The 57,671-nt window shown below is 53.9% G+C and carries 48 protein-coding genes (1 of these 48 running past the window's edge); 27 read left to right on the top strand and 21 right to left on the bottom strand.

Translation table 11 applies throughout. The features are described 5' to 3' along the window. The 5 genes from ACO2Q8_RS26080 to ACO2Q8_RS26060 form a co-directional block, all read left to right on the top strand. Window positions 1-909: the 3' portion of a lanthionine synthetase C family protein gene (locus ACO2Q8_RS26080; protein ID WP_423347830.1), read on the top strand. The gene continues 297 nt to the left of window position 1, outside the view; 909 of the gene's 1,206 nt are visible here — the last part of the coding sequence; its start codon lies off the left edge, out of view; the stop codon is at window positions 907-909. A gap of 190 nt (window positions 910-1,099) precedes the next feature. Next, a complete protein-coding gene (locus ACO2Q8_RS26075; protein ID WP_423347829.1) occupies window positions 1,100-1,237 on the top strand; it encodes a class I lanthipeptide in 138 nt (45 codons plus the stop codon). A gap of 232 nt (window positions 1,238-1,469) precedes the next feature. After that, window positions 1,470-4,892, top strand: coding sequence for a DUF7133 domain-containing protein (locus tag ACO2Q8_RS26070; RefSeq protein WP_423347828.1), 3,423 nt, complete (start codon window positions 1,470-1,472; stop codon window positions 4,890-4,892). A gap of 428 nt (window positions 4,893-5,320) precedes the next feature. Next, the gene (locus ACO2Q8_RS26065; RefSeq protein WP_423347827.1) at window positions 5,321-8,401 is read left to right on the top strand and encodes a CotH kinase family protein; all 3,081 of its coding nucleotides are present in this window, start codon (window positions 5,321-5,323) and stop codon (window positions 8,399-8,401) included. A 395-nt stretch (window positions 8,402-8,796) separates the two neighbouring features. Continuing rightward, a complete protein-coding gene (locus ACO2Q8_RS26060; protein WP_423347826.1) occupies window positions 8,797-10,137 on the top strand; it encodes an agmatine deiminase family protein in 1,341 nt (446 codons plus the stop codon). Between the two features lie 73 nt (window positions 10,138-10,210). Here the strand turns inward: ACO2Q8_RS26060 and ACO2Q8_RS26055 are convergent, their stop codons facing one another. Next, a complete protein-coding gene (locus ACO2Q8_RS26055; RefSeq protein ID WP_423347825.1) occupies window positions 10,211-10,927 on the bottom strand; it encodes a LytR/AlgR family response regulator transcription factor in 717 nt (238 codons plus the stop codon). After that, window positions 10,896-12,035: a sensor histidine kinase gene (locus ACO2Q8_RS26050; protein WP_423347824.1), complete on the bottom strand. Its 1,140-nt coding sequence runs from the start codon at window positions 12,033-12,035 to the stop codon at window positions 10,896-10,898. Before ACO2Q8_RS26050 ends, ACO2Q8_RS26055 begins: the two co-directional genes overlap by 32 nt. A gap of 182 nt (window positions 12,036-12,217) precedes the next feature. Between ACO2Q8_RS26050 and ACO2Q8_RS26045 the strand changes: the two genes are divergently transcribed. Both ACO2Q8_RS26045 and ACO2Q8_RS26040 read left to right on the top strand, forming a co-directional pair. Further along, window positions 12,218-12,682 (top strand): (2Fe-2S)-binding protein, encoded by a 465-nt coding sequence (locus tag ACO2Q8_RS26045; RefSeq protein WP_423347823.1) that lies wholly within the window; start codon window positions 12,218-12,220, stop codon window positions 12,680-12,682. 12 nt (window positions 12,683-12,694) lie between these two features. Then, a complete protein-coding gene (locus tag ACO2Q8_RS26040) occupies window positions 12,695-14,839 on the top strand; it encodes a molybdopterin cofactor-binding domain-containing protein (RefSeq protein ID WP_423347822.1) in 2,145 nt (714 codons plus the stop codon). A 133-nt stretch (window positions 14,840-14,972) separates the two neighbouring features. On the opposite strand, the gene ACO2Q8_RS26035 is transcribed toward ACO2Q8_RS26040, so the two are convergent. Both ACO2Q8_RS26035 and ACO2Q8_RS26030 read right to left on the bottom strand, forming a co-directional pair. Next, window positions 14,973-15,179 carry a helix-turn-helix transcriptional regulator gene (locus ACO2Q8_RS26035; RefSeq protein ID WP_423347821.1) on the bottom strand — a complete coding sequence of 69 codons (207 nt, stop codon included), beginning with the start codon at window positions 15,177-15,179 and terminating at the stop codon, window positions 14,973-14,975. A 10-nt stretch (window positions 15,180-15,189) separates the two neighbouring features. Beyond that, on the bottom strand, window positions 15,190-15,531 hold the full coding sequence (locus tag ACO2Q8_RS26030; RefSeq protein ID WP_423347820.1) for a hypothetical protein: 342 nt from the start codon (window positions 15,529-15,531) through the stop codon (window positions 15,190-15,192). A 276-nt stretch (window positions 15,532-15,807) separates the two neighbouring features. Here ACO2Q8_RS26030 and ACO2Q8_RS26025 point away from each other — a divergent pair, with 276 nt between their 5' ends. Then, complete coding sequence (locus ACO2Q8_RS26025) at window positions 15,808-16,833, top strand: sensor histidine kinase (protein WP_423347819.1); 1,026 nt, start codon at window positions 15,808-15,810, stop codon at window positions 16,831-16,833. 20 nt (window positions 16,834-16,853) lie between these two features. Here ACO2Q8_RS26025 and ACO2Q8_RS26020 read toward each other — a convergent pair whose 3' ends face one another. Then, a complete protein-coding gene (locus tag ACO2Q8_RS26020) occupies window positions 16,854-17,834 on the bottom strand; it encodes a c-type cytochrome (protein WP_423347818.1) in 981 nt (326 codons plus the stop codon). 294 nt (window positions 17,835-18,128) lie between these two features. Between ACO2Q8_RS26020 and ACO2Q8_RS26015 the strand changes: the two genes are divergently transcribed. From ACO2Q8_RS26015 to ACO2Q8_RS26000, 4 genes are all read left to right on the top strand, one after another. Then, window positions 18,129-18,710, top strand: coding sequence for a DUF7010 family protein (locus tag ACO2Q8_RS26015; RefSeq protein WP_423347817.1), 582 nt, complete (start codon window positions 18,129-18,131; stop codon window positions 18,708-18,710). Between the two features lie 46 nt (window positions 18,711-18,756). After that, window positions 18,757-19,761 carry a sensor histidine kinase gene (locus ACO2Q8_RS26010; protein ID WP_423347816.1) on the top strand — a complete coding sequence of 335 codons (1,005 nt, stop codon included), beginning with the start codon at window positions 18,757-18,759 and terminating at the stop codon, window positions 19,759-19,761. A gap of 124 nt (window positions 19,762-19,885) precedes the next feature. Further along, entirely contained in the window at window positions 19,886-20,419 is a 534-nt protein-coding gene (gene idi / locus ACO2Q8_RS26005) for an isopentenyl-diphosphate Delta-isomerase (protein WP_423347815.1), read from the top strand. 229 nt (window positions 20,420-20,648) lie between these two features. Then, complete coding sequence (locus ACO2Q8_RS26000) at window positions 20,649-23,435, top strand: DUF1553 domain-containing protein (RefSeq protein WP_423347814.1); 2,787 nt, start codon at window positions 20,649-20,651, stop codon at window positions 23,433-23,435. A gap of 91 nt (window positions 23,436-23,526) precedes the next feature. On the opposite strand, the gene ACO2Q8_RS25995 is transcribed toward ACO2Q8_RS26000, so the two are convergent. The 4 genes from ACO2Q8_RS25995 to ACO2Q8_RS25980 all read right to left on the bottom strand — a co-directional run bounded on the left by ACO2Q8_RS25995 (window position 23,527) and on the right by ACO2Q8_RS25980 (window position 26,485). Then, on the bottom strand, window positions 23,527-24,246 hold the full coding sequence (locus ACO2Q8_RS25995) for a LytR/AlgR family response regulator transcription factor (protein WP_423347813.1): 720 nt from the start codon (window positions 24,244-24,246) through the stop codon (window positions 23,527-23,529). Window positions 24,247-24,399: 153 nt separating this feature from the next. Then, window positions 24,400-24,852, bottom strand: coding sequence for a hypothetical protein (locus ACO2Q8_RS25990; protein ID WP_423347812.1), 453 nt, complete (start codon window positions 24,850-24,852; stop codon window positions 24,400-24,402). A 57-nt stretch (window positions 24,853-24,909) separates the two neighbouring features. Further along, on the bottom strand, window positions 24,910-25,383 hold the full coding sequence (locus tag ACO2Q8_RS25985) for a copper resistance protein NlpE N-terminal domain-containing protein (protein ID WP_423347811.1): 474 nt from the start codon (window positions 25,381-25,383) through the stop codon (window positions 24,910-24,912). Continuing rightward, window positions 25,370-26,485 carry a sensor histidine kinase gene (locus tag ACO2Q8_RS25980; RefSeq protein ID WP_423347810.1) on the bottom strand — a complete coding sequence of 372 codons (1,116 nt, stop codon included), beginning with the start codon at window positions 26,483-26,485 and terminating at the stop codon, window positions 25,370-25,372. The genes ACO2Q8_RS25985 and ACO2Q8_RS25980 overlap by 14 nt, the downstream gene beginning before the upstream one ends. Window positions 26,486-26,709: 224 nt before the next feature. Here ACO2Q8_RS25980 and ACO2Q8_RS25975 point away from each other — a divergent pair, with 224 nt between their 5' ends. Together ACO2Q8_RS25975 and ACO2Q8_RS25970 are read left to right on the top strand one after the other, a co-directional pair. Continuing rightward, window positions 26,710-27,345, top strand: coding sequence for an intradiol ring-cleavage dioxygenase (locus ACO2Q8_RS25975; RefSeq protein ID WP_423347809.1), 636 nt, complete (start codon window positions 26,710-26,712; stop codon window positions 27,343-27,345). A 106-nt stretch (window positions 27,346-27,451) separates the two neighbouring features. Further along, on the top strand, window positions 27,452-29,830 hold the full coding sequence (locus ACO2Q8_RS25970; RefSeq protein WP_423347808.1) for a TonB-dependent receptor domain-containing protein: 2,379 nt from the start codon (window positions 27,452-27,454) through the stop codon (window positions 29,828-29,830). 8 nt (window positions 29,831-29,838) lie between these two features. On the opposite strand, the gene ACO2Q8_RS25965 is transcribed toward ACO2Q8_RS25970, so the two are convergent. Together ACO2Q8_RS25965 and ACO2Q8_RS25960 are read right to left on the bottom strand one after the other, a co-directional pair. After that, on the bottom strand, window positions 29,839-31,656 hold the full coding sequence (locus ACO2Q8_RS25965; protein WP_423347807.1) for an SGNH/GDSL hydrolase family protein: 1,818 nt from the start codon (window positions 31,654-31,656) through the stop codon (window positions 29,839-29,841). A gap of 93 nt (window positions 31,657-31,749) precedes the next feature. Beyond that, the gene (locus ACO2Q8_RS25960) at window positions 31,750-32,004 is read right to left on the bottom strand and encodes a hypothetical protein (protein WP_423347806.1); all 255 of its coding nucleotides are present in this window, start codon (window positions 32,002-32,004) and stop codon (window positions 31,750-31,752) included. A gap of 926 nt (window positions 32,005-32,930) precedes the next feature. Between ACO2Q8_RS25960 and bla the strand changes: the two genes are divergently transcribed. From bla to ACO2Q8_RS25945, 3 genes are read left to right on the top strand one after another with little or no spacing between them, the layout of a single operon-like run. Beyond that, a complete protein-coding gene (bla, locus tag ACO2Q8_RS25955; protein ID WP_423347805.1) occupies window positions 32,931-33,659 on the top strand; it encodes a subclass B1 metallo-beta-lactamase in 729 nt (242 codons plus the stop codon). 1 nt (window position 33,660) lies between these two features. Next, window positions 33,661-34,455, top strand: coding sequence for a DUF5958 family protein (locus ACO2Q8_RS25950; RefSeq protein ID WP_423347804.1), 795 nt, complete (start codon window positions 33,661-33,663; stop codon window positions 34,453-34,455). Between the two features lie 35 nt (window positions 34,456-34,490). Continuing rightward, a complete protein-coding gene (locus ACO2Q8_RS25945) occupies window positions 34,491-35,075 on the top strand; it encodes a hypothetical protein (protein WP_423347803.1) in 585 nt (194 codons plus the stop codon). An 83-nt stretch (window positions 35,076-35,158) separates the two neighbouring features. Here the strand turns inward: ACO2Q8_RS25945 and ACO2Q8_RS25940 are convergent, their stop codons facing one another. Then, entirely contained in the window at window positions 35,159-35,509 is a 351-nt protein-coding gene (locus ACO2Q8_RS25940) for a hypothetical protein (protein WP_423347802.1), read from the bottom strand. 184 nt (window positions 35,510-35,693) lie between these two features. Between ACO2Q8_RS25940 and ACO2Q8_RS25935 the strand changes: the two genes are divergently transcribed. Then, window positions 35,694-36,110 (top strand): hypothetical protein, encoded by a 417-nt coding sequence (locus tag ACO2Q8_RS25935; protein WP_423347801.1) that lies wholly within the window; start codon window positions 35,694-35,696, stop codon window positions 36,108-36,110. A 19-nt stretch (window positions 36,111-36,129) separates the two neighbouring features. Here the strand turns inward: ACO2Q8_RS25935 and ACO2Q8_RS25930 are convergent, their stop codons facing one another. From ACO2Q8_RS25930 to aat, 4 genes are all read right to left on the bottom strand, one after another. After that, the gene (locus ACO2Q8_RS25930; RefSeq protein WP_423347800.1) at window positions 36,130-37,053 is read right to left on the bottom strand and encodes a sterol desaturase family protein; all 924 of its coding nucleotides are present in this window, start codon (window positions 37,051-37,053) and stop codon (window positions 36,130-36,132) included. Between the two features lie 123 nt (window positions 37,054-37,176). Then, on the bottom strand, window positions 37,177-38,427 hold the full coding sequence (locus ACO2Q8_RS25925) for a glutamate-5-semialdehyde dehydrogenase (protein ID WP_423347799.1): 1,251 nt from the start codon (window positions 38,425-38,427) through the stop codon (window positions 37,177-37,179). A 14-nt stretch (window positions 38,428-38,441) separates the two neighbouring features. Then, window positions 38,442-39,470, bottom strand: coding sequence for a glutamate 5-kinase (gene proB / locus ACO2Q8_RS25920; RefSeq protein WP_423347798.1), 1,029 nt, complete (start codon window positions 39,468-39,470; stop codon window positions 38,442-38,444). A gap of 143 nt (window positions 39,471-39,613) precedes the next feature. Further along, window positions 39,614-40,240 carry a leucyl/phenylalanyl-tRNA--protein transferase gene (aat, locus tag ACO2Q8_RS25915; protein WP_423347797.1) on the bottom strand — a complete coding sequence of 209 codons (627 nt, stop codon included), beginning with the start codon at window positions 40,238-40,240 and terminating at the stop codon, window positions 39,614-39,616. Window positions 40,241-40,601: 361 nt separating this feature from the next. Here aat and ACO2Q8_RS25910 point away from each other — a divergent pair, with 361 nt between their 5' ends. The 5 genes from ACO2Q8_RS25910 (at window position 40,602) to ACO2Q8_RS25890 (ending at window position 47,019) form a co-directional block, all read left to right on the top strand. Next, entirely contained in the window at window positions 40,602-41,306 is a 705-nt protein-coding gene (locus ACO2Q8_RS25910; protein WP_423347796.1) for a GNAT family N-acetyltransferase, read from the top strand. A gap of 110 nt (window positions 41,307-41,416) precedes the next feature. Continuing rightward, window positions 41,417-42,622, top strand: a complete 1,206-nt coding sequence (locus ACO2Q8_RS25905) for an argininosuccinate synthase (protein WP_423347795.1) — start codon at window positions 41,417-41,419, stop codon at window positions 42,620-42,622. A 101-nt stretch (window positions 42,623-42,723) separates the two neighbouring features. Then, complete coding sequence (locus ACO2Q8_RS25900) at window positions 42,724-43,974, top strand: glycosyltransferase family 4 protein (RefSeq protein WP_423347794.1); 1,251 nt, start codon at window positions 42,724-42,726, stop codon at window positions 43,972-43,974. Further along, window positions 43,971-44,954, top strand: a complete 984-nt coding sequence (argC, locus tag ACO2Q8_RS25895) for an N-acetyl-gamma-glutamyl-phosphate reductase (protein ID WP_423347793.1) — start codon at window positions 43,971-43,973, stop codon at window positions 44,952-44,954. The genes ACO2Q8_RS25900 and argC overlap by 4 nt, the downstream gene beginning before the upstream one ends. 358 nt (window positions 44,955-45,312) lie before the next feature. Further along, window positions 45,313-47,019, top strand: a complete 1,707-nt coding sequence (locus ACO2Q8_RS25890) for an AMP-binding protein (RefSeq protein WP_423347792.1) — start codon at window positions 45,313-45,315, stop codon at window positions 47,017-47,019. Between the two features lie 41 nt (window positions 47,020-47,060). Here the strand turns inward: ACO2Q8_RS25890 and ACO2Q8_RS25885 are convergent, their stop codons facing one another. Then, window positions 47,061-47,507, bottom strand: coding sequence for a LytR/AlgR family response regulator transcription factor (locus tag ACO2Q8_RS25885; protein ID WP_423347791.1), 447 nt, complete (start codon window positions 47,505-47,507; stop codon window positions 47,061-47,063). A gap of 229 nt (window positions 47,508-47,736) precedes the next feature. On the opposite strand from ACO2Q8_RS25885, the gene cysM reads away from it, so the two are divergent. The 4 genes from cysM to ACO2Q8_RS25865 all read left to right on the top strand — a co-directional run bounded on the left by cysM (window position 47,737) and on the right by ACO2Q8_RS25865 (window position 53,143). Beyond that, window positions 47,737-48,612: a cysteine synthase CysM gene (gene cysM, locus ACO2Q8_RS25880; RefSeq protein ID WP_423347790.1), complete on the top strand. Its 876-nt coding sequence runs from the start codon at window positions 47,737-47,739 to the stop codon at window positions 48,610-48,612. A gap of 153 nt (window positions 48,613-48,765) precedes the next feature. Further along, window positions 48,766-49,809: a quinone-dependent dihydroorotate dehydrogenase gene (locus ACO2Q8_RS25875; RefSeq protein WP_423347899.1), complete on the top strand. Its 1,044-nt coding sequence runs from the start codon at window positions 48,766-48,768 to the stop codon at window positions 49,807-49,809. A 16-nt stretch (window positions 49,810-49,825) separates the two neighbouring features. After that, a complete protein-coding gene (locus ACO2Q8_RS25870; RefSeq protein WP_423347789.1) occupies window positions 49,826-52,327 on the top strand; it encodes a DNA translocase FtsK 4TM domain-containing protein in 2,502 nt (833 codons plus the stop codon). A 186-nt stretch (window positions 52,328-52,513) separates the two neighbouring features. Further along, on the top strand, window positions 52,514-53,143 hold the full coding sequence (locus ACO2Q8_RS25865) for a LolA family protein (RefSeq protein WP_423347788.1): 630 nt from the start codon (window positions 52,514-52,516) through the stop codon (window positions 53,141-53,143). Window positions 53,144-53,392: 249 nt separating this feature from the next. Here the strand turns inward: ACO2Q8_RS25865 and ACO2Q8_RS25860 are convergent, their stop codons facing one another. The 4 genes from ACO2Q8_RS25860 to ACO2Q8_RS25845 form a co-directional block, all read right to left on the bottom strand. Beyond that, window positions 53,393-54,190, bottom strand: a complete 798-nt coding sequence (locus tag ACO2Q8_RS25860) for a glycosyltransferase domain-containing protein (RefSeq protein ID WP_423347787.1) — start codon at window positions 54,188-54,190, stop codon at window positions 53,393-53,395. A gap of 225 nt (window positions 54,191-54,415) precedes the next feature. Further along, on the bottom strand, window positions 54,416-56,605 hold the full coding sequence (locus tag ACO2Q8_RS25855; RefSeq protein ID WP_423347786.1) for a peptidase domain-containing ABC transporter: 2,190 nt from the start codon (window positions 56,603-56,605) through the stop codon (window positions 54,416-54,418). Continuing rightward, a complete protein-coding gene (locus tag ACO2Q8_RS25850) occupies window positions 56,602-57,117 on the bottom strand; it encodes a peroxiredoxin family protein (RefSeq protein WP_423347785.1) in 516 nt (171 codons plus the stop codon). The genes ACO2Q8_RS25855 and ACO2Q8_RS25850 overlap by 4 nt, the downstream gene beginning before the upstream one ends. A gap of 1 nt (window position 57,118) precedes the next feature. Beyond that, the gene (locus ACO2Q8_RS25845) at window positions 57,119-57,424 is read right to left on the bottom strand and encodes a hypothetical protein (protein ID WP_423347784.1); all 306 of its coding nucleotides are present in this window, start codon (window positions 57,422-57,424) and stop codon (window positions 57,119-57,121) included. Window positions 57,425-57,671: the final 247 nt, after the last annotated feature.

The following is a 57,671-nucleotide window of genomic DNA, read 5'->3' as shown; positions in this document are numbered from 1 at the left end:
GTACAAACCGATGACCTCGACGCCCAGGATGTGGTCGCCGACCTCGACGAAGCGCTTTTTGAATTATCGCTGGAACCGCTTCAAAACGGGGATTATGATTACCTGCACGGCGGACTAAGCGCCGGTTTGTATTTCCTGGAACGCCAGCCGAATCCAGCCATCGCCCGCTACGTCGAACACCTCGTCGAAACCCTGAACAAAACCGCCCTCCGGTTTCCCAACGGCGACATCACCTGGCCATTCACGGATTTTGGCCGTCGAAAACCGGGTGATCCCATCCGGTACAACCCTGGTCTGTCGCACGGTACGGCCAGCATTGCGTCGCTGCTGAGCCTGTTTTATGAGCGCGGCTACGCCCGGGCGCGTTGCGCCGAACTGATTCGGGGAACGCTGCAATGGATCTGGAACACCCGCAACCGGTCGGGCCTGAGCGTTTTTCCGACGCTCGTCTCCGACCCACGCACCGACCAGGACAGCCGCTTGAGCTGGTGTTACGGCGACATGGGCATTGCCAGCGCGTTCGCGTTGTGCGGCCTGAAATTCGGTCATCAGCCCTGGCAATCCATTGCGTACGAAACGATGCGAAAAGCGGCTCAACGGCGGGAACCGGCTGATACAAATGTCTACGATGCGGGATTTTGTCATGGATCGGCGGGGCTGGCGTACCTGTTCCGGCGGCTCGCACGACCGATGGCGAACCCGGTTTTGGCCGAGGCCGCCGATTACTGGATGCAGCAGACACTGGCATTTGCCCTACCGGATACAGACGAAAACGTCTTGTTGGCGTACGACTCAGGCAACCACTTTCCCAATCTGGGCTTGCTCGACGGTGAGAGCAGTGTGGGGCTAGTGCTCCTGGCTGAATTGGGCGGACCACCGTCCTGGGAACGCTTCCTGCTGCTTGCTTGAGGGGCGTTTGTCCGATTTGTTACGATTTTTCGCTAGTTATTAACCTATGTTTACCTGTTATTGGTTCCAGCTTCCAAACTCCACTCTAACCAACCACTTTTGTGACAGCCAACGCAGAAAAGGCCGCAAGGGGACGCCGAAAACCTGTTCAGAGTAGGCCCATATTCACACCATTTAACATCAAATGCTCATGAAAAAGCAAGTGTCAAAAATCACGTTGAAAACCGACAAAATCATTGCGCTGTCAAAAAGCCAGGCCCTGAATGTACTGGGTGGCCGTCCGCACAAAACAGCTACCGCTTGTACCAGCAAAATTTGTGAACCGTAATCCCAGTTTGCACACCTGTTGATTAGGGTCGAAACGAAGGGGCGTTTGCTCCTTCGTTTTTTTATGGGATACCATCCGTTCGATGCGTGATCCAATCCCCAAATTCCCTCCCCCGAAAAATGTGCGCAGACGGGTATAGTTCGTCGTTGAGATCCTTTATCTTAGTGGTTTTGGAAATGGCATACCTGGTTCTTTCCAAATCGCTTTTTACTACGTCAACTAACCTTTACCCATGCCTCTGCATACACGCGTTCGAACACCTCTGCTCCTATCCGGCGTCTTCGCCGTTGCGGTGGTGTCCTGCATGAAAATGAATCCGTCCCGTTCGTCCAAAACCGACAGCGCTCCGCTGGTGGTTCAGGAAGACCCCGCCCAGGCCAAAGCCCGCGCGAAGGAAATTCGGGACAACACCGTCGTCAAACTGGCCGACGGCCTGAAACTGGACCTCTGGGCGTCCGACTCGCTGGCTCCCGACCCCGTTGCCATGTCCATCGACGACCAGGGCCGGGTGTACCTCACGCGGACCAACCGCCAGAAAAACTCCGAATTTGACATTCGCGGCCACCGCGACTGGATGACGCCCTCCATCGCGCTGAAAACCGTGGAAGACCGGCGGGCCTTTCTGCGGAAAACCTTCGCGCCCGAGAAAAGCAAGGAAAACGAGTGGCTGAAAGACCTCAACGAAGACGGTAGCCACGACTGGAAGGATCTCGCCGTCGAAAAAGATGAGGTCTGGCGGCTCGAAGACACCAGTGGCGACGGCGTCGCCGACAAAGCCACCCGAATTCTCAACGACTTTTTTGAGGAAGTCTCCGACGTAGCGGGCGGGTTGCTGATTCGGGCGCAGGACGCTTTTGTCGCCATCGCCCCCGATCTGTGGCGGCTCAAAGACTCCAACGGCGACGGCATACTGGACCAGAAAACGTCCATCAGCCACGGATACGCGGTTCACATCGGTTTTGGCGGTCACGGCATGTCGAACCCCATCGAAGGGCCGGATGGCAAAATTTACTGGAACATCGGCGACATTGGAGCCAACATCACCACCAAAGAGGGCGTCAACCACAACCGTTCCAACGAAGGAATCATTGCCCGCTCGAACCCGGACGGCTCTGATTTTGAAGTCTTTGCGGGCGGTTTGCGCAACACCCACGAGTTTGTGTTCGACGAATACGGCAACCTGATCAGTTCGGACAACGACGGCGACCACCCCGGTGAAAGCGAGCGGCTGGTCCACATCGTGGAAGGCTCCGACGCGGGCTGGCGCTCCAACTGGCAATATGGGAAGTACACCGATCCGAAGAACAACAGCTACAAGGTCTGGATGGACGAAAAACTGTACAAACCCCGCTGGGACGGTCAGGCAGCTTACATCATTCCGCCGATTCAGAACTTCCACAACGGTCCGACCGGCATGGTGTACAACCCCGGCACGGCCCTGGGTTCAGCCTGGAAAAACAAGTTCTTTCTGGTTGAATTCGTCGGAAACCCGGCCCGTTCGCCCATCTGGTCCTTCGGTCTGAAGCCCAAAGGCGCGTCGTTTGTGCTCGATGGGGAGCAAAACATTCTGAATGGCATTTTGCCCACCGGCATCCGGTTTGGTCCCGACGGCGCGCTGTACATCGCCGACTGGATCAACGGCTGGGACACCAAAAACTACGGCCGGGTCTGGAAACTGGACGTGACCGACGACAAAAACGACCTGAAAGCCCTGCGCGCCGAGACGAAGCGGCTGATGACGCTGGATTACGGCACGCAAACCGAAGACATGCTCTTCTCGCTGCTGTCGAACCCCGACATGCGGATTCGGCAGAAAGCCCAGTTTGAACTCGTCAACCGGGGGGCTAAAGGAGCGCCGTTCCTGCAAAAAGCCATCGCCCAAACCGGCAACCAACTGGCTCGTATTCACGGTATTTGGGGGATGGGCCAACTGCTCCGTCAGGACAAGTCGCAGGCGGCTGCACTGCTGCCCCTGCTCAAAGACGCCGATCTTGAAATTGTGGCCCAAACCGCCAAAGTCTTCGGCGATGCCGCCACGCCCGAAGCCGGTCCGGCTCTGGTGCCGTTGCTGACGAGCCAGAACCCGCGCGTCCGGTTTTTCAGTGCTCAGGCGCTGGGCCGCATCAAATACCAGCCCGCCGTCGAGCCGCTGCTGAATCTGATCAAAGCCAACAACGACGAAGATGTGTACCTGCGCCACGCGGCCGTGCTGGCCCTGTCGCGCATTGGACAAGTGGAGCCGATCGTGGCCCTGGCCAACAACCCGAACAAATCACTCCGGCTGGCTGCGGTTTTGGTGCTGCGCCGGTTGAGCAACGAGAAGGTGGCCCTGTTTCTGAAAGATCAGGACGAATACATCGCGACGGAAGCCGCCCGTGCCATCAACGACGACCTGTCCATCGAAGCGGCATTGCCTGCGCTGGCGGCTGCGCTGAACGACACCCGGTTTACATCGGAACCGCTGCTGCGCCGGGCCATCAACGCCTGCCTGCGCGTCGGCGGTGATGAGCAACTAAACATGCTGCTGGCGTTTGCCAAACGAAAAGACGTTACGAAGGAACTGCGGGCCGAAGCGCTGGCCACCTTGGCTACCTGGGCCAACCCGTCGGTTCTCGACCGGGTCGATGGACGGTACCGGGGCGTTGTGGAACGCAACCCGGCCGTGGTGAAAGCCAAGGTACAACCGCAGATCGACGCTTTTTTGCAGGATTCGGACCCGGCGGTACTGGTAGCGACGGCCCAGATGATGAGCAACCTGGGGTTGTCGGAGCAGGCAGGTAGCCTGGCCAAAATCATGGCGGAAAGTTCGTCGGCGGAGGTGCGGTCGGCTATGCTGACGGCCTTGCAGCAACTGAATTACCGCGACATGGAATCGGTGATCAAGAAGGGCATGAACGACGCGGACGCGGATGTCAGGACCACGGCCCTCGGGCTGGTGAGCGGACTCAATTTGTCAGCCGACGCGTTGGCGGAGGTGTCGAAACCCATCTTTGAGAAAGGAAGTGTTCGGGAGCAGCAGCAACTGCTGCGCGTATTGGGCGGTATGCCGGTGACAAAAACTGAGCCGATTCTGGCCGGACTGATCGACCGGATGGCGGCTAAACAACTCCCGCCGAGCCTGGCGCTGGAACTGGGCGAAGCCGTGGAAGCGTCGAAATCCGCAACGCTTCTGGCGAAGATGGCTCCGTTGAAAGGAACCGGCAACACGCTGGCCGAGTTTCAGGATGCCCTGTTTGGCGGGAATGCGATGGCCGGTCGCCGAATTTTCAATACCAACTCCACGGCGCAGTGCGTTCGTTGCCACGCCATCGGTGGCCAGGGCGGGGCGGTTGGGCCGTCGCTGAACGGCATCGGCAGCGTGCTGACCCGCGAACAACTGCTCCAGGCCCTGATCGAACCGAGCGCCCGGCTGGCCCCCGGTTTTGGCATGGTTTCGCTGACGCTGAAAGACGGACAAACCGTCACGGGCATCCTGGCCGAAGAAACCCAGCACGAACTCGTGCTGAAAACCACCGAAGCCGAACCGTTGAAAGTGCCGGTCGCTCGCATCGACAAGCGCGAAAACCTGCCATCGAGCATGCCGCCGATGGGGACGATTCTGTCGAAACGCGAGATTCGGGATGTGGTCGAATTTCTGGCGAGTTTAAAGAAGTAACGAAGGTTTTATTTCCATCGTACCAATCATTAAACGCAGCGATGATCAGAGTTATCGCTGCGTTTTTATTTGTCAATCGATCAAATAGATACGTCTGTCAAATCTGCTTATTTGTTTGTATAAGTAAAATAATTAACTAATGTCTTGGCTAATTCTTCAAAAAACAGCAATCTCAGCTAAATACAAATAATTACTTATAATTTAATAATATTCTGTATGTTTACGAATCTATCAACTTTACCAGAATTATTCCATTTCTGCGCAACGACACCTTATTTATCTTAAGCCAAACACCGATGACAAAACAGAAATTTACCAGACTACAGAAATGCTTTTTTATCTACGCACTCAGTTTTATCTTCTCCCTATCGCCCATTCTTGCTCAACATGTTGAAATACCTTCCGGGCGTTATCAGATTGACAATAATTTGAAATTAATCGTCTGCAACCAGATTCCTTCTTTTCCGGACGGTCAATCGCTTCCGACGCTTCGGTTTGACAAAGATTACACCTTCACGCAGGCTGTCAGTACGTTTGAAACCGGGAAAGCCTATAAAGTAAAAAATGGGAGCAACACATTCACTTTATATTTCACCCATTTTCCGCTGATTGAGATCAAAACAGAAGGCGCTCAAACCATCAGCAATACCGACGAGCGTACGAAGGGCGTTTTCACGCTGGCAAACGGCAGCGATGCACTTTTCTCGGCGCCGATGGGCATTCGAAATCGGGGAAACATTTCGCGTAAGTTTCCAAAAAAGTCCTATAACATGGAGCTTTGGAAAGATCCGAACGGCGATGATGAACTGGAAACGTCGCTGCTGAACATGCGTAAAGACAGCAAGTGGTACCTTTTGGCGATGTATAACGAACCGCTGCGGCTCAATAACGCCACCTCGCATGCTCTGTGGCTGAATATGCACAAACTCTACTACGCCAACCAGGAAGCCGATGCCAATTCAGCGATTCGAACCCGCTACTGCGACGTGTTCATTAATAACCGGTATGCAGGCATTTATCTGTTCACCGAACCAATGGATCGCAAACAACTAAAGCTAAAAAAAACCGGCGATAATGGCGAAATACGGGGCGAATTATACAAAGCGGATGGCTGGTCGGATGCCACTTTGTATAAGGGTTTACCAGCCCCTCCCTCAAAACCAACGGATGAAGTTTGGGCCGAATGGGAAATGGATTATCCGGACCCCTATTGGAACAATCTGTATGAATTAATTAAATTCATCACGAAATCACCCGTTGATGAATTTAAAAATACTGTTTCGCAAAAATTACGACTCGATAACCTGGCTGATTATTTTATTTTCCACAACCTACTCAATGCTACGGACAACTTTGGTAATAACCAATTTCTTGCCCGCTATAAAGAAGGACAACCGTATTTTTTAATTGCCTGGGATCTGGACGGCACCTTTGGGTATAGTACCCTGGCCGAACGATCGGAAGACACGCGTTTTATCAGCACAAACGGGCTTTTTGAGCGTTTGCTTACACTTAATCCCGACGGTTTTAAGAGCAAACTGCGCAACCGGTGGTTTGCGCTACGTCGCAATGAGTTTTCGTTTCCAATGCTGAAAAGTAAACTTACCGCCAATTATGATTTGCTAACAGCCGAAGGTGCCTACACACGCGAAGCCACAAAATGGCCCGGAACCGTCCGAACCACCGATTTGTCGACGGTGACTACTTGGCTGGAAGCCCGGCTGAAATTTCTGGACGAATACTTCGCGCTGTTCCCGGAAACAGAACCCGGTTTCAGCCTTACTTCCTTTCACGGTGAAGTCGACGGGTCGGGCAAAAGCCTGAAGTGGGCAAGCTACCGAGAACCGGGTATTAAGGAGTTCGACCTCGAATTTAGCACCGATGGCAGCAATTTCACCAAAGTAACGACGCTACCGGCCACCGGCGACGAACAAACGGGGCAGACTTATACGTACCGGCACGAAGACGTCACTGCGCTGGCGTTTTACCGCCTGAAAATCGTCGCCGACGACAATGGTTCAAGCTACAGCCCGTCCATCCAGATTGGCCTGAATAGTTGCCCAGACGCGCCGTCGGCGCCCACCATCAGCACCAACCTGACCGATCTGACCGAAGGGCAAACCGCTGTGCTAACCGCCAGCGGCTGCGTCGAAACCGTGGTCTGGAGTACGGGACAAACCGGTTTTTCAATTCAGGTAAACCCAGCAGTCAGCACACTGTACACGGCGAAATGCCGGAAAGCTGCAGGCTGCGAAAGCAATCCGTCCGCTCCCGTCAAAGTTAATGTTTACCCCAACGGATCGCTGCCGGGTAATTTTGAAGGCTACCTGGGCGGCATTGACTGCAATTCACTCCGGGGCTGGGTCTGGGACCGCAACAAACCGAACAGCGCTCTGTACGTCGAACTGCTCGACGGGGAACAGGTCATTGCTACAGTCATAGCCGATGATTTCCGCCAGGATCTGAAGAATGCGGGAAAAGGAAACGGGATTCACGGGTTTACGTTCTCCATCCCCGAAACCCTGAAAGACAACCAGCAACATACGCTCAGCGGCCGGGTGCTCGGTACCAACTACATCCTGAAAGATTCGCCCAAAAAGCTGACCTGCCAGGGCGCACCCCAACCGCCCACCAACCAGCGCCCGGTGGCACCGGCGGTAGCTCAGCTGACGGCCAAGGTCAACACCCCGTTTAGCGCGACACTCCCCGCCTTTACCGACCCGGATTCGCCCGCGCTGACGTACACGCTGACGGGTTTACCGGAGGAACTGACGTTTACGGCCAGCACACGGACCATCAGCGGAACGCCCACAACCACCGCGACGTTCAGTTTGACTTACACCGCCAGCGACGGCGCGCTGGCCGGTTCGGTGACATTCACGCTAACCGTTTCGGATCAATCGACTCCTCCGCCGACTGTAACCGGGAACTTCGAAGGCTATCTGGACAAGGTGGAATGCGGATCGATTCGCGGCTGGGTCTGGGACCGCAACAAGCCCAACGAAGCCCTGACGGTTGAGTTTTTTGCCAACGATCAATCCATCGGAACCACCAAAGCCGACATTTTCCGGCAGGACATCAAGGATGCGGGCAAGGGCAACGGCTACCACGTCTACAATTTTACGACGCCCGCCAGTGTCAAAACCGGGCAAACCGTGCAAATCAGTGCGAAGGTCCAAAACAGCACGTTTGTCTTGAAACAGGCTCCCAAGCCACTGAACTGTGCACCCAACAGCCGCCTGGGCGTCGCGGTTGAAAAGGAAGCCGACCTTCTGGTTACGCCCAACCCAACCACGGGTGAGTTTGAGATTCATTTTTATACGGCCACCCACTCGGTTAGCGAGTTGTCGGTGGTCGACGAAGCGGGCCGGTCGTGGTACCGGAAAACGCTGGAAGGCATCGGGGCGCAACGCCAGAAAGTGCGGCTTTTGGGTGTCAGAGGCACCTTTTCGGTGATACTTCGGCAAGAAAAGCAGGTCCGCAGCCGGAAAATTCTGGTTATCCCTTAAACCGGTTAAGCCATTGCCACCAACGGACGATGAGCCGGTCATTCAATGGAAGGCGCTACAATGATGTAGCGCCTTTTTCATAAAAAACCGGCCACAAGCTAGCCGGTTTGGAAACGATCAACGTGTATGTGCTACTGCTGGCAGCTTCTCTCCTGGCAGCATTCCAAGAACGGAAGCCGATGCGAAAAGGTACCCTTCCAAAACGACGCTCCGGCACGACATGACCGTTTGCTCATTCGTCCCGTTACCGATTCGTTTGAGGGCCAGACCGGCTGTTTTCATCCCTTCCCCCGGCTGTATACCGCCCCCGGCTTTCGTCGTCCGCTAGCTTTGTAATCACTTCGACGCCAACAGATGCGTCATTTCTTTTATCCACAACAACAAATCAATCGAACATGAAACGATCCTTCGTTCGCGTACTGGTACTGGCGGCTTTGCCTTTTTTACTTCCCAATTGCCAGAACACCAATTCTGACGTAGATCCCAATGCTTCCGGTGCCAATTCCTACTATGTGCCCGCCGAGTTTGAATCGTTAGCGTCCATCTGGCTGTCGGCCCCGACAACCGACTACAAACTGGGGCTTTCGATGCTGAACGTACAGGCCGAGATGATTAAGGAAATTATTCCGACCTCGACCAAAATTGATTACGCCATCAACTCGCCCGCCGATGCCGACGCCCTGAAAGCGGCTTTGATTGGTAAGGGTGTTTCGCCAGCCGCCATCGATGCTGCGGTAAAATTTCACACGGTTTCGCACGGCGACTTGTGGATTCGGGATACGGGCGGAACGTTCCTGAAAAACAAAAAGGGCGGTTATCAGGTGGTGGATTTCGACTTCGACGCCTACCGGACAGAGGCCTACCTTAGTGCCGAATCCAACGCCATTTACCAGCTTGACAACGATGTATCGCACGGAACCGGCGCGGCCAAGGGTGCCACCGTGGTCAGTTCTCCGCTGATTGCGGAAGGAGGCAACCTGCACTTCAACGGTAAAGGCACGGTGATCGCCGTCAAGAAATCGTTGCTGGCGAGCAATCCGACGATGACACTCGACCAGATTGAAGCCGAACTAAAACGGGTTTTCAATCTCAAAAAAGTGATTTTCCTGAACGAAAATACCGGAACCGACGCACACCCGGTGCTGGAAGCGCCCAAATTCATCAAGCGAAAACCGTATTTCAACTTTGGTGTCTGGCACGCCGACGAGATGGTTTCCTGGATTAATTCCAATACGGTTCTGCTGGCTCAGGTTCCTTTCACCGAGTTGAGCGAAGGCAATCCGTTCACGCAGCAATCGTACCAGGCACTCGAAGATGCCTATCAGGTGCTGGTCAACTCCACGGATCAGGACGGCAATCCCATCAAAGTCATCCGGGCGCCGGAACCCAGTCCGATTGCGGTTGAACTGAATCCGGGCGATTTAATGTATGAGTCGTTGAAAGAAATGAAGGGACTGGAACATTTCCCCGCCAACCGCGCTCCGATTCAGTTTGTGCTGGCGGCCAGTTACATGAATTACGTGGTCACGAACGATGTCGTTTTGATTCCGAAATTCTACAAACCCGGGCGGGACGCCGATTTGCAGCAAAAGGATGAAGCCTTTAAACAACTGATCCTGAAGCTGTATCCGAACCGCAAAGTCGTTCAGATCGACGTCGATGCCATTACGGTCGGTGGTGGGGGTATGCACTGCATCACCCAGCAGGTTCCGGCTCCCGAAAAAGAACGCCGGTAAGCGGTTTTCGGCCGAACGTGTCTCTGTCATCCGAACAAAAACCGGGTGCCGGAGACGCGTCATTTTCTGGAAATCAACCGCGCAGGGCGGTTTTCAACTTGCTCAGTCCCGCCCGGCTGACGGGCAGTTCAACGCCCTGGGTGGTGACAAGATGCGTAGCCTCGACGGTCTGAATCGCCCGCAGCGCCACCAGCACCGTGCGGTGAATCCGGATGAATCCGGTGGATTCCAGGCGGTTTTCCAGCGCGTTCATCGACTGCCGGAGCAGGTATTTTTTCGGACCAACATGCACAGAAGTGTAATAGTCCAGCGACCGGATGTAGTCGATCTGCCCAACCGGAATGCGCTCGGTGCCGCGCCGGGTTTTCACCGAAACGGCCGTCAGCGGGGGTTCATCGGCTGTTTGTAGCGCCTGCTGGCCGCGCGCGTAGGCTTTGGCCCGCCGGAGGGTTTGGTGCAGGTCGTCGTCGGTAAACGGTTTGAGCAGGTAATCAATCGCCCTGACCTGAAATGCTTTCAGGGCGTGTTCTTCGTAAGCCGTGACAAACACAACCACGGGCTGTACGGTTTCGAGCACCTGTTGCAGCAGTTCAAACCCGTCGAGTTGGGGCATCTGAATGTCCAGAAACAGCACATCCGGTCTTAGCATCCGAATCTGGTCGACGGCCTGCTGCCCGATGGCGTACGTGCCGACCACCTCCACGTCCGGGTCCTGCGCAACCAGGAAACAAAGCCCCTCGCGCGCCAGCGGTTCGTCGTCAATGATGCAGACTCGCAACGGTTTCGACATGGGTTTCGCTTCGGGTAATAGGGAGATGGATCGAAATTTCGGTGCCTTCGTTCGGGGCGCTGACGATTCGGAAGCGGGCGTTGCCGCCGTAAATTTTCGCCAGCCGCTGGGTTGTGTTTTCCAGCCCAATGCCCCGCCGGACGCGCCCGGCATCGAAACCGCAGCCATTGTCACGGATCTGAATCACCAGCCTGTCGCCCTCCGCTTCGATCCGAACCGCAATCCGGCAATCCGATCCCGGCTCCCGAAAACCGTGCCGGAGCGCATTTTCGACCAGCGGTTGCAGCAGCAAATCCGGCACCAGCACCGAGCCCAATTCCGGCGAAACCGCTACGTCATACTGAAACCGACCCCGAAACCGCACCTGCTCAATCGACAGATAGCGTTGCAGGTTCGTCAGTTCCTGTTCGACCGAAACCAGTTGCGTTGCGCTGGTTTTCAGGTATTCCCGCAGCAGGTGGCCCAGCGACGCCAGCGTTTGCGTCGCCTGTTCGGGCTGCTGCACCCGGATGAGCATGCTGACGGTGTTGAGCGCGTTGAACAGGAAATGCGGGTTCAACTGCATTTTCAGAATCTGCAATTCGGCTTCGGTCAGTTGTTTTTCCAGCAACAGCGTCTGCTCCCGGTTTCGGCGGTAGGTGTCGTACCAACTCCAGCCGTTGGCCAGCAGCAGCACCAGTCCGTACAGCACGTACTGGAAGAAAAACCAGGCCCGCGAGTAGGCCGCCAGATGGTGTTGCCAACCGACGGTGTCGCAGCACGAATACCACACCCAGCGCACCGACCCGAGCGCCAGAATATGCAGCACGGCCAGCGCCGTCGCCACGCCCAGGTGCAGACCCACCCAGCGCCACCCGCCCGTTTGCGGAAGTGGAAACCGGTTGTTCAGATTCAGAATCAGCAGGCTATAGCCGCTCCAGAGCAGAAAATTCGGCACCTGATCGACCAACGTGCCCCAGAAACTACAGCTAATGCCTTCCAGCGAAAAAAACAAATATTGCTGCACCCCATAGAGTATACCCAGGACGAGCCAGCCCGCCACCAGCCCGAAGGGAACGGTTTTCCGGTTTAGTCCGGGCGAATCGATCGCGGGAAAAGAAGGCGTCATAGGTGGCTGAAACCGCGTGCTTTTTGACGGAAAATTACGCGAAGGCGAAACGGAAAACAACGGTGCCGTTGGCGGCTCCCTGCAAAAACCGGGGTCTTCCCTGCAAAAGCTTTCAGAAAACCGCCCTGTATCTGCTTCTTCACCTTCACAACCAACCTGTTTTCCCTGTTTCGTTCCTACGTATGCCTTCTTTCACCCTGACTGTAAACCGCCAGCGCGTAACGGTAGACGTGCCAGCCGATACGCCCCTGCTGTGGGTCTTGCGCGACGAGCTGAACCTGACCGGCACCAAATACGGCTGCGGACAGGGATTGTGCGGAGCCTGCACGGTTCATCTGAACGGCACCGCCATTCGCTCCTGCCAGACGCCCGTAACCGCCTGTACCCAGGCGCCCATCACGACCATCGAGGGGCTGGCGCAAAATGGGTTACACCCGGTTCAGCAGGCTTGGATCGCCGTCGATGTACCCCAGTGCGGTTATTGCCAGACCGGGCAGATCATGACCGCTGTCGCCCTGCTGGCGAAAAAACCGCAGCCGACCGATGCCGAACTGGACGCAGCCATGAGCGGCAATCTATGCCGCTGCGGCACCTACGTCCGCATCCGGAAGGCCATCAAACTCGCCATTCAAAAACCGCACGACTAAGCCCGACCCACCATGAGCAAGCTTTCCAATCCGTCGGTCAGTCGCCGGGGGTTCATCAAAATCAGTTCGCTGGCGGGTGTTGGCCTGGTGGTCGGCGTGCAGTTTGCCACCGCGCGAACCGCCCAGCCACCCGCCGAAATCACGTTTGAGCCGAATATCTACATCAAGATCAGCAATACCGGCAAAATCATTATCCTGAACAAAAATCCGGAGATCGGGCAGGGCATTTCGACGGCCTTACCGATGCTGATTGCGGAAGAACTGGAAGCCGACTGGCAGCAGATTGAGGTGCAACAAGCCCCGTTGAATGCCCAATATGGCGACCAGAGTACGGCGGGCAGCAGCGCCCTGCGCAACAATTACGAACTGCTCCGGAAAGCCGGGGCCGCCGTGCGCGAGGCCCTGATCGAGGTAGCCGCCAAACGCTGGGCGGTGCCGCTGGATGCCTGTTTTGCCAAAGCAAGTGTCGTGTACCGAAAAGGAACCGACCAAAAATTCAGCTACGCCGAACTGGTCGACGACACGATCAGCCGGACGATTACGCCGGAGTTCCCGACGCTGAAAAACGCCACCGACTTCACGCTGATCGGCAAACCGGTCAAGGGTGTCGAAACACCGAATATTGTAACCGGCAAAACCCGGTTTGGGCTGGATACCCGCCCGAAAGATACTTTGATTGCCGTCGTGGAGCGGTGCCCGGTTTTTAAGGGAAAGGTCAAACGGTTTGATGCGTCAGCGGCTCAGGCGGTGCCGGGAGTGGTGCAGGTGGTCGAACTGAGCGCGGAAAAATACAATCTGGCGGGCGTCGCCATCATTGCCAAAAACACCTGGGCGGCTTTGAAAGGAAAGAAAGCCCTGACGGTGGAGTGGGATTTTCAGGGCGCGGAAACCGAATCGGACGAAACCATTCACCGGAAAATGGAGGCTGAATTTCAAAAACCGGCCAACAAACCCCGGCGCAACGAGGGTGATGTGGAAAAAGCGTTTGCCGCCTGTACGAAGCAACTCGAAGCGACCTACGACGTTCCGTTCTGGGCCCATGCCACGATGGAACCGATGAACTACGTGGCCGACGTGCAGCCCGATCGCGTAACGCTCGTCGGCCCCACGCAAGTGCCCAAAGCCGTGCAGGACCGGGCCGTGGAAATTACCGGCCTGCCCGCCGACAAGATTTCGGTGACCATGACGCGGGCCGGGGGCGGTTTTGGTCGGCGGCTCGAAACCGATTACGCGACGGAGGCTTTGCTGCTTTCCAAACAACTCGGAAAACCGGTGCAGGTGGTCTGGACGCGGGAGGATGATTTGCAGCACGATGTCTACAACGCCCGGGGCCGCTGCTGGCTGAAAGGCGGTCTGGATGCGAACAACAACTTGGTTGCCTGGCAGGCCAAAGCCGCAAACTTTTTCTGGCCGGACAGCTTCCCAGCCGGGCTGGTGCCCAATTGCCGGATCGATACCGTCTGGGTGAATACGAACATTCCGCTGGGGGCCTGGCGCGGGCCGGGGCACAACGTGACGGCCTTTTACCTCCAGTCGTTTCTGGACGAACTGGCGACGCTGGCGGGGAAAAATCCGGTCGATTTTCAACGCGAACTGCTCGGCGCGGGCGACCGGCGTTTTGCCCAGAATACCTACGGAAACAAGGTCTTCAGCACGGCCCGCATGCGGAAAGTGATCGAACTGGTGGCCGAAAAATCCGGTTGGTATCAGCCCGCGCCCAAAGGGCAGTTTCGGGGTTTTGCGAGCCACTACACGTTCGGCACCTACGTCGCCCAGGTCATCACGCTGTCAATGCCCTCACCGACGACGGTGCGAATCGAGAAGGTCGTAGCCGCCGTCGACTGCGGGCGGGTAATCAACCCCAACGGCGCGACGGCCCAACTGGAAGGCGGCATTATCGACGGACTAAGCGTGGCACTTAACGGGGCCATCCACATCGAGGGCGGTCGGGTGAAGGAAAGCAATTTTCACGACTACCCGCTGCTGCGGTTCAACGCGGCTCCGGCGGCCATCGACGTGCATTTTGTTCCGAGCGAGGAGCATCCGATGGGTCTGGGCGAAATGGGCCTGCCGCCGGTGATTCCGGCCCTCTGCAACGCCCTGTTTGCCGCCACCGGGAAGCGCATCCGTAGCCTGCCGATCCGGCTGGGGGCTTAAACCTGTCAGCGGTCACAGACCCTGACAGGGCGTGAACTGAATCAACCGCTGACAGGGTCTTTTCATAACCTCTGGAAATGACCGGCGGTTCGGGCGCGGGTCGTTTAGTCTTCACAAACCGTCAAAGATAGCACTACTTCCAATCCGTTTCTTCCAAAATGAACAGTTGCTCAACGGTGGTATTGAACACAAACGCCATTTTCAACGCCAGGAACGTGGACGGAACAAACTTCCCGATTTCAATGGAGTTAATCGTTTGCCTCGACACGTTTACTTTATCCGCCAGTTCGGCCTGCGTCATGTTGTGTTTAGCCCGTTCCACTTTTAACGTGTTTTTCATTTCGATCGGGTTATTTCCAGGAAAGGTATAACCGTACATAATAGATGATGAGCGCCAACGCAAAAACCAGGATCAGAAAATAGTTAATATCGTTCAGTTGGAACGAAATCAACCCATGCGCATACAGATTCGAACTGAGCAGCTTGAAGCCATAGCCAAGAATTAAAGCCATGGAAGTCGAAGAAGCCTTTAAAAGAACGGCCCGTTCATCTTCCCGTTTCTCTTTGCTAACAAATACCGTAAACAACCCGACGAGCAGCGGCAATTCCGAACCCGCTGTCTGATCGACCAGAACCGTCACAATACCGATTCCAATCAACAAAAGACCCGCGTAGTTTATGAGGTGATGCATGGGGAGAAGAAGGTTAGTAAACTTGGCCAAAAGTAATTAATACACGACATTAAGACAAGTAAACTTTACTTTTTTGAGCGAATTATTGACGAAAACACCCGGTTTACGGACGTGCGTCGGTATCCCCCTGAGTGCCTGCATGTTGTTTTTACAAAAGAGATGCAGCTCCCTGGCGGCCTAGCTCCGATTCGGCCCGAATGGGGGCACGGAAACACGTATTAATTTATTAGTGAAATTTTGTAGCTTTGAAGTAACTGCGCGGCAAGCAGTTATGGTATGAAAATTCGCTCTTACTCTCGGTACGACTGGCTTTTACAGATTTGTGTTGTCCCGTTGTTTATCAGCATTTTGAACTGGCTGTTACTCGGCAACGACTATTGGCACGACGGGCGGGTGCTAGCGTTGGCAACCGGCCTGGCCTTCCTCAGTTCGATGATCAACTGGTACGTCAACAACAGCATCGCCATCCGGATAAACGAACTGCACCCTGACCCCAATGATTACGTGGTTCGGGCGATTCGGCGGTTTCTGATTTGTTCGCTTAGCTCGTGCCTGCACGTTACGATGCTTTTTTTCGTCTATTGGTTCATCAACATGCCCGGTTTTGAACCGGAGATCAGTCGGCTCGCGCTCTGTCTGGTGTTCACCACCATCATCGTGGCCATCGTGGTCATCACGTACGAAAGCATGGATACGTTCGGGCAGTGGCAACAATCGCGGCAGGAGATCGATACGCTCAGCAAGGCGCAGCTTCAGGCCCAACTCGACACGCTGCGTCAGCAGGTCAATCCGCACTTTCTGTTCAACAGCCTGAACTCGCTCACAGCCCTGATCAGTGAAAATCCGCAGAAAGCTGAAGTGTTTGCCGAGGAGCTTAGCTCCGTGTACCGATATCTGCTCCGCAGCAACGAACGACCCCTGACGCCCCTGGAAACCGAACTGGAGTTTATCCAATCGTATTACCACCTGCTGAAAACCCGCCACGGCGATGCATTGTCGCTGGTGACCCGCATCCGGCCCGGCGCGGAAGCCCTGCAACTGCCGCCCCTGACGCTGCAACTGCTCGTGGAGAATGCCGTCAAACACAACATCATCCTGCCCGAACAACCGCTCCGCATTATCCTGACCGCCGACGAACAGCAATTGACCGTCAGCAACAATTTGCAGCGCAAAAACAGCCGACCGCTCTCCAACGGCATCGGGCTGACCAATATTTTCAGTAAATACCAGATGCTCGGACAACCCCTGCCCACCATTGAAGACGATGGACAGGAGTTTCGGGTTACGTTGCCGCTGGTCTGAGCGTCAGACCCGCTCAGCCTTTATTTTTCCGCCAGTTGCACCTCGGCGTTCTTCTGCGCAATGTCGTTTTTGATTTTCGGAACCGTTTTCAGGAATTCGTAAATCGCCCCGACTTCCTGATCGGACAACATCGGGCGCGGAAACATCGGTTGCCGCAAAATGGAGCCATCGGGCCGGACGCCGGTCTTGACCACCCGGATAAATTGCTCCTTCGTGTATTTTTTGGCAATTCCGGTTTGGTCGTCGAACGTCAGATTGGCCGTAAACACCGATTTGCCTTCGTTATCTTTCATCTCGATTCCCCCGCCATAATAGCCTTTGCTCCGCTCCGGATGCGTTTTACTTTGATCAATCATGTCGCCCGAATGGCAGCTATAACAGTCGCCGATAGCATCGGCCGTATACCGGCCCAATGCCACTTCATCCGTGCTATCGGGCAGCGAAACCAGTTTGGGCGAATACGAGAGCGGTTTCATCAGCGTGTGCGTCAGCAACTTGGAAACCAAGCTCAACTCCGATTCGGGTGCTTCCGCCCCGGCAGGCTGTACCGGAAAGCGGTCGGAACGCAACCAGGCGACCACGGACTTCATATCTTCGTCGGCCATGTTGGGGTACTGCGGCATAATGGGGGCATACGTTCCGTCGCGCCGGACACCGGTCCGCAGGAAATAAATCAACTCGCCGTCGGTCCAGTTGCCGATGCCTTTCTCCTTGTCCTGGGTAATATTTTTGGAATACAGGGTACCAAACAGCGCCGGCACTTCGGCCAGGTGCTTGCCGGTCAGGCGGTTTTCGTTGTCGGCATGGCAGGCCATGCACTGAATCTGGGCGATCACTTCGCCCCGGGCGATGCGGGCGGGCGTTTTTTCGACGGTCACTTCCGGAATGACGGGCGGGTCGTAGGCCGGAACGCCCACGATGGCTACGTAAGCGCAAAAACCGCCAGCCAGCGCCAGTATACAGCCTAATCCGAGGCCAATGTACTTGAAGACTTTTTTCATGGTATTTGTTGTTTGAAACGGACGTGTTAACAGGTTCGACCGGAACCGCCGTAAAATTGCGCAGTCCGAACGTGCCTATCCTATTGCCAAGGGACTGAAACGGAACATCCCCGGCATGAAGCGTCAAAAAGTTGCCTTCATGACTCACCGCTGTTCCCAACCCGGTTTCTCATGCGGATTGCTGCCTCCGGATGCGCTGTCACTTCATCGGCGGCATCTTCCGTTTCAGCGCAAACAGGCCTCCGAAAGGTTGTCCGGGCATTTACTTTTGGCCCATCAAACTTTCTGATCGCTATGAATTTTACTGAATTACTTGACCGGGAACGACGGCATGTTTTTATCAGCAGCAACGGTGGTATTGCCTTACCCGCTGCCGGAGCCATCTACTGGCTGGCGCTGGGCGTTGCCGGTTTTTACCTCAGACCGGGGCTTTGGATGCTGGTTGCGTTTTCCGCCAGCGGTCTTATTTTCCCACTGGGTTTATGGTTGCAAAAACCGCTACGGGCCAACCTGATGCTAAAAAGTCCGCTGGCGGGGTTGGTCGGCCCGGCGCTGCTGTCGATGATGCTCAGTTGGCCCGTCACGATTGCCGCATCGGGCGTCCATTCTTCCCTGGCTCCACTGGCGCTGGCCATCGGCATGAGTCTACACTGGCCCGCCATCGGCTGGCTTTTCAACTGCCGGGTCTGCCACGCTCATGCCCTGGTTCGGGTGCTGGTTGTTACGGCAATCTGGTACGGTTTTCCGGCGGAACGGTTTACAGCGGTGCCGCTTGCCGTTGCCCTGGTGTATGTCCTGACCGTCTGGGGACTGATCCGATCCGTAACCCATATCCGCCAGCAACACGCGCCAACTATCCTTGAATCAACGGAATGACAAAAACCGTACCTTACGGATCAACTTCGTTTGACCCAACCTGATTATGAAAGGCAGTTGGTCTGCTTACGTGGGCATCCCGGCCTGGATTCTGCTCGTAAACCTGCTCAATCTCGGGCGGTATCGCTACAATTGGACGACGTACTGGACTACGTCGCTGCTGGTGATCCTGTATATTTTTCTGTTCTGGTATGCCGGTTTGTGGTGGGTAAAACAGGTTCAGACCCGGTTTCCGGCCATGCACCTGACCCGGCAGCGGATGCTGCTGACGTTTGGCGGCTATCTGCTCGGCGTCCTGAGCATTCAGGCGCTGCTGTTATTTTTGCTAAGTCGGTCGGGGCTGCTCAACTGGACCGTGTCACCGGCCGTTTATGCCTGGCAGGCGGTTGCCGGGTTGCTGGCCGTCGGCATTACCGGCGGCATTTATGAATTCACGTATTACTTTGGCCTTTACCGCCAGGCCGTCGACGAAACGAAAGCGTCGCAGAAAGCGCTCTTCGCCAGTCAGTTGGAAACACTACGCCAGCAAGTCAATCCGCATTTTCTGTTCAATAGCCTCAACATTCTCGATTCACTGATTGAAGAAAACCCGCCCCAGGCCCGCCAGTTTCTGGAAGAATTGAGTACGGTTTACCGCTACCTGCTCCGCGCCAACGACCAGCCTTTGACCGATCTTGGTTCCGAACTCGACTTTATTCAATCCTATTTTCACCTGCTCAAAACCCGGTATGGGAACGCCCTGACGCTGATTCTGCAAGTCAGGTCCGGTACGGAAGCCTGCCAGTTACCCCCGCTGACGCTGCAACTGCTAATCGAAAATGCCGTTAAGCATAACATCATCCTGCCGGACCAACCCCTGACCATTCGGCTCTCGACCGACGAAAACCGCCACCTGATCGTCAGCAACAACCTCCAGCGAAAACCCAGCCGACCGCTTTCCAACGGGGTCGGTTTGAGCAACATTCTGACCAAATACCGGATGCTGGGCTACTCTTTACCCCGCATCGAAGACGACGGCCGGGAGTTCCGGGTGATCTTGCCGCTCGTCTGAAAACCGGTCCTTTTGTCAGGGCCTCGTTTTTATTTTCGGCCCCGGCGTTGTAGATTGGCCTTTCATGAAACATTAACCGGGTTCTCCCGTTCTTATTTTTGATTACCCATCGTCAACGAACCCCATGATCAACTCTTCGGCTGCTTCTCCGTTTGTTTTGCTTGTGAATGAACAGGATGAAATCCTGGGCACCGCCGAAAAGCTGGCCGTACACCAGACCGGCGACCTGCACCGGGCGTTTTCGGTGCTGGTGTTCAACGAACAGGGCGAGTTTCTGCTGCAACAACGGGCCGATGGGAAATACCACTCCGGCGGTTTGTGGTCGAACACCTGCTGCGGGCACCCGACCGAACCCGGCAACACGGCGACCCAGGCCGAACAGCGGCTGTTTGAAGAAATGGGCTTCCGCACCCCGCTGGAACCGCTGTTGCAGTTCCAATACCGGGCCGAATTACCCAACGGTCTGATCGAGCACGAGTTAGACCACGTTTTCGTCGGCCAGTATGCGGGCGACGTTCCCTTCAACCCCGAGGAAGTGCAGGCCATTCGCTGGATCAGCCCGGATCTACTGGCAGCCGAGATGGCCAACAAGCCCGAAGCGTTCACGGCCTGGTTCCGGATGCTGGTGCCGCAGCTTCAGGGCACGACACTGCCGTAAAGCCGGTTTTGGGGACCAAACGTACTTAACTTTTTTCGGAGGATCGGTAGCAAAGTGGGCTAAGTTTGTTCTGTACTGCCGTCCTGTGCGCTGGCTACTGTTTCCGAATTCCATCCAATGTCGATAAAAAACTCGTTTCTTGCTTAAACGACAGTATTTTACGACCTTCCCACTCTTTTACACTTGATAATAAGTTTGCTCTACCTTCGTTCCGGTACGTCCTGTTCCTATGAAGTCCCTGTTTCGATCCGGTCTGGCCCTGGGGGTGTTGTTTACGCTGACGTCGGTGGCCTGGCTGAGCTTTCGGGAAGAACGGGTCGACTTCAATACGCAGATCAAACCGCTGCTCAACAAACACTGCATTGCCTGCCACGGGGGTGTTAAAAAAGCCTCTAATTTCAGTCTGCTGTTCGAACATGAAGCCCTGTCACCAGCCAAATCCGGCAAACTGGCCATCGTGCCCGGCGATGCCGACGCCAGCGAACTCATCCGGCGGCTGACGCTGGCGGACCCGGAGGAACGAATGCCGCTGGACGCGCCCCCGCTGAAACCCGACGAAATCGAACTGCTCCGCACCTGGATCGACCAGGGAGCCGACTGGGGCAAACACTGGGCGTACCAACGCATCGAAAAACCGGATGTCCCCCAGATCGGCACATTCTGGTCGCGGCTCGGCTTGGCAGAAAATGACGAATTGAAATGGGTCAAAAACGAAATCGACCCGTTTGTGCTGGCGAAGCCCCGACCCGAAGGACTGAAACCGTCGCCCGAAGCCGACCGGGTGACGCTCATCCGCCGGGTGTCGCTCGATCTGACGGGCCTGCCACCCACGGAAAAAGAAGTCGCTGACTTTGTGGCCGATTCCTCCCCGAACGCGTACGAGAAAGTCGTGAACCGGCTGCTGGCGTCTCCGGCCTACGGCGAACGCTGGGCAGGGCTATGGCTGGATCTGGCCCGCTATGCCGACACCAAAGGCTACGAGGCCGATCTGTCGCGCCCGATGTGGCGCTACCGCGACTGGCTCATCAAGGCCTTCAACGACGACAAACCGTTCAATGAATTCACCATCGAACAACTGGCTGGCGATCTAGTAGTCGATCCGAACGGCAAGCGCGACGATAGCGAATCCTTACTCGATAACGCCCTGATTGCGACGGCATTTCACCGTAACACGATGACCAACGACGAGGGCGGCACGCAGGACGAGGAATTCCGGGTAGCCGCCGTTATCGATCGCGTCAATACGACCTGGGATGTCTGGCAGGGTACCACCTTCGGCTGCGTCCAGTGCCACAGCCACCCGTACGACCCGTTTGTACACGAGGATTATTACCGGTACATGGCTTTCTTCAACAACACCCGCGACGAGGATGTGCCCAGCGATACGCCCACCCTGCGGTTTTACAAGGAAGCCGATTCGTTGAAACTGCAGGAAATGAAGGATTGGATTGCTCAACAGCAGATTGACACTCAACAAAAAGTAGATTTTCTGCGGTTTCTGCGATTAACGGAGCCGAAAGTCAATTCGCACAGCTTTGACCAGTATGTCAATGCCTCGCTGATGGGCGCTATGTACACCGCCATCCAGCACGGGGGTTCGGCGCGCATCAGAAACCAGGAATTAACCAACAAAAACCGCCTGATTATTGCCTGGGGTACCAGGGCCAAAAATGCTCTGATCACAGTGCATCAGGACAGCATAACCGGTCCGGTTTTGCTGCAACAACCCGTTTCGAAAACCGGCAGTCCGTGGAAGGACACCACGCTGGTGCTGGCCCTGCCGCCGGTTTCGGGTCGGCACCATTTGTATTTAACACTCGATAGCCCGAAAGAGCCGCAGGAATGGGTGATGGTGAAATGGGTGGCCTTACAGGCTGCACTCCCCGGCCAGCCCAAAACCGCCCTCGGCCCCAAGGACCACCAACTAATCGAACTGCTGAACGTCAAAGTCGACCTGCTGCCCGTGATGCAGGACGGAACCGGGGATCAGGTGCGGGATACACACGTTTTTGAACGCGGGAACTGGCTTGTCAAGGGGAGAAAAGTGACGCCCGACGTGCCGAAGTCGCTCCCGCCGATGCCCGCGCATTTACCCAAAAACCGTCTGGGGCTGGCCCTTTGGATGACCAGTCGGGAGCACCCCCTGACGGCGCGGGTGGCTGTCAACCGGTTTTGGGAACAACTCTTTGGCACCGGCCTGGTCGAAACCGTCGAGGACATTGGCACGCAGGGGGCTTCGCCCACCCACTGCGAACTGCTCGACTGGCTGGCCGTGGCGTTTATGGAAACCGACAGGTGGAGCGTTAAGAAACTGCTGAAACGGATGGTCATGTCGGCTACCTACCGCCAGCGTTCCCAAGCGTCGCCCGAAGCCCTGGCCCACGATCCCGGCAATGCGTTGCTGATGCGCGGCCCGCGCGTCCGGCTGAGTGCCGAACAGGTTCGCGATCAGATGCTGGCTGTTAGTGGCTTACTAAGCCGGAAACAGTTTGGCCCCAGCGTGATGCCGGTGCAACCCGACGGCATCTGGCAGTCGCCCTATAGCGGGGAAAGCTGGAAACTGAGTCAGGGCGAAGACCGGTATCGCCGGGCGTTGTACACCTACTGGAAGCGCACGGCCCCGTATCCGTCAATGATTACGTTCGACAGTCCCAGCCGGGAGTTTTGCCAGTTGCGCCGACTGCGGACGAACACGCCGTTGCAAGCGCTCGTGACGCTCAACGACCCGGTGTATGTCGAAGCCGCCCAACACCTGGCCGACTGGATGCGGTATCAGGGTAAAACGGCTGAACAACAAATTCAGGCCGGTTTTCGACGAATCATGTTACGACCGTTGCCACCCGGCAAACTGGCCGTTTTGACGAAACTCTACCGAACGACGCAGACGCACTACCGCCAACAGCCCGACGAAGCCCGAAAGCTGCTGGCCTGTGAAGAAGCCACACCCGAACTGGCCGCCCTGACCGCGACCGCCAACGTCCTGCTGAACCTGGATGAAGTGGTGACGAAGGAGTGAAATGTAGACAAAAGAGGTGAGACAAGAGCGGAAAGACCGACCGAACCATTGCTTTTCGTTTGTCTCCTATATTTGCTCTTTCATCTTTTCGCTAGCTTCTTTTCGGGTTCAAAATCTGCTCAATCTCTTCCTTGTAATTCCGACCGACAGGAATCTGATGGTTGTTGATGATCAGCCGGTTTCGTTCCAGCCGCGTAATGCGGGGTACGGCGACGATGAATGATTTGTGAACCCGTAAAAACCGGCTGGGCGGAAAAAGCTCCAACATGGCTTTGATGGACCCTTTCAGGACAATTTTGCCGGTAGTCGTGTGGATAATGGCGTAATCCTTTAAGCCCTGAATATGAGTGACCTCCTCGAAATGGAGCTTGATGCGCTGCACCCCGCTTTTGACAAAAATCGATCCGGGTGGTTCGTCGGACGGGCCGGCTTCGAGCCGAGCATTCTGGTCTTTCAGCGCCAGGAAGTCGCGGATCTTCTCAATGGCCTGCAAAAACCGGGGGTACGAAATGGGTTTTAACAGAAAGTCGATGACGCCCAGTTCGAAGCCTTCGAAGGCATAATCACGGTAAGCGGTCGTAAAAACCGTCAGGGGTGGCTGCGGCAAAGCCTTTAAAAATTCAATACCGCTCATTTCGGGCATTTCAATGTCCAGAAACAACACATCGGCCGCGTGGGTTTCCAGGTAGTCAAGGGCATCGCGAGCATTCCCGAATTTACGCACCGACCCTACAAAATCCAGTTGATCCAGGTACCCCGCTACCACCTCGCGCGCCAGCGATTCGTCGTCAATGACCACGCATTTTAGCATAAGCCGGCTGTTTACGTACCCACGGACTCAAGTCCGTGAGCGCTGGAATAATCAACTAGTAAGAATTAACTCACAAAACACAGGCTCTATCCATGAGAGATTTCCAGATTCTGGATAATTCCAGCTCACACGGACTTTAGTCCGTGGGTACTTTTAGTTGACAACCCGGTTCAGGGTGTAACTCAGGTAATCATTGCCCACCCGAAAATTGCGTTCCTGATCCAGGACAAACAGGACGTTATCGTCGCCTTTCAACAAATAAATGGAAACTTCGGGTTTATCCGAATCCAGTTGATAAACGACCGCATTGGGATCGGTTTTTGTTCCCCGGACAATCGCCCATGTTCCTTCGCGGGTGTTGCGGTTTAACCGGTACGTCGTGGGTTGGTGGGTCGCCGGGTCCTGAAAAAGCGTCAGTCCCCATTTCAGCTTTACACATTCCGGGCGAACGGGCATCTTCCAGTCCCGGTAGATTTCGGCACAGGGAAACCGCCCTTCAAAAGTGCCCACCACGGTTGGTCCTTCGGCTAAGGGCGTCCGGGAATACGTTTTCGAAGGCGTATTGGTGGCCCGGGCTTCCTGCGCACAGACGTTGGCTGTCCCCATTAGCCAACACCCAACTATAAGACATAACAATCTGTTTTTCATGACTTTAGACAGTAATTATCTTCCATTCAGGGTATAACTCCAGCCGCCGTGCCCAATCATCAATTTCCCGTCCTGATCCACCAAATGCAGCAGTTTATCGTCCAACTGCACGAAGACAATAGCCGGACGGTTTTCGGTAGGCGTCAACCGGTATACGGTTTTGTTTTTACCATCCTTCCCGATGGTCCACTCCCCGGCGCTGATGCCTTTGGTTCCGCCGTTCATAAAACCGGTCGTCGAGGGTTTCGACATCCCGTAGGTGTAGTCGAGTCGATACCGGGTCGGATGCTGGTTTCGGGGATCGCGGTACAGGGCTAACTCCCAGCGAATCATTTCGCAATCGGCCGGGGCCGGAATCGACAGCATCGTGCGCGGAATTTGATCGCAGGGGCTTGTCGCCACCAAAGTCGCCGGTTTGGGCGAAAACCGACTGGCTTGCACAAGAACGATGGCCCCCAGCACGAGTAATCCTTTTTTAAAGCGGTTCATGATTGTCTGCATTTTCGGTTTGTCTTTTCTCCTCCGCTCCGGCCAGCGTGATGTTCAGCGTCACTTTATAGTATCCCGGCCGGTCTTCCGTGTCCAGGGTATGCCGGCCGGGATAGAGCAGTTCCAGCCGCTGCCGCAGGTTGACCAGCCCAATACCACCTTTGCCATTCGAGGGCGGAAGGGCCGGTTTGTTGTTTTCCACCGTCAACGTCACAGCCGCGTGATCCAGCTCCATTTTACCGCGTAACCAGGCCGTTTTCGACTGTTTACCGACTCCGTGCTTGAACGCATTTTCGACAAGCGGCAGGAGCAGCAAGGGCGCAATTTCCTGGCCGTTCAGCGGGCCGGATACGTCGAAAGCAATCTCGGCGTGGTCGCCACAGCGGATTTTTTCGAGTTCGATGTAGTTCTGCAAATACCGGATCTCCTTGTCGAGCGGTACCCGCACATCGTCGCTGTCGTAGAGCATGTATTCCATCATTTCGGATAGTTTCAACACCACGTCCGGTGCCTGATCCGACTTCCGGAGCGTCAGCGCGTAGAGGTTATTCAGGCTGTTGAACAGGAAATGCGGATTGACCTGCGAGCGCAGAAAGTCGACCTCGGCCTGCAATTTTTCAACCCTAATTTTCTGTAAAATTCGCTGCTGCTCATACCAGTCGATGCTGAGTTTCAGCGCCACCATTAGCCCCAAATACCAGAGGGTGCTGAAAAAATTGTACGATAGGCTTTCCCACAAATCGCTGTTGCGCATTGGGCCGATGACGTAGCCGTATAGGTAGTAATCAAACAGACTCTGCGCCAGCAAATAACTTAGAATCGACAGCATCACCAGCGCGAAATACCGGCCATACCGTCTTTTTAATAGATACCGAGGCAGAAAATAATGCAGATTCAGGTACGCAATGCCGATGAGCAATGCCACCCGCATGACCACGCAAACCGCGAAATACGACAGGCTCGCCTTGTAAATCAGGTACCGTTTTTCGTACAGAAAAAAACCGGTAATCAGAATCCAGTAACCCGTATGCACCAGCGCGTATTTGACCGGAACCGTACGGTTGGAAAGCGGCAATTTCAGCGGTCGTTCCAGGAAGTCCATGAGAAATTAGCGTTGACGGGTGATGGTATCTGGCTGTAAATGAAAGCAAAAGAAGAGTATCTTCGAAATAATATCGACCAACGACTTAAAAAATAGAGGAAAAACACGCCCCCGAAAGCTCCTCTACTTTTTTGGTCGTTCCTCTACTTTTTTTGGCGCGAAAAACCGGATTTCGTTGGTTTGTCCAGGAATTCGATACGACACACTCTTCCAATGATTGATCCATGAAGAAGTCAGGAATACTCGTTCTGTTTTTCGTTGTCTCCGCCCTTCTGTCGGCTCACGGGCAGGACAAAGTAGGCGGCCCCTGCGAAGGCTGCGAAGCGATTTACGAAAACACGGTATCATTTGAGAAACTGCCGAGTCTCCTGAAAATGCCGGATGTGACTTGGGAAGGCAAAAAACCGCTGGGCATCAACGGAATCGTTTACAAAGCCGATGGCAAAACGCCCGCAGCAGGCGTTATTCTGTACGTGTACCACACCGACCAAACCGGGCATTATCCGAAGAAAGGTAACGAAACCGGCTGGGGTAAACGACACGGCTACATCCGGGGCTGGGTGCGCACCGACGAGAAAGGTGCTTACAAATTTGTCACGCTCCGGCCTGCCCCCTACCCGAACGCCAACGAACCGGCTCACATTCACATCACCGTGAAGGAGCCCGATCTGAACGAATACTACATCGACGAATTCCTGTTCGACAACGACCCGCTGTTGACGACTGAAAAACGCCGGAAGCTCGAAAACCGGGGTGGCAGCGGCATCGTCAGGCTCAAGGATGTCGGCAACATGTCTAAAGGCGAGCGCAACATCTACCTCGGCAGGAATATCCCGAATTATCCGGTGAAAAAAGAGTAAAAGAGAATAGACAAGAGACAAAAGTCCAATTCCACGCCAGGGCGAGGCCGCTACTTCTTTGTCCGAACTGCCGATTTATGCCCTATTTCTTCCCGATCAATTCGCCATGAAACCGTTCGTTCTCGTCTTCCTGTTGCTCATTGTTGTCTCCGTTGACCTCCAGGCACAAAAACCGGTCCATCAGGGTACTGTAAAAGGCATCATTGCGGATTCACTCACTCAACAACCCGTGCCTTTTGCCACGGTTTCGCTGTTTCGGGGGGATTCGTTGGTAAACGGTACACTGACCGACAGCTTGGGTCGTTTCGAGTTACAATGGATTCCATACGGCACGTATCGTCTGACGTTCAGTCTGGTGGGTTACCGTCCCGTCCAGTCACCGATCCTGACCCTCAACGCCGAACAGACCGTGCTGGATGTGGGCCAACTGATGGTGAGTCAGGACGCGAAACTCCTGAAAACCGTTACGATTCGGGGACAAAAACCGCTGATCGAGCAGCGGGCCGACGGGATTACCTTCAACGCGGAAAGCCTGCCCGCGCTTGCCGGAAGCGATGCGTCGGATGTGTTACGCAAGGTACCGCTGCTTACCATCGATGCCAACGGCGGACTTTCGATGCGCGGCAGTTCGCAAATCCGGGTGTTCATCGACGGCAAACCGTCTGACCTGTACGCTTCCTCCGTGGCCGATGCCCTGAAATCGATCAGCGGAGAAACCATCGTCAAAGTCGAGGTGATCACGCATCCATCGGCCCGCTACGACGCGGAAGGAACCGACGGTGTCGTAAACATCATTACCCGTAAAAGCCTCCAAAACGCCACCAACGGCAACATTCGATTGGCGCTGGCCAATCGCAGCGAAAATGTCATGGCCGATTTACAGCACCAGTCGGGAAAATGGCTGTTGAAAGCCGATGCTTTCTACCAACTCTTCTGGAACCGCAACGGTGCCGTCCTGAATCGGGAGAGCGAGTCGTTTCGGGTGGTTCAGACCAGTGAATCCCGGCAGTTGGGCGATTATTTCTTCGGCGGCTTGAAGGCTCTGTACAGCCTTGATTCATTGAACACGCTCGATTTTGGCTACCGGTCCCGCGGGTCATCGTTCCGGACAAAAACCGTGGCCGACAATTTTCATGCGGACGATGAAACCCTGCAACCCTCCTTCCAGCGGAAAACCGATAGCCCGGTTAGCAACGACGGCAACACTTTCAATGTCGGTTATACGGGCCAGTCCAAAGACAAGCGGAAGGAGTTTTCATTCATTGGCCTGTACTTTGCCTTCACCGGCACCAACCGCTATGAGCTGGAGCAACAACGTGGGCAAGTGATGAATTACCGGGAGAATTTCGACAGCAAAACCCGGAACCGGGACCTGAGCCTACAGATCGATTATTCCCACTCGTTCACGGATCGGTGGAAATGGGAAACCGGTGGAAAACTGGTCCGGAAGGCCCTCGACAGTGATAGCCGATTTGGAATTTATGGCTTCGCTGACCAACAGTATGCCAACGACCCGACTCGTTCAAACGCCTTTTCGTATGAAAGCAGGGTGTATGCCGGTTACACGAGCGTCAACCTCAGCCTGAAAAAGTGGCAGTTTACGGCCGGAACCCGCTACGAAAAGACCGATCTGACCGCAAGCTTTAAGGACGTTGCTCTCCGGATTCCATCGTTTCATAATTTGGTTCCCAACCTACTGATTAACCACAACGTCAGCCCCAAAAGCTCGCTCAAACTGAGTTATTCCGTGAAACTCAACCGTCCTTATTTTTCCATCCTGAATCCGACCGTCAACAACAGCGACTCCCTGAATCGCCAGTTTGGCAATCCGCAGCTTCAACCCGAGATTACTCGTCGTTATCAGCTAACGTATTCCCGCAATTCTACCCGCCTATTTATGGATATCGGCCTGTTTTACAACGACAATCGAAACAGCATCGAGAGCATCCGAACGGCGCGGCCCGACGGCGTTTTTGAGAGTACCTGGCAGAATATCGGGCGAAACCGGCGGCTCGGTCTGGCGCTCAATCTGACCTGGAAACCATCGACCCAACTCAATCTGAGCGCCACGCTGACCCCGCAGTACGTCTGGCTCGAAAGCCGGGCGCTTAATCTGACCAACCACGGCCTGATGCGGGAACTGGTGCTGAACGGCACCTACAAACTACCCCACGGTTTCAGCATCGATTTTTACGGTTTTTTCGACGCCAACAACCTCCGCTTACAGGGCTACCGGACCGGCTGGAAATACTACAGTCTGACGTTCGGCAAAGAGTCGAAAAACAAGCGGCTCGTTATGGCCCTCCGAATGGATACAATCCTGACGCCCCACACGTTTATCCGGGAAGAAACCGCCACGGATGCGTTCCGGCAGACCCAGACGTACCGCCTTCAGAATCAGCACATCCGGCTGACAATCGCTTACAAGCTGGGCCGGAAAGAAATCAAAGGCCCACGCGTCCGAACGGTAGAAAATCCGGACTAACCGGGCCGTTACCGAACCGCTTTGCGATTTTTCTGAACCGGTTCGGGCGACTTCAGGTACGGCCGGAGTTGGGCCGCAAAACGCCGGTAGCCTTCGGCATTCGGATGGAGCCCATCCGAAAAAAGTGATTCATCAATGCGGCCATCCGGTTTCAGAAAAACCGTGCCGGGCTGGGCAAAGCGGACGTTGAGTTCACCGGCCACCTGCGCCAGTTCGTCGTTGAGCGCGGTCAGCCGCTTTTCTTCGTTCCGGCGGGGCAGAATTCCAATCAAAAGTACCTCGGCGGTCGGTTGCCGGACCTTGATGGTCTGAATGAGAAATTTCAGTCCGGCGGCAATCTCGGCATTGGTATTCCACTGGAGGTTGTTGGTCCCGATCATGACGACAACCTGCTCGGCCTGATAGCCGTCGAGTTCGCCATGGTAGACGCGCCACAGCACGTTTTCGATCCGGTCCCAGCCGTAGCCCAGGTTCTGCACGCCCAGCGGTTCCAGGACGGTTTTCCACGAATCGCTGCCCGCAGCCCGGGCTGACACCGGCTCACCACCCCAAAAATGGGTGATTGAGTTACCGAGGTAAACGATGCGGGGCGGATGGGTTTTCAGTCGGGTCAGGATGTCGCGATGACGGGTTTCCCAGTCGTAGATTCGCGAATCGCGGGATTGAATGCGCGGTTGGGTAGTCGTAGACAGTCCGGTTGGTTCGTTCAGAATGGTCCGCAAGGCCCGCTCATAGGCATCGGCGTATTGCTGCATGCCCAGGTCCGACGGGTGGGTGCCATCGACCATCGCATCGGCACTCAGGTAAATCTGTGATTTGGGCAACAGGTACAATTGCGGAATGCCCTCTCCTTTTAACTGCGCAAAGGCCTGCCGCATGACTTCGTTGACCTCGCTGTAGGCCCGCTGCCGGACCGGATTGATGTCGCCGTCCGTGTAGCCCGCGTGTTCAACGAGCAGAATCGGGGTCAACGGTTTTTTTTGCCGCAGCGCCCGGACCGATTCCAGAATACGGTTTTTTACTTCCTCAGCGGTTCGTTCGGGGGTCGTAATCAGGTTCGGCAGGCAATCCAGCACGTAGACTTTCGCATCGATTTGCGGCAACAGCTCGATGATCTCCTTTTCGAGCCGCCCGTTTCCCGAGAACGCCAGGTTAATCAGCGGCCGGTCGAGTTTTCGGCCCAGAATAGCCGTCCACGCCATGCCGGGCCGCGACGCGCAGGCTCCCTGCGCAATGGACGTTCCGTAAACGACAATCGGTTTATCGTCCCGTACGGGCAAAGGTGTGATCGTGACGCCGGTTGGCAGCCCGATTTCGAGCCATTTCACCGTGTTGTACAGCGGCAGATACAGCCGGTATTCGCGGCCTTTCGGGTGGTAGTTATCGTTGGGTGTCAGGCCTGTAAACTGGTACTGAATCGTGTCGCCGAAGGTGTATTTTCCGTTGCACCAGAGCCAGTCGCCGTCGCTGTTTCCGGCGTAGAGATCAACCCCGCTGACGCCCGTTGCGGGCATGTGGGGCAGGGCGTGTTTGCCCTCCACGGCATACCGAACCATCACCCGGTCGGTGCTGGCCCGAAACCGGATCAGCAACCCGGCTGCATTCCGCGACAGATTCCAGACGGCTTTCCGAACGGTTTTCTCGGCATCGGCGGGTAATCGGTCGTAGGGGCTCTGAATGGCTTTTCCTGTCCAGGCCTGACCTTCAATCACCGGGATGTTGGCCTGGGCAGGATTCCACCAGGTGTAGTCGCCGGGCGTTTGCGCAACAACGGCAAGTCCAATCAGGTAAGCAACCAGACTGAACAGGAGGAGTCTTTTTTTCATGAAAGGCGGTTTGGGAACGGGGCGATGACTGATCCCAAAAATACGCAGGAAGTTGACATTTCCGCTTGTCGGCCGCCTTTCATTCGTTCAGGCTCAGGACGGCAATCCCTGATGCACAAAGTGCTGTTCGGCTTCGAAAATAACCGCTGTCTTTGTAATGCAATACCCTTGCTTTTCGATGATCCGGGCAAAGTTCGTATCGTCCGTCAACTCAGCGGAGCCTATTTTTTCCAGCATGCCCAATTGTGCCAAAACACGCTCGGGAATGACATTTAAATTTTGCTGCGGACTGTGTTTCAGCCAGACCTGGCATTTCTTTTTCGTACAGTAGTAGCCTTTAATTTGCATAGTTAACTAACGATGAGTTTTCTGTTCATGGGTGTTTGGCCGACAGTCCGTATCGTTTCCCTGAGTCCGGTCGCCGGATTTTTTGTAAACCGGTTCAGCAATCGGATGTTTGAAACCGGATTCCAATTCGCACCAACGGCTATCCGTATACGGTTGAGTTGGCAAAGGCAATGCCAACATAATTCAATTATGCTCACACACAACACCCGTTTACTAACATCTTTAAATCAGGCAATTAATCCTGTAAAACGGATAATCGATCAGGTTCTATTCTATTCAACGTCTGCTGACGATATCCGGACCTACGTAAAGAAGTTGCTGCTAGCTTTGCTTATTCGACAACCCAACCAGTGGAAATTATACTTGTCGAACTGCTCTAATTCAGGTGCTTATGGGTAAATAAATGCCGGTCCACTTTTTATACGATTTTAGCAGAGCCTTCTTCGCGTCAGCCAGTAAATGAACAAGCGGTAAGTATACCACCGAATCCCTATTTTCGTGCAAAAAGCCGGTATACCTACTTACCTTTGGGGTAGTATTCGCAAGCCCGATGCCAGTTTTGCCGCCATTTTTGCACTTGGTAAGATCTGCGACAAACACGCTAAGATCTTGTAAGAGAATTTTCTAAAGACCGCCAAAAAACAAACCCAGCGCCTAAAAGTGGGCTGGGCTGTAAATCTTTTTCTCTGTCCTACCTCGTTACACGTACTACGTGCAAGAGTCACTGTTTATGGTTCAAAATTGATACCAATGTTACCTAAAATCACAAAAGGTTACATAATTACAACTAGTTATTAGCATATTTCTATTTTTCAGCCGACCCGAAAATTTTCGTTTAACTCCCGAGTTGGAGTCGATGTCGTTAAATTGATCCTATCTTCGTATCTTGTTTACGCTCAGTATTGATTTTAGCTCACTCTCCATCCATGCGCTTCCGGTTATTTCTGTTAAGTTGGAGTTTTCCCCTGCTGCTGACCGCCCAAACGCCGTTAAAAATCAAGGTTACCCCCCTGACCGACCGGCTGCTGGTGCATACCACCTACCGCGAATACGAAGGAAAACCGTTTCCCTCCAACGGACTACTTGTCAAAACCGACGATGGGGTTGTGCTCATCGACACCGGCTGGGATGTGCTCACCGATACCGACCAGACCCGCCAGCTTCTGGCCTGGATTGATGAGAATCTGCACCAGCCGGTTCGGCTTTGCATTGTTACCCACTTCCACGAAGACCGCGTGGGCGGCATCGGTCTGCTCCGAAAAGCTGGTATCCGGGTCGTCAGTACGCCCCTGACGGCCGAAAGTGCCGCCCGAAACGGCTACGAACGACCCGAACCCGTTTTATCCAACGACACCACGCTGACCGTCGGAAAGCTGCCGATCCGGTGTTTTTATCCCGGTCCGGGCCATTCCGGCGACAACATCGTGGTCTGGTTCCCGACGGAGCAGGTACTGTTTGGCGGCTGTTTCGTGAAAAGTTACGCGGCTTTTGGTCTGGGTAACCTCAGCGATGCCAACCTGACCGAATGGGGCAACTCCATCCGGCGCGTACAGGCGGCTTTCCCGACCCCCCGTTTTGTGATTCCGGGCCATCAAGAGTGGGACCAGACCATCTCCCTGCAACATACGCTGCGTTTACTCAAACTTAGAAAGTAAGATGGGACGAAAATCGTTTTTCATGAGCCTGGAAGAAGAAATCACCCTTCGCCAGTTTGGACAGGACATCCTGACCGACGAAGTCCTGTTGCAGCGCTTTGCTCAGTTCAGTGACAACGATAGGCATATCCACCTGATGGATTTGTATTTTCTGGTTGCATCCGAAAAACCGCTCGACTCTGACCTTGAACCCGCTATTACCGCCAGCTCGTTACCAGACACCGACGTCACTGCTATTGCGCTGCGAACGCACGGTCTGCAACGGGGGCTGAATCATCTTGCCAATCTATCCGAAAAAGGATACGAAAACGGGTACAAACTGCTTTTGTATGTGTTTAAAATGGCCTACCAGCGGCATTTCGCTCAGGAAAAGGACCACGCCACAAAATGGCAATACCAGGATTTATCGCGTCCCGGTATGATGCAGGAGATCCGGGATCGTCAGCAGACGTTGGCCGAAGAGGTGTATCAGCATCCCGGTTTTCGCAACGAATTTCTGTGTATTGCCAAACTGCACCACGCCGAGCAAGTCGCCCGGCAGACCCATCCAGCCCTCACGCCCGCCAGCGGCAACGAGCCGACGGTTTTTATAACGTATGATGAAATGATTACGAACGGCATCCGGCATTTTGAAGAGCAGGAACGGTATTCGCGACCGGCCTGGCTGCTGTTTAATGCGCTGCGTAAAGCCATCATTATCCAGTACCGGATTGATGACGACCAGGCCCGGAGAGCCCTGTGGGATGTGGTAGAACGGCACATGCAGGAACAATACCAGACCAGCCTTTTCGACTAACCCGAAGCCGATTTTCGCGAACCCGATACCCAGCCATGAAACGATTTATTTTCGCCCTGCTCCTCTTTGCTCTGGCCAGCCAGACGCACGGCCAGCAGTCGGAAGCGCAGGCCTTTATCCGGTATCAGTTCCGCAACCTAAACCGGATTGTTTTTCCCACGTTTCTGGCCACCCATGCGTTTAGCAGCATTAAAGATGCCTTGCAGGCCTCAACGCTTCGTTCGGAAAGGGAAAGTTTACGGAGCCGCTATGACCCGGACAGTATTCTGGTGTTGAGTGATCAGGAACGCGAATACCTGCTTCAGGAACTGGAAAAACAGCAAAACCGTACCGACAGCAGCCTGGTCAATGTATTTGAAGCCGGAACGGTTACGACCGACAACAGCGGACAACTGGGCTACTTCAACCGAAACCGCGATTGGAGCGATTTTAAGCAGGCGCAAGCAAACAGTTTTTACAGCTTCTCGCGGCCTCTCTTCATTCGGAACAATACCCTTTGCTTCTTTTATTACTACTTTACCTGCGGCCACAATTGCAGCCACGGCAAGTTTGCAGTGTACCGAAAAACCCGGGATAACGCCTGGCTCCCCTGGCTGGTGCTGTTTACTTCCGTTAGCTGAGCCCGAAGCCGCCATTTTAAACCCGAAATGACTCGAGCCAAAAAACCGGTTCGACCCCGAACCGGCCTTCCTAATATATGAGCTTACCGCAGCAGGTGAATGGCCAGCATTGCCATGTGAATCAGCACGTTGGCGGTAAAAAGCTGGATGCAAAACCGCACCGATAACAGGCCCAGGTTCGACACCAGCACGGCGAAGAAGCTTACCACCGCAATGCCGGCAAAGATGTCACTGTACCCGAAATCGAAATATTGGAAAATCAACAGCGAAGCCGGTGTGACAAGACAGCTTTGGACAATCAGCAGGGCGACCATCACCGTGAACCGGTAATCGCCGGTTTCCAGCAGGTTGATCCATTGGTTATAGCGGGTTCGCCAGTTAGCGCCTGAGGGTTCGGTAACCGAATGGGTCGGGAGGGCAAGTTTCGTGTTCATTGTCGTATCAGATCAAATGGATACAACAAAGGTCGCCAGCCGCACCCACCTGCCGCCTGACTGGCATCACCCCACAACCTGATCTTCAGGACGCTTACAGACTGATGATCTTTTTACCCAAAACTGACAAAAATCATGGTGAAGCATCCGTAAATCCCGCAGCTTTACGCGAAATAGCATTCGTATGGAGCGTTCAAACAATCTCATTGCCGAGCCGGATCAGCAAACAGTCGACCTCTGCCACACCGAAAACCAGCGCTGGGCCCGCACGTTGACGAATTACCAACAGGAAATTGATCAGCTTCTGACGCTGCTGGACGATGTGCTGGAACGGTACACCCAGCAGAATCTGCGCCCCCGGGCCATCGAATACCAGCAGCACCTCCACCGGCTGCAAGCCTGGTTTAAACGCTTTCGCTCCGATCTGATCTGCGAACGGGCGGACTGCCCGCCAGGTAGCCAGCAGATTTGCCGCGAACTCCAGTTTGGTCGCCATACGACGATAGCGGCCCAGCTTGCCGATCTGTCGGCTGATTTTTCCCGGACGAAAATGGGTTGCTACCAGTTTCTTTCGATTCTGGTCCAACTGAATTTGCTGTAAAAACCGCCTTTGTGACAAGCTAAACAGCCTGGTGCTTTTCCTGCCTGATTTTCTCTTCCCTGGTATCTGTGATCAGGTACTGCCGCATTTCGTCGGCCGTTAGACTGTGGCCGTCGTGGCTCCAGCCGGGCGGGGCCAGAACGTATTTAACCTTTTGCCAGAACGGTCCTGGTATACGAAGGTCGGCTGCCAGTTTCTTCCATTCGTGCAAAACCAGGTTGCCCGGCGAATGATCGGTCAGGTTGGTAGTCAGCCCGTAGCGAACGGGATCTTCGGGAACCTCTTCGGCAAAAGTACCAAAAAGCCGGTCCCAGATGATGAACAGCATGCCCATGTTCCGGTCGAGGTAACGGATGTTCGATGCGTGGTGAACGCGGTGATGGGCCGGGGTGACCAGTAACCATTCCAGAAAACCGAGTCGTCCGATGTACTGCGTATGGACGATAATTCCGTAAATCTGCGTCGCCGAATACATAAACACGATATCCTCCGCCCGAAAACCGAGCCACGCCAGCGGCAGGAAATATACGAAACGATACAGCGGCTGAAACACCGACGAGCGAAAACCGACCGTCAGGTTAAACTCTTCCGAGGAATGATGCGTGACGTGAACGGCCCAGAATAAACGGCAGAAATGATCGACCCGGTGCAGCCAGTAAAAGGCAAAATCTTCCAGCAATAAGAGTGTGGGCCAATACAACCACGGATTGGTCCATTCAGTGACCCGGTGTTGGTAAACCCACACCAGTACGCCCACGTAAAAACCGCGCACGAGCAAATCAAGGCTCATGTTGAGCAGCGTGAGGTAACAGTTCTGTAAAACGCCCCTGACGGAGTAATACGGTTTGTGATGCAGGTAGCTGAATAAGACCTCGGCCCCAATAACCAGGGCGTACAGCGGGGTAGAAATCAGCAAAAGCAGAGATTCCCGGTATTCAACCATTTTCGTACATTACGGTGACAGCATCGCAAGTTAGCGCATCAAGGGTGCGCTTGTGACGAATAGTCAATTAGAAATTCATTAAAAATGAATCTAAATCGTAAGAACTATAAAAATAAGCCGGTTTTACCAACGCACCTGCCCGTTGCCCACTACAACCCATTTTTCGGTTACGAGCTTTTCCAGCGCAAACGGCCCCCGAGCGTGCAGTTTTTGGGTCGAAATACCAATCTCGGCGCCCAGGCCAAACACCCCGCCATCGGTAAACCGGGTCGACGCATTGGCGTAAACCGCAGCCGCGTCCACCTCGTTCAAAAACCGGTCGATCACCGCCAGATCACGCGAAACCACCGCTTCAGAATGCCGAGACGAATACGCCTGGATGTGCGACAGCGCTTCCTCTAGGCCCGACACCACTTTAATGGCGCATTTATAATCCAGGAACTCCCGGCCAAAATCGCTCAGTTCCGCCCGATTAAGCGCCGGAAAATCCACCGACGCCAGCACCCGGAAAGCCTCCTCATCGGCAAACACCTCGACGTTCCACTTGATGAAGTCCTCGACTAGCATGGGCAGAAAATCATCGACGACGGCCTGATCGACCAGCACACAGTCGAGCGAGTTGCAAACCGACGGGCGCGACACTTTCGCATTGACCACAATGTCGCGAGCCTGGGCCAGATCGGCCGTGCGTTCGACGTATGTATGGCAAACCCCCGCGCCGGTTTCGATGGTCGGCACCAGCGAATGTTGCCGGACGTACTGAATCAGCGCATCCGAGCCGCGCGGGATGATGATGTCGATGTAGCGCGTGGCCGTCAGCAACTCGTTCACCACGGCCCGGTCGGGCGGCATGAGCGCCACGGCCGCTTCGGGCACGCCAAATTCCGCCAGAGCCTGATGAATCAGCCTCACCAGCGCCTGGTTCGAATGGTGGGCTTCCTTGCCACCTTTCAGCACGCAGGCATTCCCCGACCGTAAACAGAGCGCGGCCACGTCGAGCGTCACGTTGGGCCGCGACTCGTAGATGACGCCCACCACGCCCAGTGGAACGGCCAGTTTCCGGAGTTGCAACCCTTGTTCGATGGTTCGTTCGAGCAAAACCGTCCCGCTCGGATCGGGTAACTGGGCCACCACGCGCAGGCTGTCGGCCAGGTCGGCAATCCGCTTTTCATTCAGCAATAACCGGTCTTTTTTCGGATCACCGTCCGGCATAGCATCCAGATCCTTCTGATTTTCAACTAGAATCATCGGTGTCTGTTCGAAAACGAGATCGGCCAACCGTTGGAGCAGGGCGGTTTTCTGTTCAGCCGACAAACGCCGGACCGAGGCCGACGCAAATTTTGTTTCCTGCAACAGCGGAGTAATGAGGTTCATTGTATCCGGTAGATTCATAAAAGTACAATATCACTGGCATTGGCTACTTCCACATTCTGCTGATTGAGCTGTCCCATCAGGTCGGTCGATGACAGTCGGGCGCGGGCTACAGCCACGGTTGTTCCGGCTTCGTCGCAAATTTCCACCACCTCGCCCGGCGCAAAATCGCCTTCCACCGTCCGAACACCGACGGCGAGCAAACTGTTCCGCCGACCCAAAGCCGCTACGGCCCCGGCATCGACCCGCAGAATACCGGCCGTCAGGCTACCGCTGCCGAGCCACCGCTGGCGGGCCGAGGGCGAACTCACCTGCGGTTTGAAGGCCGTGCCGGTTTCGCCCCGCAACGCCCGCAGAATGCCGTCGGGTTGTTTCAGGCCGAAAATCGTCACCCGGATGCCCATGCGGGTGGCCAGTTTGGCAAACGTTAGTTTGGAGGTCATGCCGCCCAGCCCGAGGGCCGATTTCTCGTTTCGTACAATCCCAAAGATGGATTCATCGACCTGTTCAACGGTTGGAATGACGTGCCCGTCCGGATCGAGCAAACCGCCCACTGAGGTGCAAAGCATCAGCGTCGAAGCTCCGAAGCCCACAGCCATAAGTGTTGCCAGTTCGTCGTTGTCCGAAAACTTCAGTTCGCGGTCACTGACCACGTCATTTTCGTTGGCAATCGGAATGATACCGTTTTTCCAGAGTTCCTGCACGGTTTCTTTCAGTTGCAGAAACTGCTGACGATCGGCGAAGTGATGGCGTTCGCAGAGGGTTTGGGCAATCGGGATGTTGTATTGGGAGAAATAACGGTTATAGACATTCAGCAGCAACAGGTTTCCCACGGCGGCTGCGGCTTTCCGCTGCGCCAGATCACCCCGGTACCCGTCGATCAGCCCTTTCCCGGCCCCGACGGCCCCCGACGACACGAGCAGAACATGATACGAACGACGCAATTCGGCTACCTGCCGGGCAATGTCGGCCATGACGGCTTCATTCAACGAACCATCCGGCAGGGTAATGGACGCCGTACCGAACTTAATCACTAAAACTGACACACTTGAACGAAATTATAGCGTTAGACCCCTAAATCCCCTTTAGGAGCTCTTTATCAAAAACCGGATTTGGGAGCGATGAAGTGAATGAAGAAGCAAAAGTACGAAGATTATTTCAGGCCGGGGCAATTTGTTCCGTTCCGGTTTTAATCCGGCTGGCTTTTAAACAGATGTTCGAAAACCGGCTCGGTGAACCGGGCTTTTTTCTGGAGGGACTGTTTCAGGAGTTTCATGTATTCGGGTCGGGGAATTTCGATGGCCCCAAACCGCCGGACATTGTCGTTGATAAATTGCGTGTCGAGCAACTCGAATTGTTGTTTTCGCAGGATTTCAATCAAATAATGAAACGCCACCTTCGATGCGTTCGGCACCTGGTAAAACATGGATTCTCCAAAAAAAACTGCCCCCATCGCCACGCCGTATAAGCCACCTACCAGCCGGTTATCGAGATAGGTTTCGACGCTGTGGGCCAGGCCCATCTGGTGAAGTTCGACGTAGGCTTCGATGATTTCCTCTGAAATCCAGGTGCCGTCATTCTCCGAGCGTGGCAGGGCACAATACCGCATAACCTGCTCAAAATCTGCGTTAATACGAATTTCAAAAAGCTTCTTATTTAAGATGGGCCGAAGTGACTTTGCCGGTCGATACGTGTCTAAGGGTATAATGGCGCGGGGGTCCGGCGAATACCAATACAGCGTATTGTCGGTATCAGCCATCGGGAAGATTCCGTTGATGTAGCCATAGATCAGATCATCGGAAGAAAGACGATACATGCAGCGGGGCGGAAGGTTCTCATTAACAAATGTATAAAAATATCGCTACGGAAAAAGCGTAAAATTTATGAACGAATACTCAATTTTTTCGTTATGTATTGCACAAGCGAAACAATTATTTTATCATTGCCCCGCTTTTGGCAAAAATAAAAATGGCAACACCTGTCTATATACCGACATTCTACCATACTACGCCATTTCGGTTCAGGTCCGAAAGGACCCGATCTTTCTGCTTGCCTATGCGGTGAGCGTCCGCTCCTGCGGTTCAGCCCTTTCCAGTTCTTACTTTTTCAACAAACTTTTTGATCCAAACCCACCCGGTTTCTGGCCGGACAAGGAGCATTTATTCGATCAACCGACGATGATTCCCGACATAAACAACGATACTTATGTAGTTCAGGTCGCCGACGAAAACCACCTTCAACTGGCCGAAACGATCTGCAAACAGATGGAAGAAAGCGCCAAGGCGCGGGGTACGGGCATTGCCAAACGCTCGCCTTTGTACCTGATGGAGAAGATGCTGGAGGGGAAAGCGATTGTGGCCACCACAAAGGATGGCGAATGGGTCGGTTTCTGCTACATCGAAACCTGGGAGCACGGCAAGTTCGTGGCCAACTCAGGCCTGATCGTGCATCCCGACCACCGGAAAAGCGGGATTGCCACCCGCATTAAAAACGCGGCCTTTAAGCTATCCCGCACCAAATACCCGGATGCCAAAATCATCGGCCTGACAACCAACCTGGCCGTGATGAAGATCAACTCGGACCTGGGCTACGAACCCGTGACATTCAGCGAGTTACCGGCCGACGATGCGTTCTGGAAAGGCTGTTCAAGCTGCGTCAATTACGACATTCTGACCCGGACCAACCGGAAGCACTGCCTGTGTACAGGCATGCTGTACGATCCGGAACAGCATAAAAAAACGGAGAAACCCGAAAAGTGGAATTTTCTCAAAGAATCCAAGCTGTACGAGCGCTGGATGCGCATCAAACAACGCATTTTGATGCGTTTTCAGGATCGTCCGCGGACGAGGAAACCCGAACGGGAACTGGAAACCGTCGGGTAATGGAGTCATTCTGCTTGTAGTCAAGTGATTTTAAGTCCCTTTCGGCGGTCGGCTGGAAGGGATTTTTTAGTTTTGCAACCTTATTCCCATTCGTTCCATCGTTCACTGTAATGTCTCAACCGAAAAAAGTAGTTCTTGCGTTTAGCGGAGGTCTCGACACCTCGTTTTGTGTAAAGTACCTGTCTGAAGATCTGGGGTATGAAATCCATTCCGTGCTGGTCGACACCGGCGGTTTTTCGGAAGCGGACCTGCAAGCCATCGAAGCGCGGGCGTATTCGCTGGGCGTCAAAAGCCACGCGACCATTGCCAAAACCGAGGACTATTACCAGCAATGTTTGAAATACCTGGTTTTTGGTAACGTCCTGAAAAATAACACCTATCCGTTGAGTGTCAGTGCCGAGCGGATTTTTCAGGCCATTGCCGTAGCCGAATACGCCCGGAACATCGGCGCCAACGCCATTGCGCACGGCAGCACCGGCGCGGGCAACGACCAGGTTCGGTTCGACATGGCGTTCCGCATCATTGCGCCCGAGGCCGAGATCATTACGCCGATCCGCGACCTGCGACTCTCGCGCGAAGCCGAAATCGAATACCTCAAATCCAAAGGGGTCGATCAGGAGTGGCATAAAGCCGCTTATTCGATCAACAAAGGCTTGTGGGGAACCTCGGTCGGGGGCCGCGAAACGCTGACGTCGCACGGTTTTCTGCCCGAATCGGCCTGGCCGACGCAGGTAACCAAAACCGAGCCGGAGCAGATCACGCTGCATTTTGAAAAAGGCGAGTTGGTCGGTATCGGCGACGAACCCGCCGGCAACCCGATCCAGGCCATTCAGCAACTGACCGAACTGGCCGGACCGTTCGGCATCGGGCGCGACATTCACGTGGGCGACACCATCATCGGCATTAAAGGCCGCGTGGGCTTCGAAGCTCCGGCTCCGCTGATTATCCTGAAGGCCCACCACGCCATCGAAAAGCACGTCCTGACCAAATGGCAGCAATACTGGAAAGACCAGATGGCCAACTGGTACGGCACGATGCTGCACGAAGGCCAGTTTCTGGACCCGGTCATGCGCAACATCGAAACCTTCCTAAGCGATACGCAGGGGCACGTGACGGGCAAAGTACATGTGTTGCTGGCGCCCTACCGCTTCCAGGTGCTCGGCATCGAATCGCCGTTCGATCTGATGTCATCGGCGTTCGGCAGCTACGGCGAAATGAACAACGCCTGGACCGGCGAAGATGTGCGCGGCTTCTCGAAAGTCATGTCGAATCAGGTGATGATTTATGAGAAAGTGAAAGAAAGCCAGGTTAAATAATGAATAATGAATAATGAACAGCGAATAACGAATGTTGAAGTGGCGCTGCTTGATTTCGTTATTCAATATTCATTATTCATTATTCGATATTCATTTATCGATTGGACGTAATCATCGACGCCAGCTTACCGGGGATTGGGTTTTATTACCGTCAGGCCAAAACGGGCGTGGGGCGCGTGGCCGAGCAATTGATCCGGGGGCTGCACGAATCGGCGCAGGTCCGGCTCTCGCTGGCGGCTCCGACGCACGTGGCCGAGACCCTGCGGTATGCGCGCGAAACGTTTGGGGAGAAAGCTCCTCCGCTCGTCAACCGGTCGGTGGACCTGGGCTGGGCCGGTTTTGAGAACGCTCTGCTCAGGCCGTTTGCGCCCCAGCGTCTGCCATCGAAAGTCATCCGGCAGGTGTTTTACCGCAGCCGGAAGGCGCTGAAGGCCGAGGAGGCCCGTTTTTTGGCCGAACGCTTGCCGTCAGGGGCCATTTATCACTCGCCGTTTTTCGCGATCCCGGACGACATCGGGCGCATGCCCCACATCCGGAAAGTGCTGACGGTGCATGATCTGATTCCGATTCACCACCCCGAATGGTTTCCGGCGGGCGAGCGGGCCGTCAAAGATGCCATCAGCACGCTGCCGCCCGACGCGCAGGTGATTACGGTTTCGCAGGCCACTAAAGACGACTTTTGCCAGTATACTGGTTTTGACCCGAACCGCGTGACGCCCATCCATCTGGCGGCTTCCCCGGACTTGTTTTACCCGGTTACGGATACTGCCCGGATTCAGGCGACGCAGCAACGGTTTGGGCTGGGCAGCGAACCGTACTTGCTCAGTCTGGCCACGCTCGAACCCCGCAAGAACCTCGACCACCTGATTCGCTGTTTCGTGCAATTAGCCGAGAGCGGTGAGCTACCGTCGGAAATCAAGCTGGTGCTGGTGGGCACCAAAGGCTGGAAAATGGATCAGGTCTTGCCGAAACTGGCGAAGAACGAGCGGATTCGGTCGCGGCTGGTTTTTACCGGTTTTGTGCCCGACGACGATCTGGCGGCCATCTACTCGGGGGCGCTGGCATTTGTGTATCCGTCGCTCTTCGAGGGCTTTGGGCTGCCTCCGCTGGAAGCCCTGCAATGCGGTTTGCCGGTGATTACGTCGAATGTCTCGTCGTTGCCGGAAGTGGTCGGCGACGCGGCCCTTCAGATACCGCCCACCGACGCCGACGCGCTGGCCCAGGCTATGCTGTGGGTCGTTGGCTCGGCGGACGTACGCAATGAATTAGCAACCAAAGCGCTTCAACGGGCACAATTGTTCTCGTGGGAGCGTTTCATTCAGGAGCACATCAGGCTCTACCAAACTTTATGAGTACCATTCAGATCGGCATTATTGGCGGAGCAGGCTACACCGGTGGCGAATTGCTGCGCATTTTGATCAACCACCCCAACGCCCAGATCGCGTTTGTTCACAGTAAAAGCCAGGCCGGAAAACCGGTTTACAGCACGCATACCGACTTGCTGGGCGATACGGACCTGACGTTTTCGGGCGACGATACCCGCGAGCTAGTCCGGCAGCCTGGCCTGGACGTGATTTTCCTCTGCTCCGGCCACGGCGAATCGGCGAAGTTTCTGGCCGAAAACCCGATTCCGGATTCGCTGAACGTCATCGACCTCAGCACCGACTTCCGCGACGAATCGAACGGTTTTGTGTACGGCTTGCCCGAATTGCAGCGCGAGCGCATTCCGTCGGCGACGAAAATTGCCAATCCGGGTTGTTTTGCCACCAGCATCCAACTCGCCCTGCTTCCGCTCGCCAAAGCCGGTTTACTGACCGACGCCATTCAGGTCAGCGCCATTACCGGCTCGACCGGTGCGGGGCAGGCGCTGAGTTCGACGACGCACTTCACCTGGCGGAACAACAACGTGTCAATTTACAAAGCCTTTACGCACCAGCATTTGAAAGAAATTCGCCAGAGCCTGACCGCCCTGCAACCCGGTTTTGCGCCGGCCATTCATTTCGTGCCCTACCGGGGCGACTTCACGCGCGGCATTATGGCCAATGTCTACACGCCCTACGCCGGTAGTCTGGAAGAAGCCAAACAGCTTTTCGGCAGCTATTATCAGCCGCACCCATTCACGCACCTCAGCGACGCGCCGGTGGATGTGAAGCAGGTGGTCAATACGAACAAATGCCTGCTTCACCTGGAACTGCACGATGGCCAGTTGCTGGTTACCAGCATTATCGATAACCTTACCAAAGGCGCTTCGGGACAGGCCGTTCAGAACATGAACCTGTTGTTCGGGGTGCCGGAAGATACCGGGCTTCGGCTGAAACCGGTTGCCTTCTAAAAATCTCCGGGCCAAAACCGGATTCGGTTTTGGCCCATCCTTCCTTTTCTGCTTTTAGAGAGAGCCATTTAGCGACTGGTCCAAACAACTCTTCCCGACGGTCGTTAACCTTTTGGCGGTTTTTTTTCGTTACTTGTTTATCGTATGCGGCCAGTTGTCGACTCTACCTGGTCTGACCGTCGGCTGGCGTTTACTTTTGCAGCATTCCGTCAGTTCTGTTGCCGAACCGCATCCGTCTGATCCACACGTTACGTTCCTGACATACATTCGCTGCCGTTTTCTAAACCCGCATTAAAGTTTACGGAAACGCAGGCGGTTTGCAAATTTGTCTTATTTTTACAAAAAACTGTGTAAACCCATGAAAGACCTGACGACAGCCAAGTCCTACCCCTGGCTGAAACACTATCCCGAAGGTATTCCCACCGATATAGATCCCGATTCGTACACCTCCCTACTCGAACTGATCGATGAGGGTTGTCATAAATACGCTGACCGGGCCGCTTACGCCAACATGGATAAGCAACTAACGTTTCGGGAGATTGATAAGCTCTCGCGCGATTTTGCTTCTTATCTGCTGAACGACCTCAACTTGCAGAAAGGTGATCGTGTCGCGGTACAAATGCCAAACTTGCTGCAATATCCGGTTGCCATTTTCGGTATTCTGCGGGCCGGTCTGGTGGTGGTGAACACCAATCCGCTGTATACGCCCCGCGAGATGCAGCACCAGTTCAAGGATTCAGGCGCGAAAGCCCTTGTGATCCTCGCCAACTTTGCCGCGAACCTGGAAAAAATCATCGAGCAGACCGACATTGAACACGTCATCATTACCCAAATCGGTGATTTGCTGGGTTTCCCGAAGAAGCTGATTGTCAATGCTGTCGTCAAGTATGTTAAAAAGATGGTTCCGGCCTACCACCTGCCCAAGGCGGTTTCGTTCAACGAAGCCCTGAGTCGGGGAAGCCGCCAGCCGTTGCAGAAAGTGTCGGTGGTTGGCTCTGATTTGGCCTTTGTGCAATATACGGGCGGCACCACCGGCGTCTCGAAAGGGGCCATGCTCACGCACCGGAACGTGGTCGCCAACACGATAGCCGGAAATTACTGGATGCAGATCGACCGCATCAAAGCCCCGCAGTGCATCATGATCACGCCCTTGCCGCTCTATCACATTTATGCGCTGACCGTCAATGCGTTTCTGGGCCTCAAAAGCGGCTGTCTGAACGTCCTGATTACCAATCCGCGCGACATGAACGCGTTTATCGACGAACTGAAGAAATACAAATTCAGCATGTTTGTCGGCCTGAACACGCTGTACAACGGCCTGGTCAACCACCCGCGCATCACAGAGGTCGACTTCAGTCACCTGGTCATTGCGTCGGCGGGCGGGATGGCCCTGCAATCGGCGGTGGCCGAGCGCTGGAAGAAGTTGACGGGCGTGGTCATCTCGGAAGGTTACGGACTTTCGGAAACCTCGCCGGTTTTGGCCTCGAACCCCTGCGACGGCACCGCCCGGTTGGGGACCATTGGCTTGCCCTGGCCCAGTACGGAACTGAAAATTATGCAGGAAGACGGCACCGAAGCGCCGATGGGCATGCCCGGCGAAATCTGGGCCAAAGGACCACAGGTGTTTCCCGGTTACTACAACCGCCCCGATGAAACCGCCAAGGTGCTGGAAGAGGGCTGGTTCAAAACGGGGGATATTGGCGTGATGGACGAAGATGGTTTTTTCCGGATTGTCGACCGCAAGAAAGACATGATCCTGGTGTCGGGCTTCAACGTATACCCGAACGAAATTGAGGACGTGATTGCCAAATGCCCCGGTGTCCTGGAAGTGGCCTGTATCGGTGTTCCGGACGATAAATCGACCGAAGCCGTCAAGATTTTTGTCGTGAAAAAAGACCCTAACCTGACGGCCGACGATATTCTGAAGTACAGCAAAGAGCAATTAACGAATTACAAGCGACCGCGCCACATTGAATTTCGGAATGAATTGCCGAAAAGCAACGTAGGAAAAATCCTGCGCCGACCGCTGCGGGACGAAGAACTCTCGAAGTTGAATAAAAAATAGGACAGAGAAGGGCGGTTGAAAAACCGCTTTTCTTTTTTCGTTCAGGCGTTGCCGTAATACACTTTCAACGGCAAAAACTCCTGCTGAAATGTGATTACGAGTTTCATGAACTGCGTCGTCTTTCGGCGAGACACCTCGATTTCGCATCCATTTGCCAGACAGATGCTGGTTGTTTTACCGGACCGGATCTCCTGCAAATACAGAAGGTTGATGATGCACTTTTTATGAGGTCGAACAAACAACTCCGGCGAAAGACGACCTTCGAGTTTTTTCAACGTCAGCGAAACAATCATTTCGGTGCCATCACAGAAATGAACCACGGTATAGTTGCCTTTTCCTTCCAGCCAGGTAATCCGGTAGGCAGGAATCCGCTTCCGCTGCCCCCAGAACGGCAGGGCAACATCAGGAACATTCAGATGACGAGTGACGGCCTGGAGCTGGTGCTCTGAAAAAGGAGCCGGGGTAGGCGCTTGAAGAGATTGTTTCATATACGCTGCCGTTGTATGGTAACTCGTTACAAAAGTGGGTTTTATTTATCAACAAAAGCAAAATTTTTTCAACAATTTACGGAATAACGGCAAAAAAATTTTCGCTTTATTTATTTTTCTCTATTTAACTCTCCTTGAAGGCCATTTCCGGTAACATTTAAAAGGTCTGCAACTTTGAAAACCGGCTTCGTGTTTGTTCCAGAAACGGCCTTATTCTCCGCATTCTTCCATGGCAACCCTACTAGATTTTGTTGGTAATACCCCACTCGTTGAGTTAAAGCGCATTAATCCGAATCCGAACGTCACGTTGTATGGCAAAATGGAGGGACACAACCCCGGTGGCAGCGTGAAAGACCGTCCGGCTTACAGCATGATCAAAGGAGCCCTCGAACGGGGTGATCTAAAGCCCGGCACCAAACTGATTGAAGCCACCAGCGGGAATACCGGCATTGCCCTTGCCATGATCGCCCGGCTTTATAATGTTGACATTGAGTTAGTTTTACCTAAGAACTCGACCCGCGAACGCATTCTGACCATGCAGGCTTTTGGGGCCAACGTTGTGCTGATGGAAACCATGGAGAGCGCTCGCGATTACGCCGAAGAAAAAGCCGCTCAGGGAGACTATTTCCTGCTTAACCAATTTGCCAACCCCGATAATTACCTGGCTCATTACCGCACAACCGGGCCTGAAATATGGCAAGATACTCATAGTAAAATTACTCATTTCGTTTCATCCATGGGCACCACCGGGACCATTATGGGAACGTCCCGGTTTTTAAAGGAACAAAACCCGGCAATTCAGATAGTCGGTTGCCAGCCGTCGGAAGGTGCGCAGATCCCCGGCATCCGGAAATGGCCTGAAGAGTACCTGCCCAAAATTTATGAACCCCAACGGGTCGACCGGGTGATCGAGGTCTCTCAGGAAGCTGCCACCCAGATGACGCGCCGACTCGCCCGGGAAGAAGGCGTCTTTGCCGGGATGAGCAGTGGCGGAGCCGTTTACGCAGCCCTCAAACTGATTGAAGAACTCAGCGAAGGCGTTGTCGTCTGCATCATCTGCGACCGGGGCGACCGGTATTTATCGTCCGATCTGTTTGGTGAATAATCAGACAACCCGCTGTCAACGGTTGAAGCCCCTGACAGCGGGTTGATTTGGGTAGAACCTAAAAACCGTATTCGCCGTCCGGTCGTTGCGCAGGCTCCGAATTATCGACCGGGCGGCTTGCACGGCACCCCCGCGCTGCTGTACCTTTGCGGTATGTACAAGCGCGTCGTCCTGCCTCTCCTCTTTCGCTTTGATGCCGAACAAATCCATCACTTTGTTACGTCGTTCCTGAAGATCTCGCTGGCTCTACCCGGTTTTCGCTGGCTGACCCGCCAACTCTTCACCATCGAAGATCCCCGGCTGAAGCGCGAGTTTTTTGGGATTACGTTCCCGAATCCCGTAGGCCTGGCCGCCGGTTTTGATAAAAATGCGGAATGGGTCGACGAACTGGCGTGTCTGGGCTTCGGTTTCATCGAAATCGGCACCGTAACGCCCCGCCCCCAGCCCGGCAACGACCGGCCCCGGCTGTTCCGCCTGAAAGCGGACAAGGGCCTCATCAACCGCATGGGCTTCAACAACGAAGGCGCGAAAGCAGCCGCCAACCGGCTCCGAAAACGCAAAACCGGGCCGAAACTGATCATTGGTGGAAACATCGGAAAAAACAAAACGACGCCCAACGAGAACGCCCTGGACGATTACCTGGCCTGCTTCCACGACCTGTTCGATACCGTCGATTATTTCGTGGTCAACGTCAGTTCACCGAACACGCCGGGCCTTCGGGCCTTGCAGGAGAAAGAACCGCTCATGGCGCTGCTGCAACGGTTGCAGGACGAAAACCGCCAAAAACCGGTTTCCAAACCGATTCTGCTCAAAATTGCTCCCGACCTGACCGACAGTCAACTGGACGACATCATCGAAATCGTCCGGACGACGCGCATTGCGGGCATCATTGCCACCAACACCACCATTAGCCGTGATGGGTTGCAAACGCCCGCCGAAACCGTCGAAAAAATTGGCGCGGGGGGTGTCAGCGGAGCGCCCCTGAAACATCGGTCGACGGAAGTGATTCGTTATCTTTGTCAGCAGTCGGGTCATGCCTTCCCGGTGATTGGGGTCGGCGGCATTGCCTCGGCCGAGGATGCGCTCGAAAAATTGCGGGCCGGGGCCAGTTTGGTACAGGTCTACACGGGTTTTATTTACGAAGGGCCGACGTTGGCTAAAGAGATTTGCAAAGTTTTGGCAGAAGAGGTAGTTTAAGGCAATCGAACGAACCATGACCCAGCCCATCAACCGACAAAATTCAATGCGGAACGAGCGACCGAAAGCACGGCCTTCGTCGGTTTCGTTCAAATGGCCCGTCTGGCAAGCCGACCGGCGGTCGCAGCTTGCTTTCGGAGGGCTGCTGATGCTGCTGGCTCTCGGTCTAACGGTGGCTTTCTGCTCGTATCTGCTGACGGGTCAGGCCGACCAGAGTGTGCTGAGCACGGTCACGAAAGCCCCGTTGCGCGAATCGGGCAGCGAAATGCGCAACTTCCTGGGCATTCTGGGTGCTTACATCGCTCACGTCTTCATTTTCCGCTGGTTCGGGGTTGCAGCTCTGGGCTTACCCCTGATTTTGTTCCTGGCGGGCTGGAAACTGGTCTTCGGGCGGGAACTGCTGCCTCTGGGCCGTACCACGAAAGCCACGCTTTTTTTCATGGCCTGGTTCAGTTCGCTGGCCGGTTATATTGTGCTGGCAACCGATTCTGTCGGTCAGGGCAGCGTTTGGTGCGGTGGCCTGGGCTACGAAATCAACGTCTGGCTGTACAGCCTGATCGGTTGGGGCGGCCTGGCTATTATCGGCTTCACGCTATTTGTTTTCCTCATTTTCTTCTACGGAATCACCAAACTTCCCTCTGTTTCGTTACCCAAAAAGCCGGTTTCGGCCCCGCGCTCGTCGGCGGAGGACTTAGATGAAGAGCCGGAGGACGACGACGAGGAGGACGATGTCGAGGACTTTGTGGATGTCAAACCCGTAAAACCGGTGGTGAACGGAGTTCCGAAACCAGAACCGCCCGTGGTGGCCGACATACCGGCAGAACCGGAGCCGGATACGAAGCTCCCAAAAGTGCTTACGCCGGGGCCATTGGGTAAAAAACCGCTGACGTTTACCGTAACCGATACCACCGCCGACGAACCGATGGAGGATGCCGCGCAACCCGTAGCCGAACCCTATGCCGGACCGACCGACGAGGTGGACGAAGATGCCCTCAAGCTGCACGGTTTGTATGACCCGACGCTCGACTTGCCCCGGTATCAGTTCCCGACGATTGAGTTACTGACGGAATACCCGGAAAACCAGAAAGCCCAGGTATCGGCGGAAGAACTGGAAGCCAACAAAGACCGGATTGTCGATACGCTCCAGAATTACGGCATCACGATCGACAGCATCAAAGCGACCATCGGACCAACCGTCACGCTGTACGAAATCATTCCGTCGGCCGGGGTCCGGATTTCCAAAATCAAGAGCCTCGAAGACGACATTGCGCTCAGTCTGGCGGCCCTCGGCATTCGGATCATTGCGCCGATGCCCGGCAAAGGGACCATCGGGATTGAGGTTCCGAACAAAAACCGGGAGATGGTGGCAATGCGGTCGGTGATCAGCACGGAGAAGTTTTCCAAGTCGAACTTCGAGTTGCCCATCGTCATGGGGAAAACCATTTCCAACGAGATTTTTGTGGCCGACCTTGCCAAAATGCCCCACCTGCTCATGGCCGGGGCCACGGGGCAAGGGAAGTCCGTGGGCCTGAACGTGCTGCTGACCTCGTTGATTTATAAAAAACATCCGTCGCAGCTCAAACTGGTGCTGGTCGATCCGAAAAAGGTGGAATTAACGCTGTTCAACAAACTTGAACGCCATTTCCTCGCCCAGTTACCCGACAGTGACGAACCGATCATTACCGATACGAAGAAGGTCGTCAACACGCTGAATTCGCTGTGTATCGAGATGGATAACCGGTATAATTTGCTGAAAGACGCCCAGTGCCGGAACCTGAAAGAATACAACGCCAAGTTTATTCAGCGCCGGTTGAACCCCGAAAAAGGTCACCGGTTTTTGCCCTACATCGTGCTGGTGATCGATGAGTTGGCCGATTTGATGATGACGGCAGGCAAGGAAGTCGAGCAGCCCATTGCGCGGCTGGCGCAGTTGGCGCGGGCCATCGGCATTCACCTCGTGGTCGCCACGCAGCGGCCTTCCGTGAACGTCATCACCGGTTTGATCAAAGCCAACTTCCCGGCGCGGTTGTCGTTTAAGGTAACATCCAAAATCGACTCGCGGACCATTCTGGACACGGGTGGTGCCGAGCAACTCGTCGGGATGGGCGACATGCTGTTTTCGTCCAACTCCGACATCATCCGGTTGCAATGTCCGTTTGTCGACACGAACGAAATCGAAGAAATCTGCGAATTTGTGGGTGGCCAGCGCGGCTATGATTCAGCTTACAACCTGCCCGAATTTGCCGGTGACGACGCCGGAAGCAGCGAAGAGCGCGAGATCGACCTGGAAAACCGTGACCCGATGTTCGACGAAGCCGCCCGGTTGGTGGTCAATCACCAGCAGGGCAGCACCTCGCTCATTCAGCGTCGGCTCAAGCTGGGCTACAACCGGGCCGGTCGGCTCATCGACCAGTTGGAAGCCGCCGGGATTGTCGGCGCGTTCGAAGGCAGCAAAGCCCGCGAAGTGCTCATCCAGGATGTGAATACGCTGGAAGAACTGTTGAAGAATATGAACTGACCGAAACAAGAAGGAGACGGTTTTATACGTCTCCTTCTTGCTGATACAAACCGCTCCCCTTTTCGTTTGTCCTTTCCTCCTTTTCTATTAAACTTTTTGCCTCAACTATTGTCTACCTACAAAACGGTCAGCAACTTTGCGGCCGGTTTTAGCAATTGACCCGGAATTTACGTAAACGGAAAACACATGAAAAAAGTAGCCTTTCTATGGGCGTTATTGGTGGGTGTATCGCTCTCGGCGGTGGCCCAGAAAGACAAGAAAGCAGCGGATGTGCTGGACGCGATGAGCAAGAAATACCAGGCATTAAACTCTTATAAAGCCACCTTTACCTACACGGGCGAAGGCGGTACGTACAAAGGTGACCTGACGGTGAAGAAAAACGCGTTTCGGCTGAAATTAGCCGGTCAGGAAGTCTTTACCGACGGCAAAACCATGTCGACCTACATCAAGGAAACGAACGAAGTGAACGTGCAGGATTACGACGCCGGGGCCGCCGGAGACTTCAACCCGACGAAGATTTACTCGATCTACAAACAGGGCTACAATTACAAGTACATCGGCGAGCAAAAGCAGGGCGGCCAGGCGGTGGAAGTGGTGGAACTGACACCGGAAAAAAAGAATACCCAAATCACGAAAGTCCAGATTGCGGTCAATAAGAAAGATAAATCGGTAAAAGGCTGGAAACTGACGGACAAAAACGGCAAAGTCACCAGCTATACCATCGACAAATTTACGCCGAATGTCGCCGTGGCCGACAATTTCTTCGTCTTTGACAAGAGCAAGTATCCGGGCGTGGAGGTTGTGGATCTGCGGTGATCGAGAGTGTTCAGTAAAGTGTGTCAAGATAGTGCTAAACTATCTTGACACACTTTACTGAACACTCTCACTTTTATAAACAAATAAGCATTCAAATCATATCAAACGGTTTTTCTGCACGCTCCAGCAAAAGGTTTCACGTTTAATCAGGTTAAACTTGTCTTATTTTAAAAAGCTCGACAGACATAGAAACTCAACCTAAATCCTGATGATACACTATAACTTATCATTATAAGTATAGCACTACGATTATTGTTTTAATCTCATAAAGAATTCACCTTCCATTAAGGATTTCGGTATTGGTCCGTTAAAATGTATATGGCAAGGGAAGCTTTGAGTTATATTTGATCTGATTCTATTATTGACAAAAGTCAACTCTTCTTTAATCCTATTTGTCTCCTCATATAAAAGCAAGTTACTCTTATTTTTTAATTTTCTAAGTTCAGTTGACAATGTGTAAAACAATTCGCAATGATGATCTAATTTTATAATTTTTCGATTTTTCAGATATATATTATGCCAATAAAATTGGTTGCTCCACTTGTACTTATTATATGGATTAACGTCAGTGTTATACAAGTTATCACTTATAAACCATTTCATTTTTTTCAGAAATCCATAATTGACAGGTGGAGATGGGTTTAACACCAAGAGATCTCTTATAATTCCAGCTCTTCCAATAAAACCGCCAGAGTTCAAAAATTTGAAATAAGTATTTGTGTTTGGATATAAAAAAGATAATTCTTGATAAGGCCAACAATTTATTTCAGCAGAGAAGACGATAGGCGCATTAAACCTTAAATATTTATCAATAATTTCGCTTTCACTGGCTAAAAACATAGTATCGTATCCATCTACAAACATAATAATTTCATCTGCATGTTGTGAAAACAGATAATTCATTAGCAATGAATCTTTTACTCGATGATTAGTATATTTGTTTGCATACAGAACAACTAAATCCAGATCCAGCCTCATACATGAGTAAAGTAAAAAATCAACAAATTCGCGATTCTCCTTATCAGAAATTACTGTAACAACTTTCATATACCTTTTTTAACTTTATTTCTTAAATCAATAGTCTGAGCAGTTTTCAAGTTCATTAAGCAACCTTTGGGTAACAAAACTGTCAACTCAGGCTCTCTAAACTATTTATCTCAACTAGGCCTTAACATGTAAAACGCTGAATACCGAATGATAAAGTAATGGGCAGAGCCATTTTATCATTCGACATTCAACATCGCTCCGACGACCCGGTTTACATTTATAATTTCATACAACCTCTTCCGTTACTTTTTGCTTTTCCAATTGCCCGGTCTGCAACGAATACACCCGATCGGTCAGCCGCACCGACTGGCTTCTGTGGGTGATCAAAACGGTTGCCACCTGAGGACGCAAACGATCCAGCAAGTTCAGTACAAACTGTTCCGTCTGGCGATCCAGTGCTGAAGTGGCTTCGTCCAATAGAAGGAGTTGCGGACGGCGGTACAAGGCACGGGCCAGACCGACTAACTGCTGTTGCCCGCCCGACAAGTTAATTCCTTCTTCGCCCACCAGGGTAAGGTAGCCCTGGGGCAGTTGCTCGAAAAACTGATCAAAACCGTATTGCTGACAGAACTTAACCACCGCTTCGCCTTCTTCCAGGATATTGCCCAGACAGATATTATCCAGCAAGGTACCATTAAAGATTTTGATTGATTGTGGAACACTGGCGGTCTGACTTCGCCAGTCGGCCAACGATAGGTCTGACCACGGGACTATGGTATTTTCTCCATTCTGCGCTTCTAATTCAACACGAAGCTGTCCATTTTCCGGCTCGTAAAATTTTTGCAGAACCTGCAACAGCATACTTTTCCCGGAACCGGTTTCGCCTACGATCCCCACGATTTCGCCCCGCCGAACCGTGAACGATACCTCTTTCAACAAAGCCGGGCGACCCGCAAAGCGAAATGACAGCTTTTCTACGTGAAGGGCCGTAAAACGATGAGTATCGAAGCGGTTAGTGTCCATTGCTTCTTTTGGCAGATCGGTAAATTCGTGCATCCGATCAAAGGCAACCCGCGCTTCCTGGAGCTGAATATTGGTAATCGATAGTTTCGAAACCGAGCCAATCAGCGTACTGGCCAAACTGATTACGGCCATCATTTCGCCCAACAGCAGGTGTTTCTGCAACACCATAAATGCCGTTATGCTGATCAGGCCCATCAACAGGACCACCCCAAACCCCTCACTTAGAATGCTGTACCGATTTCCCAGCAAACCCAGCGTATAAAGTTGTTGCTGAAAGAGTTGATAGACGGTTTGGGTAATTCTCGCAAAAAAATCTTCCTGCCGACTGGCTTTGATCGCGCCAATGCCGTTCATGCTGTCGATGAAATGCGATTCTGTCCGGGCATAGGAAGCCATCACGTCGCGCTGCCCGCTGATAATCCGGCCGTTAAACCGCCAGACCAACCAGCCGTACAAGGGTAAACAAGTCAGCGATAGCAGCCCAATCTGCCAGGAATACCGAAAAAGCACCCCCGCCGTAATCAGCACGACCAACGCATCAATCACAACGCTGCCGGTCAGAAAACTGATGGTGCTTTGAATCCGGCGGGTGTCATTTAAACGAGCTACCAAATCGCCGGTTTTACGGGTATCGAAGAAGCCCTTGGGCAATCGCAGCAAATCGCGGAAGAAACTGTCGGCGATGCGCACGTTAAAATCGCGGCTTTGGCGAAGAAGAAAGAACCCGCGCAAATAATTCAGACCGGCCCGCGCCAGAAGCAAGACCGCCAATAAGACCAACCCGAGCGTTAGCTTTTCGGTATTCTGTTTCGGCAAAATTTCATCGATCAATCGTTGAGAAAACAAGGCCATCGACAGCCCGAGAACCGCGATGAGTACGCCCAGAACTGCCGCGATGGACAACAGGGGCACATCCTCCCGAATTAATTCCCGGAACCACGCCCATTGGCTTTTTTGTCGCTGATTCGTTGGAACGAAGGCTTCGGTTGGCGTCACCTGCAGCAACGCCTTCGATTGCCAGATGCTTTCGAGTTCATCGGTCGAAAGTTCCAAAATTCCTTTGCCGGGATCACCGATGAGGTATTTTACGGCGGAATCACCTGCTGGCGTTTCCGTCCGCTTTGACGAATGCGGAGCCAGCCCGTAATACACCACATAATGCTGGAGCCGCTCCTCCAGGATGACATGCAGAATAACCGGCGACGACAACTCGTGCAGATTTTGAACCCCATCTGCTTCAAAGCCTTCAGCCTGAAACCCCAGACCGGTTGCCGCCTGACACAAACCTAGTAGGGTGGTTCCCTGGATGCTGGTCCCGCTTAGTTCGCGCAATCGCTCCCGGGAGACATCTCCGCCATAGTAACGAATTAGGGACAGCAAGCAGGCTACTCCGCAATCGGTTTGATCGAGTTGGCGGGTGAATGTGCGGGTAATAGGCTTGGGTGTGGTCATAGCTGTTGCAGAATAGCTTCCATTTTGGTTTCGCCTTTGTATTCTTTACGCAGGTTGCCGTCGGGGCCGTAAATAAACAAATGCGGCACCACGGTTGGGCCGAAGGCTTGGGTGAGTTCCTCCGGCGTTAGGGTGCCCACGCAAACGTTGGCAAGCGTATCGAGGCCGAACTGCCGGGTAAATTGGCCGACCCGGGCCGGTTTTTCGGTCGTCAGCATCCAAATGGCAGCCCGCTTCAACGCATCCCGGTTTTTACTAATCTCGGCGGCTTCATACTGGCAGTGCTCGCAGTCCGGATTGAAGAGTATAATAATGTTGGTACGACCTTGCAGCATGGCTTGTGATACGGGTCTGGACGGTGCCTGAATGGGTAATTGACTAAAATCCGGCAGGGTTTGGCGTCGGGTTTTGATTTCATGAGTACTACTCACGGCACTGACGGTGCGGCTGAGAAAATACCCGATGAGCCCCACAACCCCAATCAATAGGCTGTATTTCAAACCGGTTTTCATATCAGGATGCGTACGTGACGGTTACAAAAACAACTAGGGTTACCCAAAGCAATAAGCCGACCCCGTAGGAAGAAAGTACCAGGCTAAACGCTTTTGAGAACGACTCTTTACAGGCATCCGATACCCCGTAAGCCAGTAAAAACCAGTACGCGAACTCAAACAGGTTGGCGGTTTGTAAGGGGTAAAGCCAGTATTGTTGCACTTCTTTCGGATTGAATAAGCTCAGCGCCGATAAGGGATAGAATTGACTAATGGCAAGCAAATCATAATCCGTCTGTACAAACAAAAACCAAAGTAATTTCAGCAAGATTGGGATGAGAAAAACCAGTTCGGCCTGTACGACAACGCCCCAAAACCGTTTGAAGGAGAATTGATTCGCTGCAAAGAAATAGCCGATACTCAAACAGCAGGTAACCAACAGAAATTTTATTTGTATTCTTAACTTTCTTGCTTGACAAAGTTAGTATTTTTAACTTTGAATAAAACCAAGAAAATGAATGCTAATCAAAAACTCGCTCAGCACCGTCTCAGTGTGCTGGAACTAGCCCAAGCCC

The sequence above is a fragment of the Larkinella sp. VNQ87 genome (genome assembly GCF_049445795.1).
In the GTDB taxonomy this organism is placed as follows: Bacteria; Bacteroidota; Bacteroidia; order Cytophagales; family Spirosomataceae; genus Larkinella.
Note: the sequence above shows the minus strand (reverse complement) of the source record. Positions and strands in the feature narration are given on the sequence as shown.

Excerpts from the sequence above, each read along its gene's own strand:
- ACO2Q8_RS26075 (WP_423347829.1), top strand. The coding sequence starts at position 1,100 with ATGAAAAAGCAAGTGTCAAAAATCACGTTGAAAACCGACAAAATCATT.
- ACO2Q8_RS26070 (WP_423347828.1), top strand. The coding sequence starts at position 1,470 with ATGCCTCTGCATACACGCGTTCGAACACCTCTGCTCCTATCCGGCGTC.
- ACO2Q8_RS26060 (WP_423347826.1), top strand. The coding sequence starts at position 8,797 with ATGAAACGATCCTTCGTTCGCGTACTGGTACTGGCGGCTTTGCCTTTT.
- ACO2Q8_RS26055 (WP_423347825.1), bottom strand. The coding sequence starts at position 10,927 with ATGTCGAAACCGTTGCGAGTCTGCATCATTGACGACGAACCGCTGGCG.
- ACO2Q8_RS26050 (WP_423347824.1), bottom strand. The coding sequence starts at position 12,035 with ATGACGCCTTCTTTTCCCGCGATCGATTCGCCCGGACTAAACCGGAAA.
- ACO2Q8_RS26045 (WP_423347823.1), top strand. The coding sequence starts at position 12,218 with ATGCCTTCTTTCACCCTGACTGTAAACCGCCAGCGCGTAACGGTAGAC.
- ACO2Q8_RS26040 (WP_423347822.1), top strand. The coding sequence starts at position 12,695 with ATGAGCAAGCTTTCCAATCCGTCGGTCAGTCGCCGGGGGTTCATCAAA.
- ACO2Q8_RS26035 (WP_423347821.1), bottom strand. The coding sequence starts at position 15,179 with ATGAAAAACACGTTAAAAGTGGAACGGGCTAAACACAACATGACGCAG.
- ACO2Q8_RS26030 (WP_423347820.1), bottom strand. The coding sequence starts at position 15,531 with ATGCATCACCTCATAAACTACGCGGGTCTTTTGTTGATTGGAATCGGT.
- ACO2Q8_RS26025 (WP_423347819.1), top strand. The coding sequence starts at position 15,808 with ATGAAAATTCGCTCTTACTCTCGGTACGACTGGCTTTTACAGATTTGT.
- ACO2Q8_RS26020 (WP_423347818.1), bottom strand. The coding sequence starts at position 17,834 with ATGAAAAAAGTCTTCAAGTACATTGGCCTCGGATTAGGCTGTATACTG.
- ACO2Q8_RS26015 (WP_423347817.1), top strand. The coding sequence starts at position 18,129 with ATGAATTTTACTGAATTACTTGACCGGGAACGACGGCATGTTTTTATC.
- ACO2Q8_RS26010 (WP_423347816.1), top strand. The coding sequence starts at position 18,757 with ATGAAAGGCAGTTGGTCTGCTTACGTGGGCATCCCGGCCTGGATTCTG.
- idi (WP_423347815.1), top strand. The coding sequence starts at position 19,886 with ATGATCAACTCTTCGGCTGCTTCTCCGTTTGTTTTGCTTGTGAATGAA.
- ACO2Q8_RS26000 (WP_423347814.1), top strand. The coding sequence starts at position 20,649 with ATGAAGTCCCTGTTTCGATCCGGTCTGGCCCTGGGGGTGTTGTTTACG.
- ACO2Q8_RS25995 (WP_423347813.1), bottom strand. The coding sequence starts at position 24,246 with ATGCTAAAATGCGTGGTCATTGACGACGAATCGCTGGCGCGCGAGGTG.
- ACO2Q8_RS25990 (WP_423347812.1), bottom strand. The coding sequence starts at position 24,852 with ATGGGGACAGCCAACGTCTGTGCGCAGGAAGCCCGGGCCACCAATACG.
- ACO2Q8_RS25985 (WP_423347811.1), bottom strand. The coding sequence starts at position 25,383 with ATGAACCGCTTTAAAAAAGGATTACTCGTGCTGGGGGCCATCGTTCTT.
- ACO2Q8_RS25980 (WP_423347810.1), bottom strand. The coding sequence starts at position 26,485 with ATGGACTTCCTGGAACGACCGCTGAAATTGCCGCTTTCCAACCGTACG.
- ACO2Q8_RS25975 (WP_423347809.1), top strand. The coding sequence starts at position 26,710 with ATGAAGAAGTCAGGAATACTCGTTCTGTTTTTCGTTGTCTCCGCCCTT.
- ACO2Q8_RS25970 (WP_423347808.1), top strand. The coding sequence starts at position 27,452 with ATGAAACCGTTCGTTCTCGTCTTCCTGTTGCTCATTGTTGTCTCCGTT.
- ACO2Q8_RS25965 (WP_423347807.1), bottom strand. The coding sequence starts at position 31,656 with ATGAAAAAAAGACTCCTCCTGTTCAGTCTGGTTGCTTACCTGATTGGA.
- ACO2Q8_RS25960 (WP_423347806.1), bottom strand. The coding sequence starts at position 32,004 with ATGCAAATTAAAGGCTACTACTGTACGAAAAAGAAATGCCAGGTCTGG.
- bla (WP_423347805.1), top strand. The coding sequence starts at position 32,931 with ATGCGCTTCCGGTTATTTCTGTTAAGTTGGAGTTTTCCCCTGCTGCTG.
- ACO2Q8_RS25950 (WP_423347804.1), top strand. The coding sequence starts at position 33,661 with ATGGGACGAAAATCGTTTTTCATGAGCCTGGAAGAAGAAATCACCCTT.
- ACO2Q8_RS25945 (WP_423347803.1), top strand. The coding sequence starts at position 34,491 with ATGAAACGATTTATTTTCGCCCTGCTCCTCTTTGCTCTGGCCAGCCAG.
- ACO2Q8_RS25940 (WP_423347802.1), bottom strand. The coding sequence starts at position 35,509 with ATGAACACGAAACTTGCCCTCCCGACCCATTCGGTTACCGAACCCTCA.
- ACO2Q8_RS25935 (WP_423347801.1), top strand. The coding sequence starts at position 35,694 with ATGGAGCGTTCAAACAATCTCATTGCCGAGCCGGATCAGCAAACAGTC.
- ACO2Q8_RS25930 (WP_423347800.1), bottom strand. The coding sequence starts at position 37,053 with ATGGTTGAATACCGGGAATCTCTGCTTTTGCTGATTTCTACCCCGCTG.
- ACO2Q8_RS25925 (WP_423347799.1), bottom strand. The coding sequence starts at position 38,427 with ATGAACCTCATTACTCCGCTGTTGCAGGAAACAAAATTTGCGTCGGCC.
- aat (WP_423347797.1), bottom strand. The coding sequence starts at position 40,240 with ATGTATCGTCTTTCTTCCGATGATCTGATCTATGGCTACATCAACGGA.
- ACO2Q8_RS25910 (WP_423347796.1), top strand. The coding sequence starts at position 40,602 with ATGATTCCCGACATAAACAACGATACTTATGTAGTTCAGGTCGCCGAC.
- ACO2Q8_RS25905 (WP_423347795.1), top strand. The coding sequence starts at position 41,417 with ATGTCTCAACCGAAAAAAGTAGTTCTTGCGTTTAGCGGAGGTCTCGAC.
- argC (WP_423347793.1), top strand. The coding sequence starts at position 43,971 with ATGAGTACCATTCAGATCGGCATTATTGGCGGAGCAGGCTACACCGGT.
- ACO2Q8_RS25890 (WP_423347792.1), top strand. The coding sequence starts at position 45,313 with ATGAAAGACCTGACGACAGCCAAGTCCTACCCCTGGCTGAAACACTAT.
- ACO2Q8_RS25885 (WP_423347791.1), bottom strand. The coding sequence starts at position 47,507 with ATGAAACAATCTCTTCAAGCGCCTACCCCGGCTCCTTTTTCAGAGCAC.
- cysM (WP_423347790.1), top strand. The coding sequence starts at position 47,737 with ATGGCAACCCTACTAGATTTTGTTGGTAATACCCCACTCGTTGAGTTA.
- ACO2Q8_RS25875 (WP_423347899.1), top strand. The coding sequence starts at position 48,766 with ATGTACAAGCGCGTCGTCCTGCCTCTCCTCTTTCGCTTTGATGCCGAA.
- ACO2Q8_RS25870 (WP_423347789.1), top strand. The coding sequence starts at position 49,826 with ATGACCCAGCCCATCAACCGACAAAATTCAATGCGGAACGAGCGACCG.
- ACO2Q8_RS25865 (WP_423347788.1), top strand. The coding sequence starts at position 52,514 with ATGAAAAAAGTAGCCTTTCTATGGGCGTTATTGGTGGGTGTATCGCTC.
- ACO2Q8_RS25860 (WP_423347787.1), bottom strand. The coding sequence starts at position 54,190 with ATGAAAGTTGTTACAGTAATTTCTGATAAGGAGAATCGCGAATTTGTT.
- ACO2Q8_RS25855 (WP_423347786.1), bottom strand. The coding sequence starts at position 56,605 with ATGACCACACCCAAGCCTATTACCCGCACATTCACCCGCCAACTCGAT.
- ACO2Q8_RS25850 (WP_423347785.1), bottom strand. The coding sequence starts at position 57,117 with ATGAAAACCGGTTTGAAATACAGCCTATTGATTGGGGTTGTGGGGCTC.